The 57671-nt window shown below is 64.1% G+C and carries 49 protein-coding genes (2 of these 49 cut by a window edge); 34 read left to right on the top strand and 15 right to left on the bottom strand.

All coding sequences use genetic code 11. The annotated features are described in order from the left end of the window. The 4 genes from A3AC_RS0112385 to A3AC_RS0112370 form a co-directional block, all read left to right on the top strand. A protein-coding gene (locus A3AC_RS0112385; RefSeq protein ID WP_025599191.1) for a LysR family transcriptional regulator crosses the window boundary here: on the top strand, window positions 1-748 show its 3' portion. Its footprint begins 191 nt before the window's first position; 748 of the gene's 939 nt are visible here — the last part of the coding sequence; its start codon lies beyond the left edge, outside the window; the stop codon is at window positions 746-748. Between the two features lie 118 nt (window positions 749-866). Then, the gene (locus A3AC_RS0112380; protein ID WP_025599190.1) at window positions 867-2060 is read left to right on the top strand and encodes a CaiB/BaiF CoA transferase family protein; all 1194 of its coding nucleotides are present in this window, start codon (window positions 867-869) and stop codon (window positions 2058-2060) included. Continuing rightward, window positions 2057-3016 carry a hydroxymethylglutaryl-CoA lyase gene (locus A3AC_RS0112375; protein WP_232231933.1) on the top strand — a complete coding sequence of 320 codons (960 nt, stop codon included), beginning with the start codon at window positions 2057-2059 and terminating at the stop codon, window positions 3014-3016. The genes A3AC_RS0112380 and A3AC_RS0112375 overlap by 4 nt, the downstream gene beginning before the upstream one ends. Before the next feature lie 61 nt (window positions 3017-3077). Next, on the top strand, window positions 3078-4415 hold the full coding sequence (locus A3AC_RS0112370) for an MFS transporter (RefSeq protein WP_025599187.1): 1338 nt from the start codon (window positions 3078-3080) through the stop codon (window positions 4413-4415). Between the two features lie 378 nt (window positions 4416-4793). Here the strand turns inward: A3AC_RS0112370 and A3AC_RS0112365 are convergent, their stop codons facing one another. Further along, window positions 4794-5522 carry a GntR family transcriptional regulator gene (locus A3AC_RS0112365; RefSeq protein WP_025599185.1) on the bottom strand — a complete coding sequence of 243 codons (729 nt, stop codon included), beginning with the start codon at window positions 5520-5522 and terminating at the stop codon, window positions 4794-4796. A gap of 161 nt (window positions 5523-5683) precedes the next feature. Here A3AC_RS0112365 and A3AC_RS0112360 point away from each other — a divergent pair, with 161 nt between their 5' ends. From A3AC_RS0112360 to A3AC_RS0112345, 4 genes are all read left to right on the top strand, one after another. Then, entirely contained in the window at window positions 5684-6904 is a 1221-nt protein-coding gene (locus A3AC_RS0112360) for a pyridoxal-phosphate-dependent aminotransferase family protein (RefSeq protein ID WP_025599183.1), read from the top strand. A gap of 199 nt (window positions 6905-7103) precedes the next feature. Then, a complete protein-coding gene (locus A3AC_RS0112355) occupies window positions 7104-8390 on the top strand; it encodes an MFS transporter (protein WP_025599182.1) in 1287 nt (428 codons plus the stop codon). A 3-nt stretch (window positions 8391-8393) separates the two neighbouring features. Continuing rightward, entirely contained in the window at window positions 8394-9179 is a 786-nt protein-coding gene (locus A3AC_RS0112350) for a 2-keto-4-pentenoate hydratase (protein WP_025599181.1), read from the top strand. A gap of 99 nt (window positions 9180-9278) precedes the next feature. Beyond that, window positions 9279-12299: an FAD-binding and (Fe-S)-binding domain-containing protein gene (locus A3AC_RS0112345; RefSeq protein WP_025599180.1), complete on the top strand. Its 3021-nt coding sequence runs from the start codon at window positions 9279-9281 to the stop codon at window positions 12297-12299. A 126-nt stretch (window positions 12300-12425) separates the two neighbouring features. Here A3AC_RS0112345 and A3AC_RS0112340 read toward each other — a convergent pair whose 3' ends face one another. Next, window positions 12426-13343: an AraC family transcriptional regulator gene (locus A3AC_RS0112340; RefSeq protein ID WP_025599179.1), complete on the bottom strand. Its 918-nt coding sequence runs from the start codon at window positions 13341-13343 to the stop codon at window positions 12426-12428. 177 nt (window positions 13344-13520) lie between these two features. On the opposite strand from A3AC_RS0112340, the gene A3AC_RS0112335 reads away from it, so the two are divergent. The 3 genes from A3AC_RS0112335 to A3AC_RS0112320 all read left to right on the top strand — a co-directional run bounded on the left by A3AC_RS0112335 (window position 13521) and on the right by A3AC_RS0112320 (window position 15642). Next, the gene (locus tag A3AC_RS0112335; protein WP_025599177.1) at window positions 13521-14432 is read left to right on the top strand and encodes a DMT family transporter; all 912 of its coding nucleotides are present in this window, start codon (window positions 13521-13523) and stop codon (window positions 14430-14432) included. Between the two features lie 226 nt (window positions 14433-14658). Continuing rightward, entirely contained in the window at window positions 14659-14916 is a 258-nt protein-coding gene (locus A3AC_RS0112325) for a hypothetical protein (RefSeq protein ID WP_025599175.1), read from the top strand. Between the two features lie 126 nt (window positions 14917-15042). Next, complete coding sequence (locus A3AC_RS0112320) at window positions 15043-15642, top strand: LysE family translocator (RefSeq protein ID WP_025599174.1); 600 nt, start codon at window positions 15043-15045, stop codon at window positions 15640-15642. A gap of 171 nt (window positions 15643-15813) precedes the next feature. Here the strand turns inward: A3AC_RS0112320 and A3AC_RS0112310 are convergent, their stop codons facing one another. The 7 genes from A3AC_RS0112310 to A3AC_RS0112280 all read right to left on the bottom strand — a co-directional run bounded on the left by A3AC_RS0112310 (window position 15814) and on the right by A3AC_RS0112280 (window position 24245). Then, window positions 15814-17073: a winged helix-turn-helix domain-containing protein gene (locus A3AC_RS0112310; protein WP_025599173.1), complete on the bottom strand. Its 1260-nt coding sequence runs from the start codon at window positions 17071-17073 to the stop codon at window positions 15814-15816. A gap of 334 nt (window positions 17074-17407) precedes the next feature. After that, a complete protein-coding gene (locus tag A3AC_RS0112305; RefSeq protein WP_025599172.1) occupies window positions 17408-17683 on the bottom strand; it encodes a hypothetical protein in 276 nt (91 codons plus the stop codon). A 286-nt stretch (window positions 17684-17969) separates the two neighbouring features. After that, window positions 17970-19685, bottom strand: a complete 1716-nt coding sequence (locus tag A3AC_RS0112300) for an FAD-dependent oxidoreductase (protein WP_025599171.1) — start codon at window positions 19683-19685, stop codon at window positions 17970-17972. A gap of 85 nt (window positions 19686-19770) precedes the next feature. Next, window positions 19771-20763 carry a DedA family protein/thiosulfate sulfurtransferase GlpE gene (locus A3AC_RS0112295; protein ID WP_025599169.1) on the bottom strand — a complete coding sequence of 331 codons (993 nt, stop codon included), beginning with the start codon at window positions 20761-20763 and terminating at the stop codon, window positions 19771-19773. Between the two features lie 344 nt (window positions 20764-21107). Further along, window positions 21108-21359: a hypothetical protein gene (locus A3AC_RS0112290; protein WP_025599168.1), complete on the bottom strand. Its 252-nt coding sequence runs from the start codon at window positions 21357-21359 to the stop codon at window positions 21108-21110. A gap of 342 nt (window positions 21360-21701) precedes the next feature. Continuing rightward, window positions 21702-22304, bottom strand: coding sequence for a DinB family protein (locus A3AC_RS0112285; protein WP_025599167.1), 603 nt, complete (start codon window positions 22302-22304; stop codon window positions 21702-21704). A 231-nt stretch (window positions 22305-22535) separates the two neighbouring features. After that, window positions 22536-24245 (bottom strand): methyl-accepting chemotaxis protein, encoded by a 1710-nt coding sequence (locus A3AC_RS0112280; RefSeq protein ID WP_025599166.1) that lies wholly within the window; start codon window positions 24243-24245, stop codon window positions 22536-22538. Between the two features lie 292 nt (window positions 24246-24537). On the opposite strand from A3AC_RS0112280, the gene A3AC_RS0112275 reads away from it, so the two are divergent. Beyond that, window positions 24538-28176, top strand: coding sequence for a response regulator (locus tag A3AC_RS0112275; protein WP_025599165.1), 3639 nt, complete (start codon window positions 24538-24540; stop codon window positions 28174-28176). A gap of 22 nt (window positions 28177-28198) precedes the next feature. Here the strand turns inward: A3AC_RS0112275 and A3AC_RS0112270 are convergent, their stop codons facing one another. Both A3AC_RS0112270 and A3AC_RS0112265 read right to left on the bottom strand, forming a co-directional pair. After that, complete coding sequence (locus tag A3AC_RS0112270; protein WP_025599164.1) at window positions 28199-28600, bottom strand: RidA family protein; 402 nt, start codon at window positions 28598-28600, stop codon at window positions 28199-28201. 104 nt (window positions 28601-28704) lie between these two features. Then, window positions 28705-30105 carry a GntP family permease gene (locus tag A3AC_RS0112265; RefSeq protein WP_025599162.1) on the bottom strand — a complete coding sequence of 467 codons (1401 nt, stop codon included), beginning with the start codon at window positions 30103-30105 and terminating at the stop codon, window positions 28705-28707. Between the two features lie 327 nt (window positions 30106-30432). On the opposite strand from A3AC_RS0112265, the gene A3AC_RS0112260 reads away from it, so the two are divergent. The 10 genes from A3AC_RS0112260 (at window position 30433) to A3AC_RS0112215 (ending at window position 41826) form a co-directional block, all read left to right on the top strand. After that, the gene (locus A3AC_RS0112260; RefSeq protein WP_025599161.1) at window positions 30433-31911 is read left to right on the top strand and encodes a sigma-54 interaction domain-containing protein; all 1479 of its coding nucleotides are present in this window, start codon (window positions 30433-30435) and stop codon (window positions 31909-31911) included. Between the two features lie 88 nt (window positions 31912-31999). After that, the gene (locus A3AC_RS0112255; RefSeq protein ID WP_025599159.1) at window positions 32000-32260 is read left to right on the top strand and encodes a hypothetical protein; all 261 of its coding nucleotides are present in this window, start codon (window positions 32000-32002) and stop codon (window positions 32258-32260) included. A gap of 545 nt (window positions 32261-32805) precedes the next feature. Next, window positions 32806-33009: a hypothetical protein gene (locus A3AC_RS0112250; RefSeq protein ID WP_013342132.1), complete on the top strand. Its 204-nt coding sequence runs from the start codon at window positions 32806-32808 to the stop codon at window positions 33007-33009. A gap of 65 nt (window positions 33010-33074) precedes the next feature. Then, entirely contained in the window at window positions 33075-34274 is a 1200-nt protein-coding gene (locus A3AC_RS0112245) for a serine hydrolase domain-containing protein (protein WP_025599157.1), read from the top strand. Between the two features lie 129 nt (window positions 34275-34403). After that, a complete protein-coding gene (locus A3AC_RS0112240) occupies window positions 34404-34694 on the top strand; it encodes an H-NS histone family protein (protein WP_025599156.1) in 291 nt (96 codons plus the stop codon). Window positions 34695-35326: 632 nt separating this feature from the next. Then, window positions 35327-35851 carry a formaldehyde-activating enzyme gene (gene fae, locus A3AC_RS0112235; protein ID WP_025599155.1) on the top strand — a complete coding sequence of 175 codons (525 nt, stop codon included), beginning with the start codon at window positions 35327-35329 and terminating at the stop codon, window positions 35849-35851. 50 nt (window positions 35852-35901) lie between these two features. Beyond that, on the top strand, window positions 35902-36939 hold the full coding sequence (locus tag A3AC_RS0112230) for an aldo/keto reductase (RefSeq protein ID WP_025599154.1): 1038 nt from the start codon (window positions 35902-35904) through the stop codon (window positions 36937-36939). Beyond that, on the top strand, window positions 36936-38375 hold the full coding sequence (locus A3AC_RS0112225) for an NAD-dependent succinate-semialdehyde dehydrogenase (RefSeq protein ID WP_025599152.1): 1440 nt from the start codon (window positions 36936-36938) through the stop codon (window positions 38373-38375). The genes A3AC_RS0112230 and A3AC_RS0112225 overlap by 4 nt, the downstream gene beginning before the upstream one ends. Before the next feature lie 79 nt (window positions 38376-38454). After that, window positions 38455-39837 carry an MFS transporter gene (locus A3AC_RS0112220; RefSeq protein WP_025599151.1) on the top strand — a complete coding sequence of 461 codons (1383 nt, stop codon included), beginning with the start codon at window positions 38455-38457 and terminating at the stop codon, window positions 39835-39837. Window positions 39838-40224: 387 nt separating this feature from the next. Beyond that, window positions 40225-41826, top strand: a complete 1602-nt coding sequence (locus tag A3AC_RS0112215; protein WP_025599150.1) for a peptide chain release factor 3 — start codon at window positions 40225-40227, stop codon at window positions 41824-41826. Window positions 41827-41971: 145 nt separating this feature from the next. Here the strand turns inward: A3AC_RS0112215 and A3AC_RS0112210 are convergent, their stop codons facing one another. Beyond that, window positions 41972-42841: a LysR family transcriptional regulator gene (locus A3AC_RS0112210; RefSeq protein ID WP_025599149.1), complete on the bottom strand. Its 870-nt coding sequence runs from the start codon at window positions 42839-42841 to the stop codon at window positions 41972-41974. On the opposite strand from A3AC_RS0112210, the gene A3AC_RS0112205 reads away from it, so the two are divergent. Further along, window positions 42826-43050, top strand: a complete 225-nt coding sequence (locus tag A3AC_RS0112205) for a hypothetical protein (protein WP_156924604.1) — start codon at window positions 42826-42828, stop codon at window positions 43048-43050. The genes A3AC_RS0112210 and A3AC_RS0112205 overlap by 16 nt on opposite strands. A 55-nt stretch (window positions 43051-43105) precedes the next feature. Continuing rightward, entirely contained in the window at window positions 43106-45571 is a 2466-nt protein-coding gene (locus tag A3AC_RS0112200) for a bifunctional acetate--CoA ligase family protein/GNAT family N-acetyltransferase (protein ID WP_025599146.1), read from the top strand. 18 nt (window positions 45572-45589) lie between these two features. On the opposite strand, the gene A3AC_RS0112195 is transcribed toward A3AC_RS0112200, so the two are convergent. Further along, window positions 45590-46135 carry a hypothetical protein gene (locus A3AC_RS0112195; RefSeq protein ID WP_025599145.1) on the bottom strand — a complete coding sequence of 182 codons (546 nt, stop codon included), beginning with the start codon at window positions 46133-46135 and terminating at the stop codon, window positions 45590-45592. Between the two features lie 174 nt (window positions 46136-46309). Further along, on the bottom strand, window positions 46310-47098 hold the full coding sequence (locus A3AC_RS0112190; RefSeq protein ID WP_025599144.1) for an IclR family transcriptional regulator: 789 nt from the start codon (window positions 47096-47098) through the stop codon (window positions 46310-46312). Window positions 47099-47369: 271 nt separating this feature from the next. Here A3AC_RS0112190 and A3AC_RS0112185 point away from each other — a divergent pair, with 271 nt between their 5' ends. From A3AC_RS0112185 to A3AC_RS0112145, 9 genes are all read left to right on the top strand, one after another. Then, the gene (locus tag A3AC_RS0112185; RefSeq protein WP_025599142.1) at window positions 47370-48443 is read left to right on the top strand and encodes a sugar ABC transporter substrate-binding protein; all 1074 of its coding nucleotides are present in this window, start codon (window positions 47370-47372) and stop codon (window positions 48441-48443) included. Between the two features lie 8 nt (window positions 48444-48451). Then, complete coding sequence (locus A3AC_RS0112180; protein ID WP_035475086.1) at window positions 48452-49981, top strand: sugar ABC transporter ATP-binding protein; 1530 nt, start codon at window positions 48452-48454, stop codon at window positions 49979-49981. Continuing rightward, window positions 49971-51035 (top strand): ABC transporter permease, encoded by a 1065-nt coding sequence (locus A3AC_RS0112175; RefSeq protein ID WP_025599139.1) that lies wholly within the window; start codon window positions 49971-49973, stop codon window positions 51033-51035. Before A3AC_RS0112180 ends, A3AC_RS0112175 begins: the two co-directional genes overlap by 11 nt. A gap of 37 nt (window positions 51036-51072) precedes the next feature. Next, the gene (locus A3AC_RS0112170; RefSeq protein ID WP_025599138.1) at window positions 51073-51399 is read left to right on the top strand and encodes a UxaA family hydrolase; all 327 of its coding nucleotides are present in this window, start codon (window positions 51073-51075) and stop codon (window positions 51397-51399) included. 42 nt (window positions 51400-51441) lie between these two features. Continuing rightward, the gene (locus A3AC_RS0112165; protein WP_025599137.1) at window positions 51442-52755 is read left to right on the top strand and encodes a UxaA family hydrolase; all 1314 of its coding nucleotides are present in this window, start codon (window positions 51442-51444) and stop codon (window positions 52753-52755) included. Between the two features lie 63 nt (window positions 52756-52818). Next, a complete protein-coding gene (locus A3AC_RS0112160; RefSeq protein WP_025599136.1) occupies window positions 52819-53859 on the top strand; it encodes an aldo/keto reductase in 1041 nt (346 codons plus the stop codon). A 7-nt stretch (window positions 53860-53866) separates the two neighbouring features. Then, on the top strand, window positions 53867-54697 hold the full coding sequence (locus A3AC_RS0112155) for an amidohydrolase family protein (protein ID WP_025599135.1): 831 nt from the start codon (window positions 53867-53869) through the stop codon (window positions 54695-54697). Window positions 54698-54753: 56 nt separating this feature from the next. Beyond that, window positions 54754-55497 (top strand): SDR family oxidoreductase, encoded by a 744-nt coding sequence (locus A3AC_RS0112150; RefSeq protein ID WP_025599134.1) that lies wholly within the window; start codon window positions 54754-54756, stop codon window positions 55495-55497. Window positions 55498-55571: 74 nt separating this feature from the next. After that, a complete protein-coding gene (locus tag A3AC_RS0112145) occupies window positions 55572-56420 on the top strand; it encodes an ureidoglycolate lyase (RefSeq protein WP_025599133.1) in 849 nt (282 codons plus the stop codon). A 104-nt stretch (window positions 56421-56524) separates the two neighbouring features. Here A3AC_RS0112145 and A3AC_RS0112140 read toward each other — a convergent pair whose 3' ends face one another. Beyond that, window positions 56525-56959, bottom strand: coding sequence for a PaaI family thioesterase (locus A3AC_RS0112140; protein ID WP_025599131.1), 435 nt, complete (start codon window positions 56957-56959; stop codon window positions 56525-56527). Between the two features lie 280 nt (window positions 56960-57239). Here A3AC_RS0112140 and A3AC_RS0112135 point away from each other — a divergent pair, with 280 nt between their 5' ends. Further along, window positions 57240-57671, top strand: the 5' portion of a protein-coding gene (locus tag A3AC_RS0112135; RefSeq protein WP_025599130.1) for a methyl-accepting chemotaxis protein. 1191 nt of this gene lie beyond the right edge of the window; 432 of the gene's 1623 nt are visible here — the first part of the coding sequence; its start codon is at window positions 57240-57242; its stop codon lies off the right edge, out of view.

Here is a 57671-nt window from a genome sequence, read left to right as displayed (position 1 = left end):
GACGCTCACGCCGGCCGGCGAAACGCTGCTGCATCACGCGCGGCGCGTGCTGCGCGACATTGAAAACATCGGCATTGAACTGGCCGGCCACGCGAGCGGCGTACGCGGCTATGTGCGGATGATGGCGAACCTGTCCGCCATCGTCGAGTTCTTGCCCGAGGATTTGCGTGCGTTCCAGCTGCTGCATGAGCGCGTGAAGCTCGACCTCGAAGAGCGGCCGAGCGGCGGCGTGGTCGAAGCCGTGGACGATAGCCTCGCCGATCTGGGCATCTGTTCCGCCGACGCCGACACGCGCGACTTGCACGTCGAGCACTATCGGCATGATTCGCTGGTGCTCGTGATGCGCGACGATCATCCGCTCGCTGCGCGCAGCAGTGTGGCGTTTGCCGAGACGCTCGACGGCGACCACGTCGGCCTGCACGCGGCAAGCTCGATCAATGCCCGAACGCATATTGCGGCGCGCCAGGCGGGTAAGCCGTTGCGGCTGCGCATCCACGTGCCGGGTTTCGACGCGGTGTGCCGGATGGTGCAGGCGGGCATGGGCGTGGGCGTGTTGCCACAAAAGGTCTATGAGCTCATGGGGCGTCCGCTCGGGCTCGTCGGCGCGCCGCTCGAAGACGACTGGTCGCAGCGCAGCCTCGTGCTGGTCGTGCGCGACGTGGACGCGTTATCGCCCGTGAGCCGTCTGCTGTTCGATCATTTGCGCTCCATAGAAGCGTCGGAAATCACGCCGAGCCCCGCGGCCTGATCCGCGCTGCGCGTGAGCGTTCGTCGTTCGCGAACGGTTGTTGGCGAATTGCGGTTGGACGCCGCCGCGCCGTGGCTGCAAGCTGTCTTCCAACAGAAAACTGCTTTGGAGACAGCACATGGGTGGACCGCTTCAGGGTATCCGCGTCGTCGAGATCGGAACGCTCATCGCCGCGCCGTTTGCCGCGCGTCTGATGGCCGAGTTCGGCGCGGACGTCGTCAAGATCGAGGCGCCGGAAACCGGCGACCCGCTGCGCAAATGGCGCAAGCTGCACGAGGGCACGTCGCTCTGGTGGTATCTGCAGTCGCGCAACAAGAAGTCGGTTTGCGTGAACCTCAAGTCGCCGGACGGTGTCGAGATCGTCAAGCGGCTGGCCGCCGAGGCCGATGTCGTGATCGAAAACCTGCGGCCCGGTGCGCTCGAAAAGCTCGGCATCGGCTGGGACGTGCTGCACGCAATCAACCCCAAACTGACGATGGTGCGCATTTCCGGCTATGGCCAGTCGGGCCCGTATCGCGACCGTCCGGGGTTCGGCGCCATCGGCGAAGCCATGGGCGGCATCCGCTATACGACCGGCGAAGTGGACGGCGCGCCGGCGCGCGTCGGCGTGAGCCTCGGCGATTCGCTTGCGTCGCTGCACGGCGTGATCGGCGCGTTGATGTCGTTGCTGCGCGTGAAGACGGGGCAGGGCGACGGTCAGGTGGTGGACGTGTCGCTTGTCGAGAGCGTCTTCAATCTGATGGAAAGCCTCGTGCCGGAATACGATCTGCTTGGCCACGTGCGCGAGCGCAGCGGCGGCGCGTTGCCGGGCATTGCACCCTCCAATACTTATCCCACTGAAGACGACGGCTATGTGGTGATTGCCGGCAACAGCGATCCGATTTTCCGGCGCCTGATGCAAGTGATAGACCGCCCCGATCTCGCCGACGATCCCGCACTCGCGCACAACGACGGCCGCGCCAGACAGTGCGCGATGCTCGACGAAGCCATCGCCGCATGGACTTCGCATCATTCAACCGACGACGTGCTGGCCGCGCTCGAACGTGCCGAAGTGCCGGCGGGGCGCATCTATTCCGTCGCGGACATCGTCGCCGATCCGCACTACCAGGCGCGCGACATGTTGTTGCAGGCGCAACTACCCGGCGGCGCTTCGGTGAAGATGCCAGGCATCGTGCCGAAGCTGTCGGACACGCCAGGCGAAGTGCGCTGGCAAGGCCCCGCGCTTGGCGAACACACCGGCAGCGTGCTAGGCGAGCTTGGCTTCGCGCGCGAAGAGATCGAGCGGCTGCGCCGCGAAGGAGCCGTGCAATGACATCTGGAATGGCAAACGCAATGCAAGCCGCCGACAAACTGATCGTGCAGGAAGTCGCCCCGCGCGACGGCTTGCAGATCGAACCAACCTGGGTAGAGACGGCGGACAAGGTCGAATTGATCAACGGCCTTTCGACGGCGGGCTTCACACGCATCGAGGCCGGCTCGTTCGTGTCGCCGAAAGCCATTCCTGCCTTGCGTGACGGCGAGGCCGTGTTCCAGCAGATCGAGCGGCGTGAGGGCGTTATTTACGTGGCGCTGGTGCCGAACCTGAAGGGCGCCGAACGTGCGCTCGCCGCGAAGGCGGATGAACTGAATCTCGTGATGTCGGCGAGTCAGACGCACAACCGCGCGAATATGCGGATGAGTTGCGAGTCGTCGCTCGCGGCGTTTGGCGACATCGTGCGTCACGTGAAGGGGACGGGCGTGCTGTTGAATGCATCGGTCGCGACTGCGTTCGGCTGTCCGTTCGAAGGCGTGATCGACGAGGATCGCGTGATCGGAATTGTCGATACGTATCGTGAGATGGGCATCGAAGGCATTACGCTCGCAGATACAACCGGCATGGCTAATCCTCGCCAGGTGACACGGCTCGTCAAACGAGTGCTGCAACGCGTGCCGCCTTCGGCGCTCACGCTGCACTTTCACAACACGCGCGGGCTCGGGCTTGCCAATGTGCTGGCCGCTTACGAAGCCGGCGCGCGCCGCTTCGATGCGGCGCTGGGCGGCCTCGGCGGTTGTCCGTTTGCGCCGGGCGCGTCCGGCAACATCTGCACAGAGGACCTTGTGAATCTGTGCGACGAAATGGACATTCCCACGGGAATCGAACTGGTGAAGCTGCTGGCACTGTCGCGCGCGTTGCCCGAGTTGCTCGGCCACGACGTGCCTGGTCAAGTCGCGAAGGCGGGACGCAATTGCGACCTGCATCCCGTGCCCGACTACGTGCTGCACATCTGACTTTCCTTGATCCACTAAACGACCGGACGGCATGGCCCGAATCCGGCATTGGAGACGAAACATGAGTGACCTCGGCGCAATTGCAACCGGCGAGCGTGAACAGAGCGCGGACGGCGCAGCGGCCATCATCCGCAAAGTGGCATGGCGGTTGATGCCGCTCATCATGATCTGCTATCTGTTTGCATTTTTCGACCGCATCAATATCAGCTTCGCGAAGTTCCAGTTGCAAAGCGATCTCGGCTTGTCCGACACCGCGTATGGCCTCGGCGCGAGTCTGTTCGTGATCGGTTATGTATTGTTCGAAGTGCCAAGCAATATGTTCCTCTACAAAGTGGGGGCACGGCGCTGGATCGCGCGCATCATGATTTCGTGGGGCGTTGCGACCGCGGCGATGGTGTTCGTCAACAACGAATGGCAGTTTTACGGGCTGCGTTTCCTGATCGGCGCGATGGAAGCAGGCTTCGCTCCGGGCGTGCTGTATTACCTCACGCTGTGGTTCCCGCCGAGCTATCGCGGGCGCATCACGTCGATGCTGTTTCTCGCGTCGGCGTTCTCGGGGCTGGTCGGCGCACCGCTGGCGGGGCTCGTCATCGGCCATATGAACGGCGTGCTCGGCATGCCCGGATGGCACTGGCTGTTTCTGCTCGGCGGCCTGCCGTGCATACTGCTCGGTTATCTCGTGCTGAAGCTGCTGAAGGACCGCATCGACGATGCGAACTGGCTTTCGCCTGCGGAGAAGTCATTCCTCGCTGAGCAGATTGCGCAGCAGAGCCGTCATCCGCAGACCGGGCATTCACTCCTTGGGGCGATCAGGACGCCGGGCTTTCTCACGCTTGGACTCGTTTATTTTCTGATTCAGATCGCGTCATATGGATTGAATTTCTGGGCGCCGCATCTGATTCGCGTGGCGGGTACGCACAATCCGACGCTGATCGGGCTACTGACGGCGGTGCCTTATGTGTGCGGCGCGATCTGCATGGTGGTTGTGGGGCGCTTGTCCGATGCCAGCGGCGAGCGGCGCAAGTTCGTGTTTGGTTTGCTGGTCATGTCGGCAATCGGTTTCTTTGCAGCGGGCTTCTTCGACAAACAGACGGGGTTCCTGATCGTCGCATTGGCGGTGATGGGCGCGGGCGTGGTGGCGTCGATCCCGGCGTTCTGGGCATTGCCGCCGAAGCTGGTGACGGGCGCCGGAGCGGCGGGCGGCATCGCGTTGATCAACACGCTCGGTCAGCTCGGCGGAATCGTGAGTCCGATCATGGTCGGACGAGTGCGGGATCTCACAGGAAGCACTACGCCGGCTCTGTATGTGATCGGCACCATGAGCGTGATTTGCGCATTGATTGTCTTGTGGGGGTTGCCGGAGTCGCTGAGGAGAAAGGACGCGGCGCGGTTGGGTTGAAGCTGGCGGCGCGTTGATATGTGGGCAACCTCACACATCGGTGCGCGCCTGCGCAGCGAGTGAAAAGCGAGTTGGATCAACGGCTTGGCGCGGTTGTGGAAGGGTTGTCCACAGGGTTCTGAACAAAATGTGGGGATAAGTTGGCTGCTGTTGCGCGGGGCGCTGTAGGCTCGGGTTGCGTGTTGAGGGAGCCTCTGCCGTGCCCATACATCGACCGCGGGCCAATTCGGCCGGCGCGTCAATCACTTGTACCGGCTATCCGAACGTTGTCCACAGCCTTGCCAACATTTCCCGTGGACAACTCCACGCGCTTGAGCGTCGACTCCCAAACCCGCCCCAGCACAGAAGGCAACAAACACAGCCACCACACGCACAACCTCAAGCCTTCAACCCCGACCCCGCAGCAGCCTCGTCGCGCGCCTGAACCTGCAACACCGCATCGCGCTTATCAAGCAGATGCTGCCGCAAAATCGCGCTGAGCTTCTTGCCGTCGCGCGCTTCCAGCGCCTTCAGCATCTCGTCGTGATCATGAATCGCGCGGTCCCACTTCGGGATCTGGAAATTGGACCGGAAGCGCAGCGCCTGCAAGCGCCGGTTCACCGACACATACGTCTGTCGCAGCGCCGAATTGCGCGCGGCCTCATTGATCTTGTCGTGAATCGCCTGGTTGCGGCTGTAGTAGCCCGGCAGATCGTTTTGCGCGCGGCACGCGAGCATGGCGTAGTGCAACGCCTTGATTTCGGCGAGTTCGGCCGCGGTCATTCGCTCGGCCGCGAGCTCGCCCGAGAAAGCCTCCAGACCGCTCATCAGTTCGAAGGTCTCGCGCAACTCCGCTTCTGACATCTTCGACACCGACGCGCCACGATTCGGCGAAATTTCGATGAGCCCTTCAGCGGCCAACACCTTCAGTGCCTCGCGCAACGGCGTGCGCGAAATGCCGAGCGTTTCGCACAACTCGCGCTCATTCAACTTCTTGCCTGGCTCCAGCACACCCTCGACGATAAACCGGCGAATGTGCTCGACCACCGTGTCATGCAAGCGTTGCCGCTCCACCTTGGGCAGCGCCGGCGACGCTGGGAGGTTACCCTCAAATTCCGAATTTTGCATACAAAAACCCTCGACGCTCCATTGCTAGTATTTTATCGGATCGCCGTCCGCAGCGTAAGGGCGCGGGTAAACACTGGTCCCGCAACACAATTTTTGCCTTTCGCCCGGCGCTGGTCGTCTGATATAGTTTTTTGCATGCAAAATTCAATCGGAGGAGCGTAATGCTGAAGTTAGATTTTCATCCCGCCGGCCGTCACTTTCTGCAGATTCCTGGGCCGAGCCCTGTGCCCGATCGCATCCTCCGCGCGATGAGCTATCCGACCATTGACCATCGTGGGCCAGAGTTCGGCGAACTGGGCCTGAAGGTGCTCGACGGGATCAAGAAGATCTTCAAGACGCAGCATCCTGTGGTGATTTATCCGGCGTCCGGCACGGGCGCTTGGGAAGCGGCGCTCTCGAACACGTTGAGCCCCGGCGATCACGTGCTGATGTACGAAACCGGGCATTTCGCGACGCTCTGGAAAAAGATGGCGGAAAGTCTCGGCTTGAAGCCCGAGTTCCTCGGCTTGCCGGGTATCGAAGGCTGGCGGCGCGGCGTTCAGCCGCAAATGATCGAGGAGCGTCTGCGCGCCGACACACAGCATTCAATCAGGGCGGTCTGCGTCGTGCACAACGAGACGTCCACGGGCGTCACCTCGGACATTGCCGCCGTGCGCCGCGCAATCGACGCCGCTGGCCATCCCGCGCTGCTGCTCGTCGACACGATTTCGGGTCTCGCCTGCGCGGATTATCGTCACGACGAGTGGGGCGTCGACGTCACCGTTTCAGGCTCGCAGAAGGGCTTGATGCTGCCGCCGGGCATGAGCTTCAACGCCATCTCGCCGAAAGCCCTGGCCGCCAGCAGGCATGCAAAACTGCCGCGCAGCTTCTGGGACTGGAGCGAAATAGTCGAGATGAACAAGACCGGTTACTGGCCGTACACGCCGAACACGAATCTGCTCTACGGCCTTCACGAGGCAATCGACATGATTCTCGGCGAGGGGCTCGACAACGTCTTTGCGCGTCACGAGCGTCTGGCCGAGGCGACGCGTCGCGCCGTGCGTGCCTGGGGACTCGAGATTCAGTGCGCCGATCCGGCTGTGTACAGCCCGGTGCTGACCGGCGTGATGGTGCCCGAAGGCATCGACGCCGACGCCGTGCGCAAGCTCATCTACGAACGTTTCGACATGTCGCTCGGCACGGGCCTCGGCAAGATGAAAGGGCGCATGTTCCGCATCGGCCACCTGGGCGACTGCAACGACCTGATGCTGCTCGCCACGCTCGCCGGTTGCGAAATGGGGCTGCGCCTCGCCGGCGTGCCGCTCAAGGAAAGCGGCTTGCCTGCCGCTATGAACTGGTTGAGCGAGCCGACGCAGGCGGCGGGTTTGAAGGCGGCAGCCTGACCTGAGCGGCAAGCTGACGCCAACGCATCAATAGAAAAACGAACAACGCAAACAGGCATCAACGAAGTCAGTTCCATCATGAAGCCGTGCACAGAACGCGGCCCTGAACAATGCGATGGCGAGGCGGCGCGTGCCGCCTCGCGACGACAAAGCGCGCCATCTCAGGAGCGCCGTCGATACATGCAAATGGAGAGAGACGATGAAGCGGTTTCGTGTGACCAGTGCGACCAGTATTGTTCTAGTGATGCTCTGCATCATGTACTTCATCACCTACCTGGACCGCGTCAATGTCAGTACGGCGGCGGCGGGCTTCGGCAAGGAATTTCATCTTTCGCATACGGAAGTCGGTCTGGTGTTCTCGGCCTTCGCGTATCCGTATCTGCTCTTTCAGATTATCGGCGGCTGGGTCAGCGACCGTTTCGGCGCGCGCCGCACATTGCTCGCATGCGGCGCGGTCTGGGGTATTGCCACGTTGCTGACCGGTTTTGCGGGCGGCCTTATCTCGCTGCTGGCGGCACGCGTGCTGCTCGGTTTCGGTGAAGGCGCAACTTTTCCCGCGGCGACGTCAGCAATGGCGCGCTGGGTCGCGAAAGAAAAACGCGGCTTCGCGCAGGGCATCACGCATGCGGCGTCGCGCGTCGGCAATGCGGTGGCGCCCGGCATTGTCGTACTTGTCATGGCCAACTGGGGATGGCGCGAGTCGTTCTATATCTGCGGTGCGTTCAGTCTTTTGTGGGTGATCGTGTGGGCGTTCACCTTCACCGAGCATCCGAAGGATCACCCGCGTATCACGAAGCAGGAGCTCGAAATCCTGCCCGCTCCCAAAGCCAGGTCGGCGGGCGTGCCGTGGGGCAAGCTGTTTCGCCGCATGATGCCCGTCACGATCGTTTACTTCTGCTACGGCTGGACACTGTGGCTGTTTCTCAGCTGGATTCCTCAGTACTTCCTGCACAGCTATCACCTGGAGTTGAAGAAGTCGGCGATCTTCGCTTCAGTGGTGTTTCTCGCCGGTGTGGTGGGCGACACGCTTGGCGGCATCGTCACCGATTACATCTACACGCGCACCGGCAGCCTCAAGCGCGCACGCAGCTGGATGGTCTCGCTGTGCATGATGTTCTGCCTGCTGTCGCTGATTCCGCTGATGTTCACGCACAACCTGTATCTGTCGATGACGTGTCTCGCGTCAGGCTTCTTCTTTGCGGAAATGACGATCGGACCGATGTGGGCCATCCCGATGGATATCGCTCCCGAAGCGTCGGGCACGGCGAGCGGCATCATGAATACGGGCTCTGCGCTCGCGGCCATCATCTCGCCGGTGGCGGGCGGTTTCCTGATCGACTATTTCGGCAACTGGGAATTGCCGTTCGTCGGCAGCATGCTGTTGATGGCGCTTGGCGTCGTGCTGGCGTTCCGCATGCAACCGGAGAGCAAGTTTGCAGGCGGCGGGGCGGACAAGGGTCAGGTCTCGACCAGCATGGGCGTGTAAGCGATGCTCAAGTCCCTTCGCGCTGACGCCATGAAGCTGAGCACTTCGCCACTTAGCCGCCTGCTTGCCGATGCGCGCCGCGATCACGCGACGCTCGGCAAGCTCCAGCCCAACCGCGCGCCCGCCAGCGCCGACGAGGCCTACGCAATCCAGCTCGAGATACTCGGCATTGCCGGCGCACGAGTCGGCGGCTGGAAGATCGGGGCGAAGTCGCCAGGCGGTCCAATCCAGGGCGCACCATTGCCCGATGTCGATTTGCATGCCGACGGCGTCGTGCTGCCGTGCGCGGCCTTTACGCCGTTGGGCCTTGAACTGGAGATCGCATTTCGCTTCGGCCGCCGCTTTGAGCCTTCGACAACACCATATAGCGAAGCAGACGTGCTCGCGGCAATTGGCTCGTTCGGCGCCGCGATTGAGATCGTCGCCAGCCGTTTCGCCGAGTGGCCCGACGTCGACAGACTCGCGCAGCTCGCGGACTTGCAGAACCACGGCGCGTTGATTGTCGGCGAATTCATGCCGTATCGCGACGATTATCCGTTTGCCGCGCCTCTGCTGCGGTTTGACTTCAACGGACGCGATGTCGTGGAGTTGACGCCCGCGAACCCGGCCGGCGATCCGCGCCGGTTGCTCACGTGGCTCGTCAATCACGCGACCTCGCGCGGTATCACGGTCACGCCGGACATGATCGTCACCACGGGTTCATACACCGGCATGTTCTTCCCACGAAGCGCGGGCATGGCGAATGGTTGTATTGAAGGACTGCCGCCCGTGAGCGTCACGCTTTACTGATGCGCACTGAGCGTTCGCTGTGCGCTCACCGCTTCCGACCGCGTTCCCTATGTAGTGCATGCAGTGTGCAGTACACGCAGTGCAACAACCATCGACGTTATGACGAATCCCACTTCCGCTTTGCTGGTCAAGCCGATTCATCTGGTCCCGTCGGCGGCGCGGCTGACGACGCCGCTCGCGCAACATCTGCGCAAAGCATTGCGCGGCGACGTGCTGTTCGACGCGGCGAGCCGCGGCCGTTACGCAACGGATGCCTCCATCTACCAGATCATGCCGGTGGGCGTTGTCGTGCCGCGCGATCAGGACGATTTGCGCATGGCGCTCGAGATTGCGCGCAGCGAAAAAGTGCCGCTGCTCGCGCGCGGCGCCGGCACGAGCCAGTGCGGACAGACCGTCGGCGAAGCACTCGTAATCGACACGAGCAAGTGGCTGAACAACATCGTCGATTTTGATAGGGAAGCGCGCACCGTCACCGTCGAGCCGGGCGTGGTGCTGGATCACCTGAACGCGTGGCTCAAGCCGCACGGCTTGTGGTTTCCCGTTGATGTGTCGACGGCCGCGCAGTGCACGATCGGCGGCATGGCGGGCAACAATTCGTGCGGCTCGCGCTCCATCGAATACGGCAACATGGTGCACAACGTCGAGGCCATCGACGCGATTCTCGCCGACGGCAGCGAAGCGCATTTCGCCTCGTTGCGCGACGCGCCGCAAGGCATGCGCTTGCAGCAGATAGTGGAAGGCGTGCGGCAGATCGCCCAACGTGAGCGCGACGAGATCGCGGCGCGTGTGCCGAAAGTGTTGCGCCGCGTCGCCGGCTACAACATCGACCTGTTCGATTGCCAGAACCCGCGCGCTTATACCGACGACGGCGTCGCGAATCTCGCACATCTGCTGGTGGGCTCTGAAGGCACGCTCGCGTTCAGCCGTCAGTTGACGCTGAAGCTCGCGCCGCTGCCCGCGCATAAGACGCTGGGCGTGGTCAATTTTCCGACCTTCTGGCAGGCGATGGATCTCACGCAGCACATCGTCAGGCTGAAACCGGTTGCAGTCGAACTGGTGGATCGCACGATGATCGATCTGGCGATGAGCAACCCTGCGTTTCGTCCGGTGGTCGCGAAGGCGCTGGTGGGCGAGCCGCAAGCCGTGCTGCTGGTGGAGTTCGCCGGCGAGTCGCGCGACGCGCAGCTGCAGTCGCTCAGGCAGCTTACCGAGTTGATGGCCGATCTGGGCTTGCCGGGCTCCGTCGTCGAGATGACGGACATGAATGCGCAAAAGGCGCTGTGGGAAGTGCGCAAGGCCGGGCTCAACATCATGATGAGCATGAAGGGCGACGGCAAGCCGGTGTCCTTTATCGAAGACTGCGCGGTGCCGCTCGAACATCTGGCCGAGTACACGAGCAAGCTCACCGACGTGTTCCATCGGCACGGCACGGAAGGCACGTGGTACGCGCACGCAAGCGTCGGCACGCTGCATGTGCGGCCGATTCTCGACATGCGCCGCGACGGCGCGACAAAAATGCGCGCGATTGCCGAGGAAGCCGCGGCGCTGGTGCGCGAATACAAAGGCGCGTATTCCGGCGAACACGGCGACGGCTTGTGCCGTGGCGAATGGGTCGCGTGGCAATACGGTCCGAAACTGAACCAGGCGTTCAGCGAGATCAAGGCGCTGTTCGATCCTGACAATCGCTTCAATCCCGACAAGATCGTGCGTCCGCCGAAAATGGACGACGCGCGCTACTTCCGTTTCGCGCCTGGCTACCGTGAACAGCGCATTGAAACTGCGCTCGACTGGTCGGCGTGGAACGTGGAGCGCGATCCGCTGACCGGCCGCGAGAGCGCGCCGGGCAGCGGCAACGATCTGTCCGGCGGCCTCGCGAAGGCCGTGGAGATGTGCAACAACAACGGGCACTGCCGCAAGTTCGACGCGGGCACCATGTGCCCGAGCTATCGCGTGACCAAAGACGAGCAGCATGTCACGCGTGGCCGCGCCAACACGTTGCGTCTGGCGATCTCCGGGCAGCTCGGCGAAGCCGGCCTCGCCAGCGACGACGTCAAGGAGACGCTCGATCTCTGCGTGTCGTGCAAGGGCTGCAAGCGCGATTGCCCAACGGGCGTGGATATGGCGAAGTTCAAGATCGAGGCGCGAGCCGCACGTGTGAAGCACCATGGGTTGACGCTGCGCGACAAGCTCGTCGCCTTCATGCCGCGTTATGCCGCAACGGCGAGCCGCGTGCCGGGTTTGATCGCGCTCGCCGACAAGGTGCCGGTGCTGTCCACGTGGTTCAAGCGCTCGGTCGGCTTCGCCAGCGAACGGAGCTTGCCGCGCTTCACCAGGCCGTTTCTGTCGGACGTGAGGCCGAGCGTGAACACGCGCGGCGCGGCGCTGAAGGAAGTGCTGCTGTTCGTCGACACATTCAACAACAACATGGAGCCCGACAACGCGCGTGCTGCGCAACAGGTGCTCGAAGCAGCCGGCTATACGGTGCACTTCAACACGCGGCAAGGCGAGCGGCCGGTATGTTGCGGCCGCACGTTTCTCGCAGCCGGTCTCGTCGATGAAGCAAAGCACGAAGCGCGGCGCATGCTCGATCTTTTCAAACCGTTCGTGGAGCGCGGCGTGCCGATTGTCGGCCTCGAGCCTTCGTGCCTGCTGTCGTTGCGCGACGAGTTTCTGCACTACGGTTTCGGCGACGAAGCCGAGCAGCTCGCGAAACAGGCGTTTCTCTTCGAAGAATTCCTCGTGCGCGAGCAGCGGGCCGGACGCTTGCAGCTTCCGCTGAAGCCCTTGGCCACTCAGCAGGTGCTCGTGCATGGCCATTGTCATCAGAAGGCATTCGACGCCTTTACGCCCGTGCAAACCGTTCTGAAATGGATTCCGGAGCTGACGGTCTCGACGGTGGAATCGTCGTGCTGCGGAATGGCCGGCAGCTTCGGCTACGAAGCGGAGCACTATGCGACCTCGCAGGCGATGGCCGAGTTGTCGCTATTGCCGGCGGTGCGCAAGATGGAGCCCGGCGCGATCATGGTCGCCGACGGCACGAGCTGCCGACATCAGATTCATGATGGCGCGGGCGTCGAGGCAATTCACGTGGCGCGCGTGCTGGCGATGGCGCTGCAATGAGGTGCGCGCACGCTCGGCTCGCGCATTCATTGCTCGCGCATTCGGCTCACACATTTGGCTCGCGCATACTGGTCGCATCTCGCCGGGCATGTCGACCACGCATGCGCGTCATGCGACAAACTTCGCCTAGCGTACCGCCACTGCCTGCCGATACGCGCCCGGCGACACGCCCACGCCTTCGCGAAACCGGTGGCTGAAATGACTGGCGTTCGCATAGCCGCATAGCCCGGCGACCTGCGCGAGCGGCAGCGCGGTGGTGCGCAACAGCGTGCGCGCGCGTTCGAGGCGCTGCTGCGCGATCCAGGCAGCGGGCGGCAATCCGAACGACGTGCGGAACATCCGCGCGAGATGAAACTCCGACAACGCGGCCACGTTCGCCAGTTCGCCGAGTGTGAGCGGCTCGGCGAGATGGTCCTCGATGTAATCGCGCAGGCGCCGCCGCGTCGCCACCGACAACCCGCCCTTTAGCGCGACGCCGCGTCGCACGCCTTGCGCACGCAGCAGCAGACTCAGCACTTCATGCGCGGTTTCGTTGGTGCGCAGCAGCCCGTCGGCATCGTCCCAATGCTCGTTCGCAAGCGACTGACACAATCCGGCGATATGCGCGTCTTCGAAATACGTGCGATCGGCGAGCGTCAGCTCGCGCGGTTCGCGGTCGAGTTCCTGCACGGCGCGCTGCGTGAAGTGTTCGGGCAGAAAATACAGGTGCATGAAATGCATGTGCCCGCGCACCCACCAGCGCGATTCGTGATCGCCCGGCAATGCGCACAGCCGTGACGGCGCGCCGTAACGCCCCGGCACTTTCTGACGCTCCGTGCGATAGCCGCCGTCCAGATAGCACGACAGCGTGTGGTGGCCAGGCCGCTCGTAGACGGTTTCCGCGACCTCGGTGTCGCGCGTCCAGACGGCAATTGCCAGGCCGTCGCCGAGCCATGCGAAGCGGTCGAGATTCGCGTTTGAGCTGCTCAGCGTGTGACACACCGACTGAATGCCGAACGGCGTTTCAGTGGTGTCGGTCACGGGGATGGGCGCGCTCGTGTTCACGTAACTGGCTTCGCGGGTGTCATTCTTGCGGGAGATAAGCGCGAGTATACGGCTCGCCACGCGTCACGACACGCGCGGCGGCGATGCGCGCCGAAAAAATGCGCAATCCTGGACAAGTCTCGCGAGCCGCGCTGCGCCATAGTGCAACTCCCGTACTCGCTGTATGCAGGCTTGACCATGAATCTGTTCCTCTATGCCATTACCGTGCTGATCTGGGGCACCACGTGGATCGCGATCAAATGGCAGCTGGGCGCGGTGCCGCCGCCGGTGTCGATCGCGTGGCGCTTCTGGATCGCTGCATTGGTGCTGTTCGCGCTGTTGCGCATCATGCGCCGGCCGATGTGGCCGCCGCGCGCCGCCTGGCGCTTTCTGGTCGCGCAAGGGCTTGCGCTCTTCTGCGTCAACTTTCTGTGCTTCTACTATGCTGAGCAGGTGGTGCCGAGCGGGCTCGTCGCCGTGGTGTTCTCCACGGCGCCGCTTCTGAATTCGATCAACGGACGGCTATTCATGGGCCGCCCACTGCAGCCTTCAGCGATTGCCGGTGCGATGCTCGGGCTCGTCGGCATTGTTTGTCTTTTCGTTCAGCAGATGAGCGGGCATCTCGGCGATCACGCGGCATGGCTCGGGCTTGGCATCGCGTTTCTCGGCACGCTGTGTTTTTCAGCGGGCAATCTGCTGTCGAGCCGCATGCAATCCATGGGCTTGCATCCGTTCGCAACGAATAGCTGGGCGATGCTCATCGGCGCGAGCGTGCTGACGGTGGGCAGCGCGTTGGCCGGGTTCCCGTTTGCGATCGAGCCTTCCGCGCGTTACCTCGGCGCGCTCGCGTATCTCGCGGTGTTCGGCTCGGTAATCGGCTTTACCGCGTATCTGATGCTCGTCGGGCGCATCGGCCCCGAGCGCGCGGCTTATTCGACGGTGCTCTTTCCCATCGTGGCGCTCGCGGTGTCGACGGTTTTCGAAGGCTACCAATGGTCCGCGTTGGCGGTGATCGGCTTGCTGCTGGTGGTGGCCGGCAATCTCGTCGCCTTCGACATGACCCGGCGGATCTTCGGGCGGCGTAGCCATTGCACGAACATGAAGGCGTAAAGCGCGCGCTCAGGAGCGCAATGGGTGAGCTTTTCCGGGAGCGTCGCAAATGTCGCTGTCGCGGATGTCGCGAATGCCGGCAGTGTCGCCGTCGCGCATGGCTGGGGCGGCGATTGCGCCGGCGCGACTCGCGCGGATCACGAATGGACGGCAACGCCTGATCGGTATATAACAAACGTGAAAGGATGGCTCGTTTATCGACGCTTTAACGGGGAGATGCATCATCATGACGCAAGACGTAACGCCAAAGCCGCCCACGGGCGACCGGCCCGATCTGGAAAACCTCGACGCGGCGCTGAGTCACGTGGATCAGCAGGTGTCATCCGGCAGCATTGCGTCGGGTGCCGCGAAGGGCATTCTGTACAGCCTGATAGAAACGCTAGGCACCTTGGTCGGCGATCCCGACTTGCCCGAGCATGCGCGTTCGGGCTACGAAGGGCTGCTCGAAGCCGCTCGCGAAATGCGCGCGAAGCTGGATCACTGAGCGGCGCGCGCGGCTGTCCGCTTAAGCATTGACGATTGCGATTGGTCATCGCGGCTGGTTTCCTGCGCGGGGCGAGTCGTCTTCTGTGATAAAAAGGCGCACCGTTTTCCACCTTGCGCCTTTTCCATGTTCTCTGCGTCCGCTATCGCGCTGTTCGCCGTCGGCATTGTCGTCGTGCTGATCACGCCGGGTCCTACCAATACATTGCTTGCGTCTGCCGGGCTGCGCCAGGGCGTGCGGCGCTCGCTGCCGCTCGTCGCCGCGGAGCTCGCCGGCTATCTCGTCGCCATTTCCGTGTGGGGACGTTTTCTCGCGCAGGCCGCGCATGCGCTGCCGTGGCTGCCTGCGTTGCTGCGGGTGGCGGCGGGCTTGTACATTGCGTGGCTTGCCGTCGATATGTGGCGCGCAGCTGTCGCGCTGCCCGACTCCACGCAGAAAGCGAACGGCATACGCAGACTGTTCATCGCGACGCTGCTCAATCCCAAAGCGCTGCTGTTCGCCGGCACGATCTTTCCGGCTGACGCTTTCGCACATTGGCCGGCGTATCTCGTGGCTATGCTGCTATTCGCCTGCCTGCTCGTGCCGATTGCGCTTGCGTGGATCGCGTTCGGCGCAGCGCTCGGCAGCGGCAGGCTCGGCTGGCTCGATCCGGCGAAGATTCAGCGGGGCGCGTCGGTTGTGCTCGGGGTGTTTTCGCTGTCGCTTGCATGGTCGGCGTTGCATTGATTGAATACGTGGCTGTGGCTGTGGCTGTGGCTGTGGCTGTGGCTGTGGCTGTGGCTGTGGCTGTGGCCGTGGCCGTGGCTGTGGCCGTGGCCGTGGCCGTGGCCGTGGCGGTGGCGGTGGCTTTGGCTGTGACCGTGGCGGTGACCGTGGCCGCCCCCGCCGTGGCCATGGCTAGGCTTCCACGTCTGCGTTGGCGTTCGCGTTCGCACTCGCGTCAACGTCCGCGCTCGTGCGGAGCGCCTCCAGCCATTCCGGCGCCGCCGACGTGATCTGCAATTGCGGCGTGCCGTGCCAATCCGCGCACCGTTGCAACGCCCGCCGCAAATCGCCACCGAGCCGTGCGCTAGGGCGCACGCCCGCTTCCATATGCACGGATTTCAACTCGAAGATGCCCTGCGCGCGGTGCGCCTTGGCATCGACGCGGCCGACCAGACGCCCGCGACTCAACAGCGGCAGCACGAAGTAGCCGTATTTGCGCTTCGCTGCCGGCGTATAGCACTCGATTGCATAGTCGAAGTCGAACAGCGCGGCTGCGCGCTTGCGATCCCACACGACGGGGTCGAACGGTGACAGCACGGTCGTCACCGTCGACGCGAGTTTGCCGCTCGCGGCGTCGTCGAGCAGTGGCGCTAGCTCGCGATGCACGAACGTGTCCTGCTTCCAGCCAGGAACCTGCACCGCAATCAGTTCGCCCTGGTCGGCCAGCGCAAGTAGTTCATCGCGATACGGGCGGCGCGGCAGCCGATAGTAGTCCGCCACCCAGTCGGCCCGCACGACACCCAGCGCGCGGCAGGTGCGGCGCAGCAGTTCGTCGGCGACCACATGCGGCGGCGGCAGGTCGCGAGCGTCGTTCCAGTGCGGCAACACGCGTTCGGTGACATCGTAGACGCGCTGGAAATTGCGCCGCTCGGCCACCATCAGTTGCCCGATTGCGAACAGTACTTCGAGGTGACGCTTCTCCGGCTTCCAGTCCCACCAGCCGTTGCCCGTGCCCGACTCGCGCGCGAAATCCGCCGAGCGAACTGAGCCGGTCGCGCGAATGTGCCCGAGCAGCCTGTCGATCTCCCGGCGATGCTTGTCGTGCCAGTCGGCCGCGTATTTCCAGCCCATGCCGCTCGGGTCCAGCATGCGATGGCGCAGCAGACCGTAGTCTTCGATCGGCACGAAACAGGCTTCATGCGACCAGTACTCGAAGAGTTTGCCTTCGGCGAGATGCTCGTCCAGCCATTGCTGCGGATAGGCGCCGAGCCGGCTGAACAGCACGAGATAGGGGCTGCGCGCGACCACGTGAATCGTGTCGATCTGCAATTGCGCCATGCGCCGGATCGCGCCGATCACGTCGGCTTTGGTGGCCTTGCGGCGCGGCGGCGACAGCAGTCCTTGTGCGGCCAGATGAAGTGTGCGGGCGGCGGAAAGCGGAAGGGTCTTCACGCGGGCGTCGTTGAGTAAGTGACTGCGATGATGCGGGCAGGCAACCTGGCTGGATCAGCAGACGCTACTGTAGCGTGAATGCGGTGAGGCGGTGAGGCGGTGAGGCGGTGGGGCGGTGGGGCGGAGCAACGGAGCAGTGGAGCAGTGGAGCAACGCAGCAACGCAGCCGCAACAGCGGAGCAACGGCCCAACGGCCCAACGGCACCACGGCACCACGGCACCACGGCACCACGGCACCACGGCACCACGGCACCACGGCACCACGGCGAGCCCGGCCGAAGGGACGCGATCCACAAACCGCAGGCAAGCAGCCGCCTCTTCCGCTTGCAACGACTTACCAGCCGCGTCCGTGATGCTTGTCCCAGCCGCGATGACGCCCATGGTCGTGATGCCAGCGGCGCTCCCGGTAGTAGTCGTCGCGATAGCCGTAACCGTAGACCGGCTGAGGCGCATAGACGACGGGCGGCGGCGCGTACATGACCGGCGGCGCGGCGTAGATCGGGCCCGGCGTGTTGACGAACACGCCGACGTCGACGCGAGCGAAGGCAGCAGTCGATGCGCAGGCGGCGACAAGTCCCAAGGCGACGATGACGTTCGCGCGTGTGTTCATGCTTCTCTCCTGTGTCCCAGCCAGACGATGGCTGTTTCGATGGTCAGCATTCGCTGTCGAATTGCTGACGTTCATATTACGAGACAGAAAGAAAAGCAGGTGCAACGAGTTGCAGGTGTGTGTAACAGCGCATTACCCTGGATGCCGCGCTCCAGGGCGCACGGATCGGCAGCGTTTGCGGCGGACCGCCGCCGCCGCGCCGGCGCCAGCATTAGCACCAGCAGCAGCGGCGGCCCAAGCCCAAGCTCAGACCCAAGCCCAAGCCCAAGCCCAAGCCCACGCAAACTCAAGCCACGGAGGCGACCGCTTCTTCGGCGGAAAGTGCCAGCAACTGATGGATCTGCGCAACCACGGCCGCGCCTTCGCCGACCGCCGCCGCCACGCGTTTGGTCGAGCCCGCGCGCGCGTCGCCGATCGCGTACACGCCTTTCACCGTGGTCGCGAGATCGCAAGCCGAAGCGCCCTCCGCCCGGCTGCCAGTCAGCACGAAGCCCTTTTCGTCGAGCTCGACGCCGCAGGTGCGCAGCCAGTCGGTGTTCGGGTCCGCGCCGGTGAAAAGGAACAGGTGCCGCGTGTCGATATGGTCGGTGCCGTCGGGTAACGGCTTTTTCAGAGCGACCGCCGCGAGCCCGCTTTCGTCCGCGACAAGCTGGCCGACTTCCGAATTCGGATGCACGACGACATTCGGCAGCGAGCGGATGCGGTCGATCAGATAGCGCGACATGGTGGCCTCGAAGCCGCTGCGCCGGATCAGCACGTGGACCTTCGCCGCGTGCGTCGCCAGATAGACGATGGCCTGGCCGGCCGAATTGCCGCCGCCCACCAGCACGACTTCCTGTCGCTTGCACAGCTTTGCCTCGACAGGCGACGCCCAGTAGTACACGCCGCGTCCGTCGAAACGATCGAGCCCTTCGAGCGCGGGGCGCCGGTACACCGCGCCGCTCGCGATCACGATGGTGCGAGCGCTGACATGGCCGCCGCATTTCAGTTCGAGGCGGTAGGGCGCATCGCCGCAATGCAGCGCCTTCACGTTAACCGGAATCGCGACATGCGCGCCGAACTTCTGCGCCTGCACGAACGCGCGCCCCGCCAGTGCCTGACCGGAGATGCCGGTCGGAAAGCCGAGATAGTTTTCGATTCGCGAGCTCGCGCCTGCCTGGCCGCCGGGCGCGCGGCTGTCCAGCACGATCACCGAAAGGCCTTCCGACGCCGCGTACACGGCAGTGGCAAGCCCGGCCGGTCCCGCGCCGACTATCGCGACGTCGTACACAATCGAGTCGTTGAGATCCGGCAGCAGACCCAGCGCGGTGGCCAGTTCCGGGATGCTCGGATGACGCAGCACCGAGCCGTCCGGGCAGATTACGAGCGGCATGTCTCCGTCCTGCGCGCCGAATTGCTCGACGAGACGCAGCGCGTCCTCGTCGCATTCGTCGATGGTGGAGTGCGGATGGCCGTTGCGCGACAGAAAGCCTTGCAGCATGACGAGCCGCGCGTCGGTACTGCTGCCGATCAGGATCGGCCCGCCCGCGCCCTTTTCAATCAGCGAGACGCGCCGCAGAATCAGCGCGCGCATGATGCGCTCGCCGAGTTCGGCTTCTGCTACAAGCAGCGCGCGCAGCTTTTCAGGGGGAATCAGAAGCGCTTCGACATGGCTGAGCGCCATGCCGCTGACGAGCGCATGGCGCCCCGACAGTTGACCGACCTCGGCAAGGAAATGCCCCGGTCCGTGTTCGCCGATCACGACTTCGCGGCCGATACCGTCGCGCTGATAGATTTTCACACGCCCTTCGAGCAGCACGAACATGCCGGGACCGGTGTGGCCCGTCTCGAACAGCAACTCGCCGGACTGCCATTTGCCCACTTCGCCGAATCTGCGCACGCGCTCGATTTCCGCCGCGGTGAGCGCGGGGAACATCTGGTGCATGCGAGTGGACAGATTGGAAAAAGGCGCGTCGGCGACTACGGCCTCAGGCTGTACTTCGGGTTCTGCAGTGGAAAGCATCGAACCGCTCCTTCGGTGTTCATTGATTGACTGAACGAAGGCGCGACCGCGCACGTCCGGCAGCGCGAACAGAGGCGCCGCGGCGTCAAACCGCTTTGGGCGCGATATGCTCGACGGCGGCCTCGGGCGGCGGCATGCCGGGCAGGGCCTCGACGGGCCAGCCGGAGTCGCGCCAGGCTTCCATGCCGCCGCGCAAGGGCAGCACGTCGTCAAAGCCTGCTTCGTTCAACTGCTTGGCCATCCATGCGGCCGAGATTTCGTTGGGACACGAACAGTAGATCACCATTTTCTGATTGCGCGGATAAGTGGCGACGATCTGCTCCAGTTGCCGCTCGTCGGCGAATTGCGAGCCCGGAATCACGAACGGATCGAGCTTGCGTTTCTCGTTCGAGCGAATGTCGAACAGCACCGGCGTCTTGCCCGCCGAGACCAGCGCGGCGAGTTCGTCCACTTCCATGCGCGCGGACGCGAGCTTGTTGATCAACTGACGACGGCGAATCCAGCGGTACGCCGCATACAACAGCAACAGTGCGACCGCGACAGCGCCGGCCGTGCGCCCCAGCCGCCCGGCGGCTGCGAACACCATGTCGATCTGGTGCGCGAACAACGCGCCGACGATGAGCCCGGTGCCCGACCACAACGCGGCGCCAATGCCGTCGTAAGTGAGAAACGTGCGATAGCGCGTGCCCATGGCGCCCGCCATCGGAATCGACACGATCGACAAGCCGGGGACGAACTTGGCGACGGCCAGCACGCGCACGCCCCAACGCCCGAAGAAACGCTCGGTTTTCTTGACGCACGTGTCACGCGACAGCGACAGCCGGCAGATCGTTTTCAGTGTATTGCCGCCGTACACGCGGCCGGCCAGATACCACGCGCTGTCGCCGATCAGCGTGGCGAATATGGAGAGCACCAGCACCGGCAGCAATTGCGTGCCGACGGAGCCCGGATGCATCGCAGCCATCGCGCCGAACAACACAAGCGACGGCATGGCCGGCACGGGCAGGCCGATGGAGGCGGCGAGCACGTTGGCAAAAATGAGCGCCGGGCCGTATTGCTCGACGAGATCATGTAGCATCGACTTACATCCGCGGCCTTTTCAGGCACGGCGCGCAGTAGGAAAGCAAAGGAGAATGGAGCGATTATGGACCATTTTCAAGGCATGCAAAGCCCTTGAAACACAGCGGTTATTCGGGGTCGCGAGGCGAGCGCCGGACGTTCGACGGCTGAAGCCCGCTGGTCGCGAACAGCTATGCAGCGCGGCCCGAACTGAATGAAAAACGATTGAGGCTCACGAACCCGCAATAGAGGCGGCGAGTGAAGACAACGGAAGCGGCGCACATGGGAGTGAGCGGTTCACGCCGCGCCCCGCTCGCCGCACCGGCCGCGCTCGCGGCACGGCGCAGCCTACGCCTGTTGCCCTTACTGACGATGATTGTGCTGCTCGCCCGGCAACTCCGCGCCGTGCGCGCGAATCGCCGCAATCAGCTCGGCCGGCGTGATCTCGTAGCGCACTTCCCGATGTATGCCTGGCTTGCGCTCATCGACTTCGATCAGCAGGATGCCTTTGCCGTCGTCTGTCGACTCGAGGCGCAGCGTGCGCAGTTCGCGCCCGGTTGCGTCGTCGTATTCGGTGAGCAGGGCCATTGACCCGGAGGACCCGGTAGTGCGCATCGAAGTTGTCCTTGTTCCGTTGTTGATCGAATCATTGTACGGGCAGCATGCCGCGCCGTCTGTCGCGCAATGCTGACGCTTGAGCGATTGTCCGACGCCGCGACGAGGTCCGTCACCGCAATGAGTTTAACGCGACTCCTCGCGACGACGGCTGCATTTTTCCTGCCCCGTCGCGGTGCAGCCGTTATCGGGAACTGTCACGCGCGTGACGCGCGGTCGGGTTAGGCGCAGTGGGCAAGCGTGCGTACGTGATCGGCAAATGCGCCCGGATGCATCGAGCACACGCACAGAACATGCGGCGCGCATCGCGGCGCCCTGCATGGTGTTTCTCGCGGCGCCCTGCTATTGCGGGCTGTTGCGCGCTTCGCGCATGCGTTCCAGTTCCCGCATCTCCGGGGCGCGCAAGGGCGCGTCGCCGTCGAGGAAAAATTCGTCCAGTTGCGGCGGCGCGATTGCTGTGCCGCTCAACATCGCATGCGCTTGCCCGCGATGGTGAATCTGATGTACGAACAGATGCGGCAGCACCTTGCCGACGCTCTCGTGTTGCACGCCGACCGCAGGACCTCGGTCGATCCGCACTTCGCGCTGCAGGTCGTTGCATGTGAGGGACTCGCAGAAGGTGAGCAGCTCGTGATCGCTGTGCGCCTGAGCTTCCCACAGTTGCGCCGCACGCGGATACGGCACTTCGTCGTCGAAAATCGCAAGGCCCTGGCCGCCGCCGACGAGTGCGTCGAAGTAGTAGCGATCCACCAGCAAGATGTGATTCAACGTGAGTTGCAACGATGGAAAGAAGCTCACCCTGCGCGCGGCGAACCCTTCGTCGGTCAGACCCAGACAAGCGCGATAAAGGCGCAGGTTCGACCACGCATTGTTGCGCGCCATCGCGGTGAAATGCGCACACAAGGCATCGCGCGGCGCGGCGCCTCGCGAGTCGAAAGAAATCATGTCGGCCTCCGTGGATGCTGCGGCGTATGAATCGGCGAGCACGAGTTTGCGCGCATAAACCGACGCACTCGGGACAGCATAGTGCCCGCGAAAAAAAACGGCCCGTCTGCCTGGACGGGCCGCTAAACGCCGTTGTTACTCGGGTCAGTCTGCCCTTGCATCATTAGGCACTGACGCTTGCATCCTGAGGCGTCAATACATTGCTGTCGAGGTGGGAGTAATGCCGATCTATCAGACCAATGCGTCCTCGTCTTGCCGGGCAACCGGAGCATCGTGAGCGTCACGCGCAGGCTGCCGGACTGCGATTGCCGACTTCGCCTCATGTCCGGCATCGGCGGAAGCGCGGCGACGCGCCGGCGCCACGGCGCGCGAGGCCGACGCCGCGTCCGCCACGGTGAACAGACGCACGGCCTCGCTCAGCACATCGGCTTGCGCGGCAAGACGCTGCGCCGTGGCCGCCGCCTGCTCTACGAGCGCGGCATTCTGCTGGGTCGCGCCATCCAGATGCGAAACCGCCTGGTTCACCTGGCGAATCCCCTCGGCCTGTTCGCTGCTCGCGTTCGCCACTTCGACGATGATCGACGACACGCGTTCGACCGCTTCGTCGATGGCACGCATTTGCGACGTGGTGCGCGTGACCAGTTCGGTGCCCGCCGCGACTTCGGCGGCGCTTGCCTCGACCACCGACTTGATCTCCTTCGACGACGCCGCGCAACGTTGCGCGAGCATCCGCACTTCGCCCGCGACCACCGCGAACGAGCGGCCTGCTTCGCCGGCGCGCGCCGCTTCGACGGCGGCGTTCAGCGCAAGAATGTTGGTCTGAAAAGCGATGCCGTCGATCACGCCGGTAATGTCAGCGATGCGCCGCGAGGCCGCCGTGATGCCGGCCATGGTCTGCTCGACGTGGCCGGCGATCCTGCCGCCCTCGGCAGCGGCGGCCTGTGCGTCTTTCGCGAGGTCCAGCGCCCGCACGCTGGCGTCTGCGTTCGCCTGCACGGTGGTGGTCAACTCCTCCATCGTCGCGGCGGTCTCCTCGAGCGAAGCCGCCTGCAATTCCGTGCGACGCGCCAGATCTGCGTTGCCGCTCGAAATTTCCCGCGCGTTGTCGAGCATGCCGTTGATCTGCTCACGCACGTCGTAGACGATCGCAGCGAGGTTGGCCTTCAACTGATTGAGTGCTTGCAGTACGTCGCCCAGATCGTCGTGACGCGCGACTTCCAGATCGACGGTGAGATCGCCGGCGGCGAGGCGCGTGGCGAAGCCGCGCATGTCGCGCACCGGCGCGGCGATGTGCTTTGTCAGCAAGCGCCATGAGATGAAACTGACGGCGCTCGCCGCGGCGAATGCAATCCAGAACGGCGCGGGCGGCGCGCCTTGCCATGCGGCGAGGCCGGCTGCGGCGAGCGCGAGCGGGGTGAGCGCATAGCCGGTGGCGGCGCGCGTCGCGACGGGCAGACGCGTCAGCGCCTGCAGACGCCCACGCAACCCCGTGCGCACGACGACCCCGCGCAGGAGTTCGACGCCGCGCGCTTCGCCCGCGCGCATGCGTGCGTACAAGGCTTCGGCGGCGCGCACCGCTTCGCGCGCGGGCTTCACGCGTACGCTCAGATAGCCGACCACGACGCCTTGCTTGACCACCGGCGTGACGTTCGCATGAACCCAGTAATAGTCGCCGTTCTTGCGGCGATTCTTGACGAGTGCAGTCCATGGACGCCCATCGCGAATCGTCGCCCACATATCCGCGAAGGCTTCGCGCGGCATGTCCGGATGGCGGATCAGATTGTGCGGCTGGCCGATGAGCTCGTCGTGGGCATAGCCCGACACGGCGACAAAGGCCGGGTTGCAGTACTCGATGCGGCCGGTCAGGTCGGTCGCCGAAACAAGCATTTGTGACGAGGGGAATTCGTACTCGTGCCCGGTGACAGGCTGGTTATTGCGCATGGCTTTCCTTGCTGTGCTCTCGCCGCGCAATGCGCGCGGTCTTACATCGTTGCAAGGAATAACGGCAATAGCCCTAAGATCTTGAGGGTTTCCCACTAATCCACTCAGGTTTATGCGGCTTTGCGCCGTTAATACAGGGTTCGGGTGAGTTGGGTGAGTGGCCGCTTTAAAAGTGCCGGATGCGTCGCGCGATACCTTCAAAACGACTACACTGCGCCGATATAGGCCAGCAGACGTGGTTCGCCGGAAATCGCAGCGGTCTGCCTGCGGGAACCGCAACATACTTGAGCCGATGCAGAAAATCCTTGATCGCACTCAAGAGTCACTCGCTCAAGCGTTTGCCTCGCTCGCAAAAAATGCGAAGCGCCAGCAGCGGGTTTATCTCGCGACAATCGGCTTCCTGATGCTGATGGTGGTGGTTTTTGCGCTGGTGCTGGCGGTGGTCGCAGCGCTCAAGCAGCTCGAATACCGCCGCACGTACGCTGCGCAGAATGCCACCGACCTGGCGCTGCTCCTGCATCGCGAAGAGTCGTTCCTGCGGCGCGCGGAATTCACCCTCGACTATTACTACAGCGCGACCGAAGTGCGGCGCGCGCCCGAAGCGGTCGAGCGCTCCATCACGCAGACCGGCGTGGCGCGCGGCAAGGTGGACCGGATCGACGCGGACTTCGACATGCTGGTCGGACCGGCCGCGCGCGCCGCATGGGGTACGCAATCCGGCGACAAACTCGGGCGGCTTTATGAAGCGGCGCAATCCACGCTGGTGACGCAGCAGGCGTTCGAACTCGCGCAGCGCGCGACGCTGATTGGTCTCGATGACGATTACGCCGTGCTTCTGCCTTCGCTCGCGGGTTCCGCAACCGATGCATCGGCCAAGGCGACATCCTCGACTTCCACGCCGCAGGTGGACGTCATCGCCACGCTGCGCGAGGCGATCGAGCGCGAACTGCAGGCGCAAACGGGCAAGCGCCTGCCGGGCAAAGGTGAGCGCGTGTGGGTCGGGCCGTATCGCGAGCCGCTGCACAACACGCAGGTGATCTCCGCGGTGAGCGTGTACTACGAAGCAAACACGCCCATTGCGCTGATCAGCGCGAGCATTCCGCTCGAAGTGCTCGCCGCGCGCATCGCGCCGCCGGGCGGTGCGGGCACTACGCTGCTAATGGCGCCTGACCGCCGCATCCTCGTGTCTTCGGCTGCGCTCGACGCGCAAACCAGCGCCATGCTGCAACGAACGGTGGCCGCAACCCCGCCGCGCGTGTTCCACTTCGGCCCCGAAGGGGTGATTTTCCACGAGCCGTTGATGCCCGGCTTCGGCTCGCTTGTCGGCTATGTGCCGTGGGGCGCGCTGGCGGTGGCGCTCGGCTGGCAACTCGGCGTGATCGGCGGTCTCGCACTGGTCGTGCTGCTGGCGATTGCGCTGACCGCGCGCCTCTTCGGACTGCGGCTTCTGCGCAATGCGTTCGCCGAGACTTCGCGCGCGTTGGAAAGCGAGACGCTCAATCACATTCTTGTGAGCGCCACGCCGATCGGGCTTTGCATCGTCCGGCGAAGCGACTATTCCATATTGACCGCGAACGAGCTCGCCATCGAACTGCTGCGTGTCGAGCCGGGCACGAGCCGCCTGCCGCCGCATATTGCCGCCGAGTTTCTCGCCGAAGCGCCGCAGCAGGCCTCGGCTGCGGCGTTCGCGCGGGTTGCCGCTTTTGTCGCGCCGGCTGCGCCAATGCAGCCGCCGCAGCCAGTGCAGTCAGTGGAGCCGACGCCTGCCGCGTTGGGGCATCCACAAGACGCTTCCGCGTCGGCTGAAGCAGGCGCTGCGCCTGCCCAATATCTGCAGTTCACCTACGCGCCCGCTCGCTATGCCGGCGAGGACGTGCTGTTCTGTGCGATTCTCGACGTGACCGCGCAGCACACGCTCGAACAGCAGTTGCGGCAAGCGCAGCAGACCTCGGAAGCGATGATGCGCGCTCGCACGAATTTCTTTGCGGCGATGAGCCACGAAATCCGCACGCCTTTGAATGCGCTGCTCGGCAATCTTGAACTGTTCGCGCGAACGCCCGGGCTCGAAGCGCATACGCAGCGGCTCGCCAGTCTGAACGTGGCCGGCGATGCGTTGCGCCGCGTCGTCAACGACATTCTCGATTTCTCCAAAATCGACGCGGGCGAAATGCTCCTCGTGCGCGCGCCGTTTGCTCTGCTCGACGCGTTCGAGAACATCGCGCTTTCGTATGCGTCCATGGCGGGCGAGCGCCCGGTGCGCTTCTATTCGCTGCTTTCGCCGACGCTCGACCGGACCGTCATCGGCGACAGAATGCGCATCGCGCAGGTGATCAACAATCTGTTGAGCAATGCGTTCAAGTTCACGTCGAGCGGCAAGATCACGCTGCAGGCGGAAGTCGCCGGCAATGCGCAGGGTCAGCCGGTTCTGCATTGCCGCGTTTCCGATTCGGGGCCCGGCATGAGCGACGAACTGGTCGCGCGATTGTTCAAGCCGTTCGTGCAAGGCGAGGCGGGCGCGTCGCGCGGCGCGGAAAGCACCGGCCTCGGGCTCGTGATCTGCGCGCGCCTGTGCGACTTGATGGGCGGCGCGATTTCGGCGGACAGCGTGGTGGGCGTGGGCAGCGTGTTCAATGTATCCATTCCGCTCGCCGCGCCGCCCGACGACAAGCCGACGCCGCCGCGGCGTGCGGAACGCGGACCTCTCCTCGCGCTGTTTCACGATCGACAGGTCGTCGATCTGCTCGCCCGCTGGCTCGAACATTTCGGCTGGACCGCACACGTCGTGTCCACGCTGGCGGACGCACAGGCGTGGTTGCGGAGCAACCGTCCAAAGGCGCTGATTGTGTCCGGCACATACGATCTGGATACGATTGCTGGCTTGCGCGCGTTGCAGCCGGTGAGCGCCGTGTGGATCACGCGGGACGGGCCGCATCGGCCGCAAGCGCGCGGCGACGGTGTGCTTGAGGTGACCGAATTCAGCGGGACGGCCGTTCACACGGCCATCGAGCTGGCCGCCCAGGGCGTGGGCGTTGCCGCCGCGTCGTCTGCGGCACCGAACGGCGCGCCCGTCGCGATGCCTGCGCTAGCGGCGCATCCGGAGTTGCAAGGGCTCGCGGTTCTCGTCGCTGAAGACAATCCGCTGATACAAAGCCTGATCGCCGAACAGCTTGCCACGCTGGGTTGCCTGCCGACCATCGCGGCGGACGGTGAGCAGGCGCTCGGCCTCTTTCGAACGACGCGGTTTGATGTCGTGCTCACCGATATCCACATGCCCGCCATGGACGGCCACGCACTGTTCGCCGCGCTTCGTAAGGTCGACGCGCACGTGCCGGTGCTTGCGTTCAGCGCGGTCGCCGAAAATCACGAGGCGCAGAGCTGGCTCGAGCGTGGCTTTAGCGGTCATGTGTCGAAGCCCGCTTCGTTGAGCGAACTGGAGGCTGCGATGCTTGCCGTAGCGCCTGCGGTGGAAGATCGGGCGGCGCAGGCCACCGCCGCAGCGGCTGGAGCCATGCACGCCGCTGCGCCCGGAGCCATGCACACCGCTGCGCCCGAGCCGATGCCCACGCCCACAGGCGCTCTGGCCGCCACGCCCGCCACGCCCGCCACCGCCGCCGCCGCAAAACCCACCCCGCTCCCCGCGGACGACAAAGCCCGCTACACAGCCATGCTCAAGGAGCATTTGCGAAACGATCTGCCGCGGCTTCTGGCCATCGTCGACGAAGAAGACCGGCAGGCGCTGGCCGGCTGGGCGCATAGCGCGACCGGCGCGTTTGTCATCGTGCAGGAGCCGAGGTTCGTCGAAGAATGCAGGCAATTGCAGCGGCTATGCAACGACAGCGAACACTGGACCACCGAAATGGACGAGCGCGCCATTTCGCTGCACGACGCCTTGTGCGACCACTACGGCATGGACGAAGAGTCGGCGCATTGAGCCTGAGCGCCGACGCCTGCGCTCAGCCAGGGCGTCGTGCGATGAAGTCGATTTCCACCAGCGCGTCGCGCGCCAATGCGGTTACGCCGATGCAGGTTCGCGCTGGCAGAGCGTCGGCGGGAAAGTAAACGCGGTAGATGTCGTTCATTGCCGCGTAGTCGCGCTTGAACTCGGTCAGGAAAATGCGGGCGGCGACCACGTGTTGCAGTCCGAGATCGAGGCCATTCAGCACGAGCACGAGGTTGTCCATCACGCGCCTCGTCTGCGCGACCACGCCTTCGGGAAGCGGCGCGGCGTCGTCAGTAGGTGAGGTCGGCATCTGGCCGGTGAGGAACACCCAGCCGTCGGCTTCAGTGGCGTGGGAAAATGGACCGACCGGCGTGGGAGCGCCGGGGATCATCCAGAAAGCGGGGGTTGGGCTCATGGAGCTGGCACCTCACGGCTGCGAGTGTCGGGTTGACACGATAACCGATCAAAAGTCGCAATGCCGGCGGGGCGGCCGGCATCGTCAAACCCCCAAACCCGCGCTTAGACCAGCCCGGTCGTGTAATAGACGGCGATCACGAAGAACACCGCCAGCGTCTTGATGACAGTGACCGCGAAGATGTCGCGATACGACTGACGGTGCGTGAGCCCGGTCACGGCCAGCAACGTGATCACCGCGCCGTTGTGCGGCAGCGTGTCCATGCCTCCACTAGCCATTGCGACCACGCGGTGCAGTACTTCCATCGGAATATGCGCGGCCTCGGCGCCCTTGATGAACACGTCCGACATGGCCGCGAGCGCGATGCTCATGCCGCCCGATGCCGAACCCGTAATGCCCGCCAGCGAACTGACCGACACCGCTGCGTTGACGAGCGGATTCGGAATGCTTTTCAGCGCGTCGCTGACCACGAGGAAGCCGGGCAACGCGGCGATAACGCCGCCAAAACCGTATTCCGACGCCGTATTGAGCGACGCCAGCAGCGCGCCCGCCACCGCGGCCTTGGTGCCGATTGCAAAGCGCTCGCGCACGCGGCGGAAGGCCGTCAGCAGGACCAGGATGATGCCGAGCAACAGCGCGCCTTCAACAGCCCAAATGGCAACGACGGTTTTGATCGTCGTGGTGAGCGGCGTGTGCACGCCGGGCAGGATGTCCGGCGCGACGGTGTACGAAGTGCCGTAGGCGGTCGGAATCCAGCGGGTCAGCGCGAAGTTCGCGACGCCCACCAGCACGAGCGGCGCGATGGCCAGCAACGGATGCGGCAGTTGCTTCGACTCGACGCGCTCCGGCTCGTTGACGAGTTCGGTGCCATAGCCTTCGCCGGCTGCCATCGCGGCGCGGCGGCGCCATTCGAGATAGCTCAGACCCACTACGATGATAAACAGCGAACCGATCACGCCGAGCGCGGGCGCCGCCCATGACGTCGTCTTGAAGAACGTGGTCGGGATGATGTTCTGGATCTGCGGCGTGCCCGGCAGCGAATCCATCGTGAACGAGAACGCGCCGAGTGCGATGGCGCCCGGCATCAGCCGCTTGGGAATATTGCTCTGCCGATACAGCTCGGCGGCGAACGGATAGACCGCGAACACCACCACAAACAGCGAGACGCCGCCGTAGGTGAGCAGCGCGCACACCGCGACGATCACCGCATTGGCGCGCGAGCGGCCAATGTAGCGAATCGCGGCGGCCACGATGGACTCCGAGAAGCCGGACAGTTCGATGACCTTACCGAACACGGCGCCCAGCAGAAACACCGGGAAATACAGTTTGACGAAGCCGACCATCTTCTCCATGAAGATGCCGGTGAACACCGGCGCGACGGCGGCCGGATCGACCAGAAGGACGGCGGCGAGCGCGGCGATTGGCGCGAAGAGAATAACGCTGTAGCCGCGATACGCGGCGAACATCAGAAACGCCAGCGCGGCAAGGACGATGACAAAGGACATTGAGTCTCCAGAAGCTTGGTTTGTTCTACGTGTGCGCCGTCTCCAGCTAGCGACGGCATGGCGCCCCGCGGACGCAGGTTCCATGCCATGCGGCCCGCAACGGCTAACGCGCGGGGCGCGGCGGGCCAAAGCGGATAAAACCGGAAGACGGGGTGCCGCTGATTGTACCGAAACGTCTCCAAACGGGGACGCGAATCGTGCGATGTTTGTTCCGGTCAGGGTAAAACCCTTGTCATACGAGCTTGTGTGTGATCTCTGCATTGAGATAAGCTTGTCTACGATAAGAGACAGGCGGCAACTAGAACGACAGGTGGAGACAGCGACAAGATGATGAACGACTGGGCGGGCCTTCCCGCCACCTACAGCGACGTCCTGCGCCGCGCAATGGATTCGCTTTTCCGCACCTTCGAAAACTTCAGCGAAGGCACGTTCATAGTCGACGCCGAAGCGCGCGTCGTGTGGATCAACAAGCGTTATGCGGCGCGCTTCGGCTTTGCCGACCCCGAGCAGGCAATCGGCCGCGATTGCGAAGCGGTGATTCCAAACAGCCTGATGCGCGAGGTCGTGAAAACCGGCAGGCCAATTCTGCTCGACATTCTTGAAACGGATCGCGAGCCGCTTGTCGTCACGCGTCTGCCGCTGAAGGACGACGCCGGCGAGACGGTCGGCGCCGTCGGTTTCGCGCTGTTCGACGAGCTCAAGGCACTTACACCGCTTTTTTCGCACTACTCGCGCGTGCAGGAAGAGTTGATCGCGACGCGGCAGTCGCTTGCCCAGGCTCGCCGTGCCAAATACACGTTCGGCAGTTTTGTCGGCACCAGCGCGGCCAGTCTGGAAGTGAAGCGCCAGGCGCGCCGCGCGGCTCAACTGGAATCGCCTGTGCTTCTGCTCGGCGAAACCGGCACCGGCAAGGAACTGCTCGCGCATGCGATTCACGGCGGCTCGGCACGCGCGAACCAGCCCCTCGTCACCGTGAACGTCGCGGCGATCCCGGACACCTTGCTGGAAGTCGAGTTTTTCGGCGCCGCGCCTGGCGCGTACACGGGCGCGGACCGCAAGGGGCGGGTCGGCAAGTTCGAGCTGGCCAACGGCGGCACGCTTTTTCTCGATGAGATCGGCGATATGCCGTTGCCATTGCAGGGCAAGCTGCTGCGCGTGTTGCAGGACAAGGAGTTCGAGCCGCTCGGCTCGAACCGCATCGTGCGCGCGGATGTGCGGATCATCGCCGCGACCTCGGCGGATTTGCCCGCGCTCGTCGCGGCGGGACGCTTTCGCGCGGATCTGTTTTATCGCCTGAACGTGCTGACCATTCACGCGCCGCCTCTGCGCGAGCGCGCTTCCGACATCGAGGCGCTCGCGTACGCAATGCTCGAGGATCTGTCGACCCAGACACGCAGCGGCAGCCACTACGAATTGCAGGACGACGCATTGCGCCTCCTGTGCGCGTATGCATGGCCTGGCAATGTGCGGGAACTGCGCAATACGCTGGAGCGCGCCGTCATGCTATCGGACAGCGAGCGGATCGACGCGCGCGCGCTCGCGCCCTTCATCGGTTCGGGGCATGCAAGCGGCGGACTCGGCGCGCAGCTTCCCGCGCCGGCCGGAAAGCCGCTGGCGGCTGCCGTAACCGGCGATCCGGCGCCGCAGCCGTCGTCATGGAGCGATGCGATGGCGGCGTTCGAAAAACGCTTTCTGAGCGATGCGCTGCGCGTGAACGGCGGCCGCGTGATCGAGACGGCCGCGCAGATCGGCATGGGGCGCGCGACGCTCTACAAGAAGATCGCGGCGCACGGCATCCAGGTTTGAGCGAAGCCGTTCTGCCGTGGGTCGCGCAGTGTAATAGTCGCGTGGCACAATCGCGTGATCGAAAAACAAGACGTGATCGGGGTTTCACATGAACTGGAGCTTCTCTTTCCTTGCGCGCCGTGCCTACGCGATGCTGGCAGTCGCGGCGGGCGTAACGCTCGCCGGCTGCAGCAGCAGCGCGCCGCTTTTTCTGTCGGACGGCCGTCCGACTACGCTGGTGGAATGCCCTGCAGGTTCCGACTCCTGCACGCAGCAGGCCGCCGCAAGCTGCGGCGGCGCGTTCGACACCGTCCGCCGTTCCACGAACAACGGCACGCTTAGCCTGATCTACGCCTGCCGAACCAGGTAACTAAGCCAATGGGCTGTGCCATGCGCACGCGACCGTACAGCCACCGTCTCCTTCGAAGTCCGAAGCGGCCGCTTCCGGTTCCGGTAGCGGCATCCATACAGAATTGCGGCCCGATCCGTGCGCCCCGTTGAGCCTCGTTGCGCCCCGTGAGTGGCACGGATGCCGCATTTCCACAAGTGCACGAGCGTCATAAAGATGTGCGTCTAATGCGGGCTGACACGAAAAGCGCCGGCAATGCGCGTTGCATATTAAAAGTGACGCCCGCGATTTACTCCGAACGGATCGACATCAATAAAAAGTCACGGTATTTTTTCGCACTGGAGTGAAGTCGGTGCGCCAGGCAACGGAACGTGAAATTCCGCGGCAGTATTCTATTTTCACAGGTTCGCTAGCGCATGCGATAAGCAGCTTTTGCCGGACAAAGGAGACCACCGGTAAAAGTCGAGAAGAACTTGCCGATCCGAAAAACTGTGCCGTTTAAACGGCACAGTTTGTGCTCCTAGATTGCGTTTCGAATTAAGTCAACGAGTATTCCGGGGAAAAGAATGAATCATCACCAACTCGAAAAAGACATCCAACATCTCGAACACGTCATTTCGCACATTTCCGCTGAAGACCGAATACCGCTGTCGTATTGGCGTAATCGCATCGACTCTGTTTCCGGCGCGGTTCGCATGCCGACGCAGGTCAATCGCATCAAGCGTCTGAATGCCGCGCTCGCAGCGCTGGAAGAGCGGCAAAAAGACTGACGCGCGCGCGGGCCGCTGCTTTATCGCCTTCCAACGACCACGCCACGCCGGGACACACCATCGACATGCAAGCAGCGGGATTTTCTTCGGCTCGGCTCGCGGCCCTGACGAGGACTTTGCAGGGCTATGTCGAGCGGGGCGATGTAGCCGGCGTGGTGGCGCTCGTCTGGCGGCGCGGCGCAACCGGTTACTTCGAGGCGCTCGGCTTGCGCGACGAAGCGGCACGATTGCCGATGGAGCGTGACACGCTGTTTCGCATTGCGTCGATGACGAAACCGGTGACGAGCGCGGCCATCCTCATGCTGGTCGAAGAAGACCGGCTTGCGCTCGACACGCCGATCGCGCAATGGCTGCCGGAACTCGCCGGGCCACGCGTGTTGCGCGACCCGGGCGGCCCGCTCGACGAAACCGATCCGGTGCGAACGCCGCTGACCGTACTGGACCTGCTGACGCATCGCGCGGGCTTTGCTTATCACTTCACCGCCACTGGGCCGCTGGCGCAGGCGTACGCGGCCGCGTTCAACGGCCTGGACGCACACGGCGACGTGGACGTCTGGCTCGCGCGCATCGCCGAATTGCCGTTGATGTTTCAGCCCGGCTCGCGCTGGCATTACGGCATTGCCACCGACGTGCTCGGCGCCCTGATTACCAGAGTGACCGGCATGCCGCTGGGCGAGTTTTTCCGCACGCGGATTTTCGAGCCGCTCGGCATGCGCGACACCGCTTTCTGGGTGCCCGAGCCGCAGCTCGCCCGGCTTGCCACTGCGTATGGCGTGGATGCCGGCACGCGGCGGCGCGTTGTGGAGGATCACGCGTCGTCGAGCCGGTGGGCAAACCCGGCGCGTTTTCAGAGCGGCGGCGGCGGGCTTGTTTCCACCGCACAGGACTATCTGCAATTCGCGCAGTTACTGTTGCGGCGCGGACGCGTCGGCGACACGCGCCTGCTGTCGCATCGCTCGGTCGATCTGATGCGCTCCAACTTCCTGACGCGGGACCAGCGCCGTCTGCCGGCATTCGGTCATGTAATGTGGGCGGGACAGGGGTTCGGCCTCGGCCTGTCCGTCGTCGACGATCCGGCGCAGCAGTTGCCGCAAGGTTATCGTTCGGTTGGCTCGTTCGGCTGGCCCGGCGCTTTCGGCACAAGCTGGTTCGCGGATCCGGTGGAAGATCTGATCGGACTCATGCTGATCCAGCGCCGTTCAATTGAGCCGTTTCCCATGGCAGTCGAGTTCGAGCGTCGCGTGTACGATGCAATCGACGATTGAATGCGCGCGTCCCGTCCGCCTGGCTGCCGGTGTTTCCGGCGCCGCAACTTGACGGGCTCTCTATCCGGCGTTTTATTTGTCTGATAGCGTCCGCAGTTCGGTTCGCCACAATCATTCGGAGCATCTGTCATGGCCTCATACAAGCAGTTGACCGCTCAGCTGGAAAAGCTTCACAAGGAGGTGGCGGCGGCCCGCGAAAAGGAGATCGCGCAGGCGATTGCCGACATCAAGCAGAAGATCGCCGAATACGATCTGACTGCCGAGGAACTGGGCTTTGCGAAAACTCTCCCGGCGGCGCGCAAAGGCGCCACGGTCGCCAAGTATCGCAATCCGAAGACCGGCCAGACGTGGAGCGGCCGTGGCCGCTCGCCGGCATGGCTCGCCGGCAAGAATCGCGATCGTTATCTGATTGAAGTCTAGGGTGCGGCGGCGGCGCGCCTTTTCGTGCGAGCGCGTTCCGTGACGCGCGATGCGCATCTTTGAAGTGATGCTGCGAGCGGTTCTTTTCGCACCGCTCAGCATGTCCCGAAAACGCTCACCTTTCGAGTTGGTCCGCTGTGGTGGTGATTGGTCAGAACCCGCGGCTCAGACGTTGCGCGTTTGCTTCGGTGAACCTGGTTTCGACGCCGCGCGCACCGAACGCGTGGTGAGAATAGTGAAGGCCTGGCGCCTCACCCATGCGCCGCCAACCCGCGCCGGCCTTTGCTGGCGGGCATTCCCAGGCTGTGCGAAGAATCGCATGAGGGTCCACGCACCCAAGTTCTTCGCTTGAAGATATGCGCCCGCATCGGACCGACGCGGCCCCGCAGGTGCGCTAAGCACTTCGCTCAGGCTCACCTTTCGCTGTCCTGCTCACCTCGCTGCGGCAAGTCCCGAAAACGCTCACCTTTGCACGCGTCGCGATCCGCAACGGACTGCTCCGCTCTCGCGGCGCTCGTCGGGAGAAACCCGGAGTTGAGTTCGCCTCATACCCTGGATCAAAACTCATCGATACATGGTGGCAGGCGCTGAACGCCACAATCCGTCATCGCATTCAACTCGACGGAAGGACCATGAGCGTATCGGCAGACAAACAACTTTTTATCGGCGAAGGATTCGAAGGCCCGGGCGTGAACCTCGCTCATATCAACGTGCTGGTCGGCCCGCGCAACGGTCCGGCGGGGCAGGCCTTCGCGACGGCGCTCGCGACGCCCTCGGCCGGTCACGCGCCGTTCGTCGTCATTGCACGCCCGGGTGTGCCGACCAAACCGCTGACGCTTTATGTGAACAAGGCGCAGATCGGCAGCGAGTTCCACGGCAACGCGACGTGGGGCGCCTCGCAAGCGGGCATCGCGAAGGCGGTGGCCGAGTCGTTGGAGAACGGCACGTTGCCGCCGGAAGCGGAGAACGATTGGGTGGTCGTGTCGGCGAACTGGGTCAACCCGGCCACCGACGACCTGGACGCGGTCTACGAAAACAACTACCGCGCGTGCAGAAACGCAATTCTCGCGGCGATGAAAGGCCTGCCGCAGCGCGACGAAGTGTTCGCGGCCGCACGCGACGTCTCGAATCCCTTCTACACACCGAAACAACGCTGATTGCCGCGTCGGCTGCACGCGCCGCATCGCATCTGCATGGAGACAGTTTGATGGACTATGTTCGCCTCGGCCAATCCGGCCTGAAGGTTTCGCGCTTGTGCCTCGGCACCATGAATATGGGCACGCCGCAATGGAAGCCCTGGATTTTCGACGAAGCGCGTAGCGAGCCGATTGTTCGCCACGCGCTCGCGGCCGGCGTCAATTTCATCGACCTCGCCGATTTCTATTCGACGGGCGTCGGCGAAGAAGTGGTGGGCCGCATCCTGAAGCGCCTCGCGCGCCGCGAGGAAATCGTCGTGACGACGAAGGTCGGCTACGACATGGGCGCGTATCAGAACGCAGGCGGCCATTCGCGCAAGCATGTCATGGACGGCATCGACGGGTCGCTAAGGCGGCTCGGCATGGATTATGTCGACATCTACATGCTGCATTTCTTCGACGTGAACACGCCGGTCGAGGAAACCATGGGCGCGCTCAACGACATCGTGCGCGCGGGTAAGGCCCGCTATATCGGCGTCTCGACCATGTACACATGGCAGTTCGCGAAGATCATGCAGGTCTGCGAGCGCAACGGCTGGCATAAGCCGATCAACATGCAGTTGCAGTTGAATCTCGCGTATCGCGAGGAAGAGCGCGAGATGATTCCGTATTGCCAGGATCAAGGCGTCGGCGTCTCCGTGTTCAGTCCGCTCGCGCGCGGACTGTTGACGAGCGATGCCAATTCGACGCGCAATCAGACCGATTTCTTCACTGCGCAGATGTACGGCGATAACGTGTCGCGCGAAATCGCGGCGTCGGTAGCGCGCGTGGCCGCACGGCGGGGCGTCAGCGCTGCGCAGATCGCGCAGGCGTGGGTGCTCGCGCATGACGGCGTCGCAAGCATGCTCGTCGGTGCGGACACGCCGGCCCAGTTCGACAGCGCCATTGCGGCGCTTGGCACGACGCTCTCCGACGACGAGCTGTTCGAGCTCGAACGCAATTACACGCCGTGCGATCTGATCAACGATTACACCGCAGGCAAGCGCATTGCTCGCGAGCCGCGGCTCGCCCAAGGCGCGTTCGCCGAGAAGCTGGAGGAAGCCGCATGAACCCGTTTTTGCGGACCGGGCATTACATCGGCGGCGAGTGGTTTCAGAGCGCGCAGACCTATCCAGTTCTGAATCCCGCGACAGGCGAAGTCATCGCGGAAGTCGCGAAGGGCGGCGCAGCCGAGACAGCGCGAGCCATTGCCGCTGCGGAGCGGGCCTTCCCCGCCTGGCGATCGTTGACCGCGAAAGAGCGCGGCGCGCGCGTCAGGCGCTGGGGCGAGTTGATGCTCGAGCATCGCGATGCACTCGCCGAATTGCTGACGCGCGAACAAGGCAAGCCGCTCGCGGAAGCGCGCGGCGAAGTGGGCTACGCGGCGAGTTTCTTCGAATGGTTCGCCGAGGAAGCGAAGCGCGCGTATGGCGACGTGATTCCGAGCCCGAATCCGAACGCGAAGATCATCGTGACGCGCGAACCCGTCGGCGTCGTCGCGGCAATCACGCCGTGGAACTTCCCGCTCGCGATGATCACGCGCAAGGCCGGGCCCGCGCTCGCTGCAGGTTGCACGATGGTGCTCAAGCCGTCGGAAGAAACGCCGTTATCGGCCTTCGCGCTGGCCGTGCTGGCCGGGAAAGCGGGCATTCCGCCGGGCGTCTTCAACATCGTTTCCGGCGATGCAGTCGCGATAGGCGGCGCGCTGAGCGAATCCGAGGTGGTACGCAAGCTGTCGTTCACGGGCTCCACGCGCGTCGGCAAACTGCTCGCGAAGCAGTCGGCGGATACGTTGAAGAAGCTCTCGCTGGAGTTGGGCGGCAACGCGCCGTTCATTGTGTTCGACGACGCCGACCTCGACGCCGCCGTGCAGGGTGCGATGGCTTCCAAATTTCGCAACACCGGACAGACATGCGTTTGCGTCAATCGTTTCTACGTGCAGGACGGCGTCTATGACGCGTTCACGCAGGCACTCGCCCAGGCGGCGCGCAATATGCGCGTGGGCAACGCGCTGCTCGGCGACGTCGAACAAGGTCCGCTGATCAATCAGGCGGCGTTGACCAAGGTGCAAGCGCACGTCGCCGACGCGTTGCAAAAGGGCGCCAGGGTGTTGACCGGCGCTAAGCCGCACGTGCTTGGCGGCACCTTTTATGAGCCGACGGTTCTCGTCGATGCATCCAGTTCGATGCTGATCGCGCAGGAGGAAACCTTCGGGCCGGTCGCCGCGTGTTTTCGTTTCAGGACCGAAGAAGAAGTGGTGGCGGCTGCGAACGCGACGCCGTTCGGGCTCTCGGCGTATTTCTACACGCGGGATCTGGCGCGCGCGTGGCGCGTCGGTGAAGCGCTGGAAAGCGGCATGGTCGGCATTAACGAAGGGCTTCTCTCCACCGAAGTCGCGCCGTTTGGCGGCGTCAAACAGTCCGGACTTGGCCGCGAAGGGTCGAAGTACGGGCTCGATGAGTACACCGAGCTCAAGTACATGATGATGGGCGGTTTGGGGCGTTGATCGTTGCCGTTGATCGTGACCGCGCTGGTGGAAGTCACTTCGTGGCATCCGCCAGTTCAAAACAAACACAGGAGACAAGATGAATAATCAGGATATCCAGGCAAATCCACTCGACCTTGCCCCCGCTTTCCCCACGGCGGCATCGCCCGCAAGACGTCCCGTTTCCATCGACGACGTGCCGTTGAACGCGTTCCACGTCAAGATTGCCGGCCTCACGTTCGGCGCGCATTTCACCGAAGGTTTCGCGCTCGGTACCATCGGCTATGCGCTGGCCGCCATGAATCGTCAGATGCCGCTCGACGCGTTCTGGATGGGCATGATCGGCAGTTCCGCGCTGATGGGCATTTTTTTCGGTAGCCTCGTGTTTGGCTGGCTGTCGGACCGGCTCGGGCGGCAGAAAATTTTCCTGATGAGCTTTCTCGTCATCACCGTGGCTGCGTTTGCGCAGTTCTACGTCCACTCGCCTTTCGAACTGTGCCTGCTGCGCGTGTTGATCGGCTTCGGCATGGGTGGCGACTTTGCGGTGGGACACGCAATACTCGCGGAGTTTTCGCCGCGCAAGCATCGCGGAACATTGCTTGGATCGTTCAGCGTCATCTGGACCATCGGGTACGTGGTCGCGAACGTGCTCGGCATGCATTACGCCGACGCCTCGCCCGATGCATGGCGTTGGCTGCTTGCCTCGGCGGGCATTCCTGCGGTGATCGTACTGGTCGCGCGCATCGGCACCCCTGAGTCGCCGCGCTGGCTGCTCCGCAAAGGCCGGGCTGCGGAAGCGAAGTCCGTCGTGCTCAAGCATTTCGGCGAAAACGTGACACTCGACGGCGCCCGCGACGAATACGCGCAAACTGCCAGCGGGTTCATGCGTCTCTTCGAAAAAGACCTGGTTCGCCGGACCCTTTTCAACTGCGCGTTTTTCGTGTGCCTCGTGATTCCATACTTTGCGATCTACACGTTTCTGCCGACCATTCTGAAGGCGATTCACCTGAACAACGACTCGGGCGCGGATCTGCTGCTCAACGGCTTTCTCGTACTGGGTGCGCTGATCGGCATCTGGCTCACGATCAAGCTGTCGCGGCGTGTCTTCCTGATCGGCTCCTTCGCGGTGACCTGCCTGTCGCTGATTGCGCTGAGCGTGCTGCCGGAATCGGCGACGCTCGCCATGATCGTCGCGTTCGGCATTTTCACGCTGACGATGTCGGCATTCTCGAACCTCGTCGGGGTGTTCCCGCCGGAGTGCTTTCCCACCGAAGTCCGCGCCTGCGGCGTCGGTCTTGCCATTGCGTGCAGCCGTCTCGGCTCGGCGGTGGGCACGTTTCTGCTGCCACTCGGCATTGCCGGCTTCGGATTTCACCTCACGATGATCGTGCTTGCGGCTGTGCTGCTCGTCGGCATGATTGTTTCGATTGCCTGGGCGCCGGAAACCAAGCATTTGACGTTGAACGAGGCGAGCGGGGGATAAAAGGCAGGCGGCTTGCCCGGCTCCTTGCGGCCCGGCCCGGGTCGGCTGCGCTCCGCGGCGGCGTGCGCCTGAGCCGCGCCCGCGCAGCGCGACTAACGCTTCTATAGCTCCTGTCGGGTCCCCAAAGCTGGCCGCTCCTCGCGGGCGGCTTTCCCACGTCCGCCGTCCCGGCGTGTATCATTCGTTCCCTGCGCTGTTCTGCGCTGGCGATTATCCGTATTGTCGAACGCTCGTTCCCGACCTGTTTTCCGACGCGGCCCGGTTGCCATTGTGATGCGGGTTCCCGACCCGAGTCGCGCAGCTCGACGCCGCCGCGCCACGCGCGGCAGCCCGGAGGCCATCCGCTTCCGGAGACCGCCGAACCCCTATCTGTGACCGCCAGACCCGATGTCAGTCTCCGAACTCAAACGCCGCCGCACATTCGCGGTCATTTCCCACCCGGACGCGGGCAAAACCACGCTGACCGAAAAGCTGCTGCTGTTCTCGGGCGCGATTCAGATCGCCGGCACCGTGAAGGGCCGCAAAAGCAATCGCTACGCAACGTCCGACTGGATGGAAATCGAAAAGCAGCGCGGCATTTCAGTCGCGAGCTCGGTGATGCAGTTCGAGTACGGCGACGCCGTGATTAATCTGCTCGACACGCCGGGCCACGAAGACTTCTCGGAAGACACGTACCGCGTGCTCACGGCGGTGGATGCCGCCGTGATGGTGATCGACGGCGCGAACGGTGTCGAGGCACAGACGCTCAAGCTGCTCGAAGTCTGCCGCAGCCGCAAGACGCCTATCGTCACGTTTATCAACAAGCTCGACCGCGAAGTGCGCGAGCCGCTCGAACTGCTGGACGAGATCGAGCAGCACCTGGGCGTCGCAGCCGTGCCGTTCACGTGGCCGATCGGCATGGGCAAGGAATTCCAGGGTGTCTACGACATCCAGCGCGACCAGGTCCGCGTGTTCCGCGCCGGGCAGGACACGGCGGGCGGCGCAGTGGAAACTTTGCAAGCGTTGAGCGACGAAGAAGGCGAGCGCCGTTTCGGCCATAGCTGGACGAAGGCAAAGGAAGAAATCGACCTGATCACCGGCGCGACGCCGGATTTCGACCGCGAGCAGTTTCTCGCCGGCGAGCAGTCGCCGGTGCTGTTCGGCTCGGCGATCAACAACTTCGGCGTGAAGGAAATTCTCGACGCGCTGGTCGATCTGGCGCCGCCGCCGTCTATGCGCATGACCGTGCAGCGTCCGGTGATGCCCGATGAGCCGAAGTTCACGGGCGTCGTATTCAAGGTGCAGGCCAACATGGATCTGGCGCACCGCGACCGCGTGGCGTTCATCCGCGTTTGCTCGGGGCGTTTCGAGCGCGGCATGGCTGTGAAGGTGACGCGTTCCAACAAGACCTTCCGCGCAAATAACGTCGTGACGTTTCTGTCGCAGCGGCGCGAGACGGTGAGCGAGGCGTATCCGGGCGACATCATCGGTATTCCGAATCACGGCACGCTGAGTCTCGGCGATACGCTGACCGAAGGCGAAGCGCTGCAATTTGTCGGCCTGCCGTTTTTCGCGCCGGAAATTTTCCAGACTGTCGAAGTTGTCGATCCCATGCGTGCGAAGCAATTGGGCGAAGCATTGAAGCAGCTTGGCGAAGAAGGCGCGATTCAGGTGTTCCGTCCCGAAGTGGGCGGTTTGATGATTCTCGGCGCGGTCGGCCAACTGCAGTTCGAAGTGGTGTCACACCGTCTGTCGACCGAGTACAAGGTCGACGTGCGCATGGCGCCCGCGCGCTACCGCATGTCCCGCTGGGTGACGTGCGACGACCCCGCCGAATTGCGCCGCTTCACGGATTCATACGCCGCGCGAATTGCACTCGACGCATCCGACGCGCCGACGTATCTCGCTTCGCATGTGTCGGAGATCGAGGTCGCGCAAAAGGCGTGGCCGAAGATCGTGTTCAACGAGTTGCGCGAGCATTCGGGCGCGCCGTTCAAGAAGGCGATGTAACCGGCGCAAGGCCGCAGTCCGCATGCGTTCGTGCTTGCCGGCGGCGTCTTCAACAAGAAAAAGCCGCGTAGTGCAGACATGCACACGCGGCTTTTCAATTGCGGGCTCATGAGCACCATTGCCGGTGCTGATTCGCCGCGCGGCGTCAGCCCATTTTCAACACCTCCTCGCGCAGCCAGCTCGCGAACGCCTGCACGTACTCGAGCCCGGCGTGCTGCGACCCGACGTCCAACCAGTAGCCGAACGGCCCGCTCACTTCGACGTCTGAGAACTGGGCGAGGCTGCCGTCCGCCAGTTCCTCGACGATCATGTTCCTGTCGACGATAGCCAGTCCCGCGCCCTTGCGCGCCGCGCGAATCGCCTGTTCGAGCGTGGAAAACTCAATGCCGTTATCCGCATAGCGGGCGGGCAGTCCGGCCATGGCGAGCCAGTTCGGCCATAGGTCGAGTCGCGCGTCGTTGTGCAGCACGTGTAGCGCGGGCATATGTTCGAGCAGCCTGTCGAGCGGCTCGACCAGCAACCTGGGCGCGCCCACGAGCGCATGGCGCTCGGTCATCAGCAATTCGGAATGCGCGTCGGACAGCGCCTCGCGGCCGAAGCGGATGTTGCAGTGACAGTCCGCGGTCGGCTCGGTGCGGATCGACAACTCGACGTCCGGCATTTCGTCGGCGAGCGAACCGAGCCGCGGCGAGAACCATTGCGTCGCGAACGTGGGCGGCACGGCCACTACGAGACGGAGCCGGCCCTTTGCCGCGCTGATCTGGCGAAAGCCGCGCTCGATGGTGTCGAACGCGTCGGACAGACAGGGCAGGAACTCCAGCCCGGCGGCCGTCAGGCGAATGCCTTTGTGATCGCGCTCAAAAAGCTTCGCGCCGAGCGATTCCTCGAGCAGCTTGATCTGCCGGCTGACCGCGCCTTGCGTCACGCACAGCGCGCTCGCCGCGCGGTTGAAGCTCATGTGGCGCGCGGTTTCCTCGAAAAAGCGCAACGCGATGAGCGATGGCAAGCGTCGCATACATCACCTTCTGTCTCTTGATCATCCGGGGCAGCGCGGCCGATGGTGAGGCGCGCAGATCGCCTGCAATTGTCGCACCGAAGCGCGATATTTTGCCTGCGCACGCTAAAAAAATCACACAGCGCGGTTGCGCGAATGGAGCGTGGATTGATCTGATCGGCGTGACGTTCGAGAAGCGCCGCGCGTTCCCGTCGCTTCGCCTATCCTGACGAAGACGCGCGCGTCGACATTCGAGCGGCGCGCCCTTTCATTCGCGGAGTGCCTGTGACCGTTCGCAATCTCGACGCGTTGTTCCGACCGAAGTCCGTCGCCGTGATTGGCGCTTCCGAGCGGCCCGGCAGCACCGGCGCGATGGTGTTTGCGCGCTTGCTGGAGGGCGGCTTCGAGGGCCCGCTGTGGCCCGTCAATCCGAAGTACGAAACGCTTCGCGGCCGCCCGGTGATCGGCGATACCGGCGATTTGCCGCAAGCGCCCACCGTCGCACTGATCTGCACGCCGCCCGCAAGCTGGCCCTCGATCATTCACAAGCTCGGAGGTTTGGGGACGCGCGCGGCGATCATCGTCGGCGAGGCGCGCTCGGACGACGACCGGCTAGCGTTGCGGCATGCGCTCTCGGCGGCGCGACCGCATCTATTGCGAATCGTCGGGCCCGGCAGTCTGGGCGTCGTCACGCCGGCGCTGCGCGCGCAGCTCGGCGCACCGTCGTGCACGGTGAAGGCGGGCGGCGTCGCGTGGGTGTCGCAGTCGAACGCGCTGACCAACGCGGTGCTCGGCTGGGCGCAGGCACGCGGTCTCGGCTTCTCGCACGCGGTGGCACTAGGCGGCGAGGCCGATGTGGACGCGGGCGACGTGCTCGACTATCTGGCCAGCGACCCCGGCACGCGCGCGATCCTGCTCGAGCTCGACAGCGTGCGGGCGGCGCGCAAGTTCATGTCGGCGGCTCGTGCGGCGGCGCGCAACAAACCGGTGCTGGCGCTGCGCTCGGGCCGCGCCGATCCCGCAGACGCGCTTTACACCGCCGCCTTCCGCCGCGCGGGCATGGTGCGCGTGGACGCGCTCGACGATCTGCTCGATGAAATCGAAACGCTCGGCGTGGGCCGCGTGGCCGCGGGCGCGACGGCGACGCTGATCACGAGCGACCGCGGCCTCGCCACCCTCGCGCACGACGCCTTCGCCGCGGCCGGCGAGACGCTCGCGCCGTGGCCGGAGGAAGCATCGCAGGCGTTGCGGCAAGCGCTGCCGCATGCGGTGGGCGGCAACCCGCTGCAACTCGGCGACGACGCGCGTCCCGAGCATTTCGGCACGGCCCTGAAACTGCTTGCCGGGCATCGCGGCACCGGCACGGCTTTCGTCGTGCACGCGTCGACGCACGGCGCGCCGGTCGGCGAGGTCGCGCAGGCGCTGATTGCGAATCAGCGGTTTGCGTATCGCGGTCTGCTCGCGTGTTTCTTTGGCGGCGTGGACGCCGCGACGCGCGACGCACTGCATGCGCAAGGCATTCCAGTTCACACGACGCCGCAGCGGCTCGCCCGCGCGTTCGCGCGTCTCGTCGATTACCGGATGGGACGCGAACTGCTGATGCAGACGCCGGAGGGCTTGCCGGCCGAAGTGCCTGACGCGATCGACGCCGCGCAGACCCAGGCACGCGCGGCGCTCGCGGCAGGTGAGCGCCAACTTACGGGCCAAGCCGCGGCGGGCGTATTGGAGCGCTTCGGGCTCGAGATCGAGGCGCCGCATTCCGGCGCGGACGCGGCGGCCGGGCAGCCTGTGCGCGAACCGGGCGATTGCGCGCGAAGCGATAGCGGGTCGCTGCGCAAGCCGGTGGTCGACATCGCCGTCGAGCTGCATGACGACGACAACTTCGGCCCGGTGTTCCGCTTTACGGCGCCCTCGGCCGATGGCGTTGCGGAGCCGCTGCGCATCTACGGTTTGCCGCCGCTCAATCGGACGCTCGCTCGCGACATCGTCACGCGTTCGCCGTATGCGCGGCTCGTCACGCCGGAGCCGGCGCTGGCCGCTTTGACGGCGCTCTCGCAGGCTGTCTGCGATGTGCGCGAGATCGTCGGCATGACGCTTACGCTGCGCGTGTACCGCGATCACGTGACGATACTCGATCCCACGCTCGCTATCGCGCCGACGCGCAGCAGGCTCGCAATCGTGCCGTATCCGCGTTGCTTCGAGGAGACGCTCGACTGGCAAGGTCTGCGCATAACCGTGCGCCCCATACGCCCCGAAGACGAGGCGGCGCACCACGATTTCGTCGAGGCGATGACACCGGAGGATCTGCGGCTGAGGTTTTTCGGTGCCGTAGGCAGCTTCGATCACTCGCAGCTCGCGCGCATGACGCAGATCGACTATGACCGCGAAATGGCGCTGATCGCGACCGTGCAAAGCGAAGACGGCGTGCCGCGCACGCTCGGCGTGGTGCGCGCCGTCGCCGATCCGGACAACGAAACGGCGGAATTCGCGGTGGCTATTCGTTCGGACCAGAAAGGGCGGCGGCTCGGGCGGCTGCTGACGGATCGCATCATCCGCTATGCGCGGGCGCGCGGCACGCACTGGCTCGTCGGGGAGGCGCTGCGCGAAAACACCGCCATGATCGCTCTCGCCAAAGCGAGCGGCTTCACGATTACGCGGACGGAAGATCCGGCTGTGGTGGGTTTTCGGATGGCGCTGGATGAAAACGTCGAAGCCGGGAAGTGCGCCGCTGCCGGGGACGAGGCGCCGTAATCCCGGAAATACGATCGATCAGGCGGGCAACTTCACCGCTGCCTCATCCACCTGCGCCCGCGTGATCGCGAGTTCCTCGAGCCACGCATCCGCATAGACCGCGCCCGTCTCGCGCTCGAGCCGCGCAATAGTCGCTGCGCAACGATTCGCATCTTTGGGCGTCGCGATAAACGACTTCACCGACTGCCCCGCCTTGAACGCATCGAACAACGGCACGCGAATGTCGTCCGGCAGAGCACGTGCGGTCCATTGATACGGCTTGCCGTTGAACGTGAACGACGGCGGCAGCACGCGCTCCTTCTTCGCGGCCGGAATCAGGCCATAGGTGCGCGCAGCTTCGCCGATCTGCTCCGGTGAAAACAGCTCGTCCGGGCTGATATCGAATTGCTGGATGAAAGTCTCGATGCTCTGCATCGCCGCCGCGCGATCGTCGCGGCGCTTTTGCGCATGAGCGACGATGTCGCGCAGTTCGTCGGCTTCTTCCGCTGTGATCGTGAAGCTCGATTGCTTCTGCTGAAGTTCGGAAAAACGCTGGAATTCGGAGTCGGTCAGAAGTTTCGCCATTGCTTTTCGATGAGCGCGCACGAATGACTTCACGCGGCGTCGTTTTTGAGAGGGCCGCCATTCTAAACCATGTAGGCGAGCGGCCAGCTTCAAAACCGAACTTTGGCGCCGCGACTTCTGCAATCAATCGGCGATCACCCTGCAATCACCCGTCAGCCAGAATTCACATGCCGCTCAAACGGCCTGCTCGCGAAACATCGAAAGCGCCTGCACCGTCTCACGCAGGAGCGCCGTCGCGGCCGCGAGCGTGGGCGCGACATATTCGTCGATACGCTTCAGATACGGACAGGTAAGCGCCGCGATAGCCTGGCCGGACGGCCCAAGCACCGGGAAAGTGACGTCGGTCACACCGAACGTCTGCTGGCTGTCCTTCTGCGAGAAGCCGGCAGCACGAATCCGCTCGCACGCTGCTTCCAGCGCGTCGCGGTCTATGGTCACCTCGCCCTTAACCTTGGTGTGCTCGGCGAGCATCTGCGCGCGCTGTTCGACGGTCTGGAAGGCGAGCATCACGCGGCCCGAGCCCGTGTCGATCAGACCGACCCGCGAACCGAGCCGCACCGACATGCCCCACGTGCCCGGTCCGTCCACCTGCGCGATGACGAGCAGATTGCCGCGGTCGTACACGGCAAGGTGACACGATTGCTCGGCGGCGTCGGCGAAACGTTGCATGAGCGGCAATGCCTCGGAGATGAGCCGGTTCATCGGCGGATGACGATGCGCCAGCGCATACAGCTTCAGGCTCAGCGAATAGCGGTCGCCGCCCTTCGAGCGCACCACGTACTGGCGCGCGACCAGGCGTTCGAGCATCCGGTACATCTCGCTGGCATTGCGCCCGAGCAGCTTCGTGATCTCGGCGCGCGTGAGCCCCTCCTTCTGCTCGGCCAGTAACTCGAGGATGTCAAGGCCTTTGTCGAGCGCGGGGGCGCGATATCGGTCGGCATCGTCTTTGTCTTCTGCGTCCATCGTGAGGAAATTCCGTGGGCTGTTCTCAGTAGCTGGCGCTTGAGTGTAAGTGCGGCAGCGGTTTCCGTGCGAGCGGATGCGTCCAGGGAAAGTACGGACCCTTGGTGCAGCGCACATTCCTTGACTTCGAAAAGTCCGTATATGAATAATACGTTCATTGGTGAATGAGTGCATATCCATGTTCGCCAATATCCATAAGAAAGCGCAGGACGAAGTGCCGGCATCCACGACCGGTTCACGCAGTTCAACAACGCATATCAGGAGACAGCCCATGTCGTTCGCGAAAGAGCCGCAGCCGGCCCGCCAGTCGTTTCGCCGTTCCTTCCGCATTTCTTTCCGTCAGCCGCTTTTCACGGCAGCCGCGGCTGCGTGCATCGCCGCGCTCGGTGCGAGCGGCGCTGCGCAGGCAGCGGATGCCGGCAAGGTCGGCCTTGGCCTGCCGCTGCTGACCTCGCCGTTCTGGCAGTCGTACAACAACTATCTGCCGAAGTACGCGAAGGAAATGGGCATCGACATCCTTGCGCCCGTCAATTCGAACGGCGATCCGGTACAGCAGATCACCGACATGAACAACCTGCTGAACCTCGGCGCGAAGGGCATCGTGGTCGGCCCGCTCGACTCTGCGGCGATCAGCCGCGCGCTCGACGCCGCGACGGCGCGCAACGTGCCGGTCGTCGCCGTCGACGTCGCGCCGACGCAAGGCAAGATCGCGATGGTCGTGCGCGCCGACAATCACGCATACGGCGAGAAGGCGTGCAAATACATCGGCGAGCATGTTAAGTCGGGCAAGGTCGTGCAGATCATGGGCGACCTCGGCTCGGTGAACGGACGCGACCGCTCCGAAGCATTCCGCTCGTGCCTGAAGGGCTATGCTGGCCTGAAGCTGCTGGAAATCCCGGCGAGCTGGAAGGGCGACGTCGCGGCCTCGGGGCTCGACAGCCTGCTGACCGCGAATCCCGACGTGAAAGCGATTTACATGCAGGCGGGCGGCGTGTATCTGTCGCCGACGCTGCAAACACTGCGCCGCAAGCAGATGCTGTTTCCCGCCGGCGACGCGAAGCACGTCGTGATCGTGAGTAATGACGGCATTCCGCAGGAGTTCGACGCGATCCGCCGCGGCGACATCGACGCGACCGTGTCCCAGCCCGCCGATTCGTACGCGAAGTACGGCCTGTACTACATCAAGGCGGCGTTGGCCGGGCAGACCTTCAAGCCTGGCCCGACCGATCACGGCAGCACCATCATCCAGCTGGCGCCGGGCATTCTCGAAGACCAGTTGCCCGCGCCGCTCGTGACGAAGTCGAATGTCGACGACAAGGCGCTGTGGGGCAACACGGTCAAATGAGCGGCGCAATGAGCGAGCTCACGTCATCCGCGCCGAATGCCTCGGTGGTCGAAGCATTGGCCGTCACCAAACGCTACGGCTCCACGGCGGCGCTGAACGACGTGAGCATGCGCGTGATGCCTGGCGAGTCGCATGCGCTCGTCGGACGCAACGGCGCGGGCAAATCGACGCTCGTGTCGATTCTGACCGGTTTGCGCAAGCCCGATACCGGCGAGGTGCGCTTTGCTGGCGAACCCGCACCGCCGCTTGCGGATCGCGATGCATGGCGAGAGCGCGTGGCCTGCGTCTACCAGCATTCGACCATCATTCGCGATCTTTCCGTCGCCGAAAATCTGTTCATCAACCGACAGCCGTCGCGCGGCGGCGTGATTGACTGGCGAGCCATGCGCCGCGACGCACGCGCGTTGCTCGACCACTGGAAGATCGACGTGCGTGAAGACGCGCGGGCCGGCGACCTGAGCGTCGAAGCGCGGCAGCTTGTCGAGATCGCGCGGGCGTTGTCGTACGGCGCGCGCTTCATCATTCTCGACGAACCCACCGCGCAGCTCGACGGCGACGAAATCAAGCGCCTGTTCCGGCGTATCGAGGAATTGCAGCGCGAAGGCGTGACGTTCCTGTTCATCTCGCACCATCTGCAAGAGGTGTATGAGATCTGTCAGGCGGTCACGGTGTTGCGCGACGCGCGGCATATCGTCAGCGCGCCGGTTGCCGCGTTGCCGCGCGAGCAGCTGATCGAAGCGATGACCGGCGAACGCGGTGGCCTGCTGGTCCCGGACGCGGCGGCGCGCCAGCCCTTGCCCGCCAGCTCCGCGATTGCACTGCAAGTCGATCAGTTGAGCGGCGCGGATTACGAAGACGTGTCGTTCTCCGTGCGGCGCGGCGAAGTGGTCGGCCTGACGGGCGCGACGAGCAGCGGCCGCACCAGCGTGGCCGAAGCGATTGCCGGGCTGCGCGCGGCGAAGCGCGGCACGATCAGCGTGGACGGCGCAAAGCTGCCGCCCGGCGATGTGCCCGCGGCGCTCGCGAACGGCGTTGGCTGCGTGCCGAAAGATCGCCATCACGAAGGGCTCGTGTTGACGCAATCCATCGCGGAGAACGCGTCGATGACGATTGCGCGCCTCTTCGGCAAATTCGGCATCGCGACGCCCGCAAAGAAAAACGCATTCGGCCAGAAGATGATCGACGCGCTCGGCATCGTCGCGCAAGGACCGGAGCATGTCGTCTCCGGTCTGTCGGGCGGCAATCAACAGAAGGTCGTGATGGCGCGCGCGCTCGCCACCGACCCCAAAGTGCTTGTGTTGATCGACCCGACTGCGGGCGTCGATGTGAAGTCGAAAGAGGCGCTGCTGTCAGTGGTGGATCGCGTGGGCGAAGAAGGCAAGGCCGTGCTCGTCGTGTCCGGCGAACTCGACGATCTGCGTACCTGTGATCGTGTACTCGTCATGTTCCGTGGCCGCATTGCTGCGGAGTTTCCCGCGGGCTGGCAGGACCAGGATCTGATTGCATCCGTTGAAGGAGTAAGTCTTCATGAAGAATAGTGTGTCCAGTCCCGCGTTCGGCGCAGCGCAGGCACAGGTTCAGGGCCAGGCCCACGCGCCCGGCGGGCCCGCGCCGCGCGGCAAGCGTGGCCGCGCGGAGCTTGCGCGCCTGCGTGAGCTCGCATTGTTGCCCGCGCTCGTGCTGCTGATCGTGGTCGGCGCATTCGTCAGCCCGAGCTTTCTCACGCGAGCGAATCTGATTAGCGTGCTTGGCGCTTCGGCGGCGCTCGCGCTCGTCGTGCTTGCGGAATCGCTGATCGTGCTGACGGGCAAGTTCGATTTGTCGCTGGAATCGACGGTCGGTATAGCGCCCGCCGTCGGCGCGATGCTCGTCATGCCGGCGGCGTCCGCCGGGTTCGGCACGCAATGGCCGGCGGCGGCCGGCTTGCTGGCGATTCTCGCAGTCGGCGCGGCGATTGGCGTGATCAACGGCTTTCTGGTGGTGCGCTTGCGGCTGAACGCGTTCATCGTCACGCTCGCCATGCTGATCGTGCTGCGCGGCATGCTGGTCGGCGCGACCAAGGGCGGTACGCTGTTCGACATGCCGCCGTCGTTTTTCTCGCTTGCGACCACCATCGTGCTCGGCTTGCCGTTGTCCGTGTGGCTCGCCGCAGCGGCCTTCGCGATTGCCGCGTTCATGTTGCGCTATCACCGCCTTGGCCGCGCGCTGTACGCAATCGGCGGCAATCCTGAGGCGGCGCGCGCTGCCGGCATTCGCGTCGAGCGCATCACGTGGGGCGTGTTCATTCTCGGCAGCATGCTCGCCTCGGTGGGCGGACTGATCGTGACCGGCTATGTCGGCGCGATCAATGCGAACCAGGGCAACGGCATGATCTTCACGGTGTTCGCGGCGGCGGTGATCGGCGGCATTTCGCTCGACGGCGGCAAAGGCACGATGATCGGCGCGCTCTCCGGCGTGCTGTTGCTCGGCGTCGTGCAAAACCTGCTGACGCTCGCCCAGGTGCCGTCGTTCTGGATTCAGGCGATTTACGGCGCGATCATTCTCGGCTCGCTGATGGTGGCTCGGCTCGCGAGCGGCGAAGGTCAGAACTAGAGCAACGTTAATCCAACGGCCCTCACGGAGAACTCATTTGACCAGCCGCACACAAGAAACCGATCCGCGACTGATCCTGCTCAGTCCGGACGACAACTGCCTGATCGCGGCGGCGCGGCTTGACGCCGGCACGCAAGTCGAGATCGAAGGCGAGCGCATCACACTCGCGCGGACCATCGAACTGGGCCACAAGGTGGCGCGCCACGATCTCGCGAAAGACGACAAGGTGCTGCGTTATGGCGCCGTGATTGGCCACGTCACCGAAGCCGTGCGGCGCGGCGAGCATCTGCATACGCACAACCTGGAAAGCGATTACCTGCCGACTTACACGCACGACGCGGGTCATCAATTCGTACATCACTGATTTGCGCATAACGACGCGGTCTTGCGCCGCGCGGGAACGATCATGACTGAGACATCCGTAGCAAGCGCGTTTGCGCAACCGCCGATGCTGCAAGGCTACCTTCGTAGCGACGGCCGCAAGGGCATCCGCAATGTGGTCGCGGTCGCGTATCTGGTCGAGTGCGCGCATCACGTGGCGGGCGAGATCGTCGCGCAGTTTCGCCAGCCGCTCGACGCATTCGGCGACGCGAGAGCCGCGCACGAGCCGCCGGTTCATCTGATCGGCTTTCCGGGCTGCTATCCGAACGAATACGCGGAAAAGATGCTCGAGCGGCTCGCCACGCATCCGAACGTGGGCGCGGTGCTGTTCGTCTCTTTGGGATGCGAGAGCATGAATAAGCACTATCTCGTCGATGTCGTGCGCGCGAGCGGCCGTCCCGTCGAAGTGCTGACCATTCAGGAGAAGGGCGGCACGCGCAGCACGATTCAGTATGGCGTGGACTGGGTGCGCGGCGCACGCGAGCAACTCGCCGCGCAACAGAAAGTGCCCATGGCGCTTGGCGAACTGGTGATCGGCACGATTTGCGGCGGCTCGGACGGCACCAGCGGCATTACCGCGAATCCGGCCGTGGGCCGCGCGTTCGATCATCTGATCGACGCCGGCGCGACCTGCATCTTCGAGGAGACCGGCGAACTCGTCGGCTGCGAGTTTCACATGAAGACGCGCGCGGCGCGGCCGGAACTCGGCGATGCGATCGTCGAGTGTGTGGAGAAAGCGGCGCGTTATTACTCGATTCTCGGCCACGGCAGTTTTGCGGTTGGCAACGCGGACGGCGGCCTTACCACACAGGAAGAAAAATCGCTCGGGGCGTATGCAAAAAGCGGCGCCTCGCCGATTACCGGCATCGTCAAGCCGGGCGACATTCCGCCGACCGGCGGCCTGTACCTGCTCGACGTCGTGCCCGACGGCGAGCCGCGCTTCGGCTTTCCGAACATCAGCGACAATGCGGAAATTGGCGAGCTGATTGCTTGCGGCGCGCATGTGATTCTGTTCACCACGGGGCGCGGCTCGGTGGTTGGCTCGGCAATCTCGCCGGTCATCAAGATCTGCGCGAATCCCGCCACGTATCGCAATCTCTCAGGCGATATGGATGTCGACGCGGGCCGCATTCTCGAAGGACGCGGCACGCTCGACGAAGTAGGCCGCGAAGTGTTCGAGCAGACGGTGGCAGTGTCGCAAGGCGCCGCGTCGAAGTCCGAAATGCTGGGACACCAGGAATTCATTCTCACGTATAAGACGTTCGAGCCAGTCGGACCTGCATGTCTGCCGTCGAGCGCGGGCGCGCCGCGGCGTTTAATGGCTGCCCAGCAGCAATGAGCAGTTGCAGTGAGCGCTGGCTGCCGGTGTGATAAAAAGAACGTTCTACTGGAGACGCGTCAAATGACCGCAACGAACGGTTCAAAGGTGCGGCAGCGCCGCCGCGTGGGCCGCGGCACGCTGCAAGTGACGGGACTGAGCCTCGGCACGGCGCCGCTCGGCGGCCTCTATCGCGATCTGTCAGACGAAGAGGCGCACGCAACCATCGTAGCCGCGTGGGACGCCGGCGTGCGTTATTTCGACACCGCGCCGCATTACGGCAACACCAAGGCGGAGCATCGGCTGGGCGACGCGTTGCGCCGCTATCCGCGCAGCGAGTACGTGTTGTCGACCAAGGTCGGCCGCCGCTTCGTGCCGCGCACCACGCCTTACGAGGGCAAGGAAGGCTGGCAGAATCCGCTGCCCTTCGAGGCGGTCTACGACTATACGCACGACGGTATCTTCCGTTCGTTCGAAGACAGCCAGCAGCGGCTCGGCATTATCGACATCGACATTCTGCTGGTGCACGACATTGGCCGCGTCACGCACGGCGAGAACAATCCTCATTACTGGCGGCAACTCACGGAAGGCGGCGGTTTTCGCGCGCTCGACGAACTGCGCTCGGCCGGCGCGATCAAGGCCGTGGGACTCGGCGTCAACGAAGGCGCGGTAATACTCGACGCGATGGCCGAGTTCGATATCGATTGCGCGTTGCTCGCCGGGCGTTATACGCTCCTCGAACAGACGACTCTCGACGACCTCTTGCCGGCATGCGAGAAGCGTGGCGTCAGCATCCTGTTGGGCGGCGCGTTCAACTCGGGCATTCTGGCGCGAGGTGTCGAAGGCGATCTGAAATTCAACTACGGCGAGGCGCCGCGCGAAGTGATCGAGCGCGTTGCGCGGCTCGAGGCGGTGTGCCGCGACCACGGCGTGCCGCTTGCCGCCGCGGCCTTGCAGTTTCCGTATGCGCATCCGGCGGTCGCCACTGTGTTGACCGGCGCGCGCAGTGCCGACGAATTGCGCGAGAACGCGGCGTCGTTCGAGTTGCCCATCCCAGCGGCCTTGTGGTCCGCGCTGCGCGACGAGGGCCTGCTCGACGCCCGCGCGCCCGCGCCAGAGGACTGATCTGACGATGCATATCGACGCCCACCAGCACTATTGGGACCCAGCCCGCGGCGATTACGAATGGCTCACGCCGGAGCTCGAAATTCTCTATAGGCCGTTCGGCCCGGCCGACCTCAAACCGTTGCGCGAGCGAGCGGGCATTGAGAAAACGGTGGTCGTGCAGGCGGCGCCGACCATCGATGAAACGCGTTATCTGCTGGACATCGCGCGCGATGAGCCGTCCATTGCGGGCGTGGTCGGCTGGGTGCCGCTGCTGCTGCCGACCGCGCCGGCCTTGATCGGCGCGCTCGCCAAGGAGCCGAAGTTCAAGGGCGTGCGGCCCATGCTGCAAGACCTGCCCGACGATACCTGGATCGCGAATCCGGATCTCGCGCCGGCCATTGAAGCGCTGATCGCAGACGACCTCGCTTTCGATGCGCTGATTTACGCGCGGCACGTCGAACATGTTGAAACGTTCGCGCGCCGGTTTCCGGCGCTGCGTGTCGTGGTCGATCACGGCGCCAAGCCGCCGATCCGTTACGGTCAGGCGGGCTGGCAAAGTTGGGCCGATGCGATTGCGCGGCTCGCGAAGCTGCCCGGCGTGCATTGCAAGCTGTCGGGTCTCGCGACCGAGGCTTCGCCGGGCTGGACCGAGCAAACGCTGCGGCCCTACGTCGAGCATCTGCTGGCCACGTTCGGTCCGGCGCGGCTCATGTGGGGCAGCGACTGGCCCGTGCTCGAACTCAATGGCGATTATCTGCTGTGGCATTCGGTGGCGAACACGCTGCTTGCGTCGCTCGGCGACGGCGAGCGTGAAGCGGTTTTCGGCGGCAACGCCGCTGCGTTTTATCGACTGTGACGTCACGAAAAGAAGCGTGACGAACACAGGTTAAGCCCATTCAACTGGAGTCGTAGATGACACAAAGACTGGCCGGCAAGACAGCATTGATTACCGCGGCGGGACAAGGCATCGGCCTTGCAACCGCCGAAGTTTTCGCCCGCGAAGGCGCGCGCGTGATCGCCACCGACGTCCGCATCGACGGGCTCGCCGGCAAGCCGGTCGAGGCGCGCAAGCTGGACGTGCTCGACGGCGACGCGATCAAGGCACTGGCCGCCGAGCTGGGCCCCATCGACGTGCTGTTCAACTGCGCCGGCTTCGTTCATGCAGGCTCCATTCTCGAGTGCAGCGAGGAGGATTGGGACTTCGCGTTCGACCTGAACGTGAAGGCGATGTACCGGATGATCCGCGCGTTCCTGCCCGCCATGCTGGAGCGCGGCGGCGGGTCGATCATCAATATGTCGTCGGCGGCTTCGAGCGTGAAGGGCGTGCCGAACCGCTTCGCGTATAGCGCTTCGAAAGCGGCGGTGATCGGGCTGACCAAGTCGGTCGCCGCGGATTTCATCACGCGTGGTATACGTTGCAATGCGATTTGCCCCGGCACGGTGTCGTCGCCGTCGCTCGAACAGCGGATCGTGGCGCAGGCCGCGGCGCAAGGCGCGACGCTCGAAGCCGTGCAGGCGGCGTTCGTCGCCCGCCAGCCGATGGGCCGCATCGGCAAACCCGAGGAGATCGCCGCGCTCGCACTGTATCTCGCGTCTGACGAGTCGTCGTTTACGACGGGTCACGCACATGTGATCGACGGCGGCTGGTCGAATTGAAAATGCCGCCGCATGAGCGCGCGCACACGGACGTATTAACCGAACACCACTGAAAACCAGAGGAAAGTGCAACGATGAAACTGCTTCGTTACGGGCCGAAAGGCCAGGAAAAGCCAGGCTTGCTAGACGCGCAAGGCAAGATTCGCGACCTGTCCGGCGTGGTTGCCGACATCGACGGCGCGGCGCTGACCGACGAGGGCCTCGCCAAACTGCGCGCACTTGATCCGGCAACGCTGCCGGTCGTGGAAGGCAATCCGCGCATGGGACCGTGCGTGGGCAAGATCGGCAAGTTCATCTGCATAGGCCTGAACTACGCGGATCACGCGGCAGAATCGAATCTACCGGTGCCTGCCGAACCTGTGATCTTCAACAAATGGACGAGCGCAATTTGCGGTCCCAACGACGACGTGGAAATCCCGCGCGGCTCGAAGAAGACCGATTGGGAAGTCGAACTCGGCGTAGTGATCGGCAAGCCCGCCAAGTACATCGACGAGGCGAACGCGCTCGACTACGTTGCCGGCTATTGCGTGATCAACGACGTGTCGGAGCGCGAATGGCAGATCGAACGCGGCGGTACGTGGGACAAGGGCAAGGGCTTCGACACCTTCGGCCCGATCGGCCCATGGATGGTCACGCGCGACGAAGTCGCCGATCCGCAGAACCTGAGCCTGTGGCTCGAAGTGGACGGTCACCGCTACCAGAACGGCAATACGAAGACGATGGTATTCGGCGTCGCCAAGCTGGTTTCGTATGTGTCGCAGTGCATGAGCCTGCAACCGGGCGATGTCATTTCCACCGGCACGCCGCCTGGCGTCGGCATGGGCGTCAAGCCGAATCCGGTGTATCTGAAGTCGGGGCAGACCATTCGCCTCGGCATTGAAGGTCTCGGCGAGCAAACGCAGAAGACCTACGCGGCGGAGTAAGCCGCTCCGAAGCGGCGCGAGGCGCTCGCGCGCATCTAGCCGCAAAACAGTCGCGGCGCTCGCGCGCTTCACGCCGCAAAAGTGCCCGCGCGGGCCAACGCGCGTCAATTCGCCGGTTCGTGGTCGCCGTTCTCGCTGATCCTGTTGACCGTGCCTTGCGCGACCGCGACCAGTTTCTCGCGGTTGCCGTCCATCACGAATATGTTGCACTGGCAGGTCGCCTGATGGCGGCCTGCGTACACGACCTCCGCCCGCGCGATCAGCGTGCCGTTCACCGCCGGCCGCAGATAGTTGATCTTGTATTCCCCCGTCACGACCTTCGGCCCAAGCGAGAGTGCGCCGGCAAAGGTCAGCGCGTTGTCGGCGAGATAGCTGATCACGCCGCCATGCACGAAGCCGTGCTGCTGCCGCAGTTCGTCGCGGATCGGCAGGCTCAGCGCGAGTTCGCCGGTGCCCGTGTACATCAGCTCGGCGCCTAGCAGCATGCTGAACGGCTGGGCGTGCAATGCGCCGCGCGCCCGGTCGAGTAGGTCAGTCATTGTGATTCCTTCGAGGAAGGCCCGCGGTGGCATCGCGCACGGGAGTGCGCTCGTTAGTCCCTACCCACTCTAGGAAGCGCCGACGCACGCCGTCAAGGTGAATCGGAAATATCTGCGCGGCATTGTTGTGCCGGATGACAGAAATCCAGACGTTGGCCGACGTACGCGCGACGTAAACGCGACGTAAGGCGAACTTTGGCGACTTTGCCCTTCAGCAAGCTCCCAGGCTGCCGTTAACCCTGACGTAGCTCCCGTTATTCTTTGCCTTCAGGTGTTCACGATGTTCAGCAAGATAAAGGTCGCATCCGGCCTGTTGTGTGTTCTGGCCGCTTTCTGCGTTTTCCAGCTTGTCACGGTGGGCTTGGGATTCTGGTCATTGACGCGCACTCATGACGACGTTGGCGATCTTTCGAACATAGCGCTCAAGCAGGTGAACGCCGTCAACGAAACGACGCAGCATCTGATGGACGCGCGCATCAACCTGTCGCGCGCCGGTACCCGGATGGTGCGCGGCGGCGCGGAGCCGACGGACATCGTTCAGCATGCCCGCGAGCAGCTCACGGCGGCCGAGCAGTCGTTCAACACGTTCGCGAGCGCCCCGAAGACGAGCGACGAAAACAGTGCCCGCGCGGCGGCGCTCGGCGAGCGCTACAAGAAGCTGCACGGCGCGCTCACCGAACTTGCGCAGTTTCTCGACGCGAACAATATCCAG

The organism is Burkholderia sp. WSM2230, from assembly GCF_000472445.1.
In the GTDB taxonomy this organism is placed as follows: Bacteria; Pseudomonadota; Gammaproteobacteria; order Burkholderiales; family Burkholderiaceae; genus Paraburkholderia.
Note: the sequence above shows the minus strand (reverse complement) of the source record. Positions and strands in the feature narration are given on the sequence as shown.

Coding starts and splice junctions, on each gene's coding strand:
- A3AC_RS0112380 (WP_025599190.1), top strand. CDS start 867: ATGGGTGGACCGCTTCAGGGTATCCGCGTCGTCGAGATCGGAACGCTC.
- A3AC_RS0112375 (WP_232231933.1), top strand. CDS start 2,057: ATGACATCTGGAATGGCAAACGCAATGCAAGCCGCCGACAAACTGATC.
- A3AC_RS0112370 (WP_025599187.1), top strand. CDS start 3,078: ATGAGTGACCTCGGCGCAATTGCAACCGGCGAGCGTGAACAGAGCGCG.
- A3AC_RS0112365 (WP_025599185.1), bottom strand. CDS start 5,522: ATGCAAAATTCGGAATTTGAGGGTAACCTCCCAGCGTCGCCGGCGCTG.
- A3AC_RS0112360 (WP_025599183.1), top strand. CDS start 5,684: ATGCTGAAGTTAGATTTTCATCCCGCCGGCCGTCACTTTCTGCAGATT.
- A3AC_RS0112355 (WP_025599182.1), top strand. CDS start 7,104: ATGAAGCGGTTTCGTGTGACCAGTGCGACCAGTATTGTTCTAGTGATG.
- A3AC_RS0112350 (WP_025599181.1), top strand. CDS start 8,394: ATGCTCAAGTCCCTTCGCGCTGACGCCATGAAGCTGAGCACTTCGCCA.
- A3AC_RS0112345 (WP_025599180.1), top strand. CDS start 9,279: ATGACGAATCCCACTTCCGCTTTGCTGGTCAAGCCGATTCATCTGGTC.
- A3AC_RS0112335 (WP_025599177.1), top strand. CDS start 13,521: ATGAATCTGTTCCTCTATGCCATTACCGTGCTGATCTGGGGCACCACG.
- A3AC_RS0112325 (WP_025599175.1), top strand. CDS start 14,659: ATGACGCAAGACGTAACGCCAAAGCCGCCCACGGGCGACCGGCCCGAT.
- A3AC_RS0112320 (WP_025599174.1), top strand. CDS start 15,043: ATGTTCTCTGCGTCCGCTATCGCGCTGTTCGCCGTCGGCATTGTCGTC.
- A3AC_RS0112305 (WP_025599172.1), bottom strand. CDS start 17,683: ATGAACACACGCGCGAACGTCATCGTCGCCTTGGGACTTGTCGCCGCC.
- A3AC_RS0112300 (WP_025599171.1), bottom strand. CDS start 19,685: ATGCTTTCCACTGCAGAACCCGAAGTACAGCCTGAGGCCGTAGTCGCC.
- A3AC_RS0112295 (WP_025599169.1), bottom strand. CDS start 20,763: ATGCTACATGATCTCGTCGAGCAATACGGCCCGGCGCTCATTTTTGCC.
- A3AC_RS0112290 (WP_025599168.1), bottom strand. CDS start 21,359: ATGCGCACTACCGGGTCCTCCGGGTCAATGGCCCTGCTCACCGAATAC.
- A3AC_RS0112285 (WP_025599167.1), bottom strand. CDS start 22,304: ATGATTTCTTTCGACTCGCGAGGCGCCGCGCCGCGCGATGCCTTGTGT.
- A3AC_RS0112280 (WP_025599166.1), bottom strand. CDS start 24,245: ATGCGCAATAACCAGCCTGTCACCGGGCACGAGTACGAATTCCCCTCG.
- A3AC_RS0112275 (WP_025599165.1), top strand. CDS start 24,538: ATGCAGAAAATCCTTGATCGCACTCAAGAGTCACTCGCTCAAGCGTTT.
- A3AC_RS0112270 (WP_025599164.1), bottom strand. CDS start 28,600: ATGAGCCCAACCCCCGCTTTCTGGATGATCCCCGGCGCTCCCACGCCG.
- A3AC_RS0112265 (WP_025599162.1), bottom strand. CDS start 30,105: ATGTCCTTTGTCATCGTCCTTGCCGCGCTGGCGTTTCTGATGTTCGCC.
- A3AC_RS0112260 (WP_025599161.1), top strand. CDS start 30,433: ATGATGAACGACTGGGCGGGCCTTCCCGCCACCTACAGCGACGTCCTG.
- A3AC_RS0112255 (WP_025599159.1), top strand. CDS start 32,000: ATGAACTGGAGCTTCTCTTTCCTTGCGCGCCGTGCCTACGCGATGCTG.
- A3AC_RS0112250 (WP_013342132.1), top strand. CDS start 32,806: ATGAATCATCACCAACTCGAAAAAGACATCCAACATCTCGAACACGTC.
- A3AC_RS0112245 (WP_025599157.1), top strand. CDS start 33,075: ATGCAAGCAGCGGGATTTTCTTCGGCTCGGCTCGCGGCCCTGACGAGG.
- A3AC_RS0112240 (WP_025599156.1), top strand. CDS start 34,404: ATGGCCTCATACAAGCAGTTGACCGCTCAGCTGGAAAAGCTTCACAAG.
- fae (WP_025599155.1), top strand. CDS start 35,327: ATGAGCGTATCGGCAGACAAACAACTTTTTATCGGCGAAGGATTCGAA.
- A3AC_RS0112230 (WP_025599154.1), top strand. CDS start 35,902: ATGGACTATGTTCGCCTCGGCCAATCCGGCCTGAAGGTTTCGCGCTTG.
- A3AC_RS0112225 (WP_025599152.1), top strand. CDS start 36,936: ATGAACCCGTTTTTGCGGACCGGGCATTACATCGGCGGCGAGTGGTTT.
- A3AC_RS0112220 (WP_025599151.1), top strand. CDS start 38,455: ATGAATAATCAGGATATCCAGGCAAATCCACTCGACCTTGCCCCCGCT.
- A3AC_RS0112215 (WP_025599150.1), top strand. CDS start 40,225: ATGTCAGTCTCCGAACTCAAACGCCGCCGCACATTCGCGGTCATTTCC.
- A3AC_RS0112205 (WP_156924604.1), top strand. CDS start 42,826: ATGGCAAGCGTCGCATACATCACCTTCTGTCTCTTGATCATCCGGGGC.
- A3AC_RS0112210 (WP_025599149.1), bottom strand. CDS start 42,841: ATGCGACGCTTGCCATCGCTCATCGCGTTGCGCTTTTTCGAGGAAACC.
- A3AC_RS0112195 (WP_025599145.1), bottom strand. CDS start 46,135: ATGGCGAAACTTCTGACCGACTCCGAATTCCAGCGTTTTTCCGAACTT.
- A3AC_RS0112190 (WP_025599144.1), bottom strand. CDS start 47,098: ATGGACGCAGAAGACAAAGACGATGCCGACCGATATCGCGCCCCCGCG.
- A3AC_RS0112185 (WP_025599142.1), top strand. CDS start 47,370: ATGTCGTTCGCGAAAGAGCCGCAGCCGGCCCGCCAGTCGTTTCGCCGT.
- A3AC_RS0112180 (WP_035475086.1), top strand. CDS start 48,452: ATGAGCGAGCTCACGTCATCCGCGCCGAATGCCTCGGTGGTCGAAGCA.
- A3AC_RS0112175 (WP_025599139.1), top strand. CDS start 49,971: ATGAAGAATAGTGTGTCCAGTCCCGCGTTCGGCGCAGCGCAGGCACAG.
- A3AC_RS0112165 (WP_025599137.1), top strand. CDS start 51,442: ATGACTGAGACATCCGTAGCAAGCGCGTTTGCGCAACCGCCGATGCTG.
- A3AC_RS0112160 (WP_025599136.1), top strand. CDS start 52,819: ATGACCGCAACGAACGGTTCAAAGGTGCGGCAGCGCCGCCGCGTGGGC.
- A3AC_RS0112155 (WP_025599135.1), top strand. CDS start 53,867: ATGCATATCGACGCCCACCAGCACTATTGGGACCCAGCCCGCGGCGAT.
- A3AC_RS0112150 (WP_025599134.1), top strand. CDS start 54,754: ATGACACAAAGACTGGCCGGCAAGACAGCATTGATTACCGCGGCGGGA.
- A3AC_RS0112145 (WP_025599133.1), top strand. CDS start 55,572: ATGAAACTGCTTCGTTACGGGCCGAAAGGCCAGGAAAAGCCAGGCTTG.
- A3AC_RS0112140 (WP_025599131.1), bottom strand. CDS start 56,959: ATGACTGACCTACTCGACCGGGCGCGCGGCGCATTGCACGCCCAGCCG.